Below are 56,703 nucleotides of genomic sequence, written 5' to 3' on the forward strand. Positions count from 1 at the left end.
AATTCCTTGTCGGGTAAGTTCCGACCTGCACGAATGGTGTAACCATGGCCATGCTGTCTCCACCCGAGACTCAGTGAAATCGAATTCGCCGTGAAGATGCGGTGTACCCGCGGCTAGACGGAAAGACCCCGTGAACCTTTACTACAGCTTGGCACTGAACATTGAACCTACATGTGTAGGATAGGTGGGAGGCTTTGAAGGCGTGACGCCAGTTGCGCTGGAGCCGTCCTTGAAATACCACCCTTGTATGTTTGATGTTCTAACGCAGGGCCCTGAATCGGGCTCGCGGACAGTGCCTGGTGGGTAGTTTGACTGGGGCGGTCTCCTCCCAAAGAGTAACGGAGGAGCACGAAGGTTGGCTAATCCTGGTCGGACATCAGGAGGTTAGTGCAATGGCATAAGCCAGCTTAACTGCGAGACGGACAGGTCGAGCAGGTACGAAAGTAGGTCATAGTGATCCGGTGGTTCTGAATGGAAGGGCCATCGCTCAACGGATAAAAGGTACTCCGGGGATAACAGGCTGATACCGCCCAAGAGTTCATATCGACGGCGGTGTTTGGCACCTCGATGTCGGCTCATCACATCCTGGGGCTGAAGTCGGTCCCAAGGGTATGGCTGTTCGCCATTTAAAGTGGTACGCGAGCTGGGTTCAGAACGTCGTGAGACAGTTCGGTCCCTATCTGCCGTGGGCGTTGGATGATTGAAGGGAGTTGCTCCTAGTACGAGAGGACCGGAGTGAACGAACCTCTGGTGTTCGGGTTGTCACGCCAGTGGCACTGCCCGGTAGCTAAGTTCGGAATCGATAACCGCTGAAAGCATCTAAGCGGGAAGCGAGCCCTGAGATGAGTCATCCCTGACCCCTTGAGGGTCCTAAAGGGCCGTTGGAGACCACAACGTTGATAGGTGGGGTGTGTAAGCGCGGCGACGTGTTGAGCTAACCCATACTAATTACCCGTGAGGCTTAACCATACAACACCCAAGAAGTGTTCTAAGGCTTGTAGCAAATAGAACGAACTACTCAAATTCAGTGATAGTGACAAGCCAAGCGCAACATCACTACTCACGTCAGCTTTCTAGATTAAGAATTTGCCTGGCGGCCATAGCGCCGTGGAACCACCTGATCCCATGCCGAACTCAGAAGTGAAACGCGGTAGCGCCGATGGTAGTGTGGCATTCGCCATGCGAGAGTAGGACACTGCCAGGCACCCAATACAAGAACCCCGCTCAATGAGCGGGGTTTTTTATTGCCTGCAATTTATTAAATCGTCTGATATTTGACCTGAATTATTCCTTTCTTCTGTTTTTATTGTTACTCACCGTTATCTTTTGGTTCAACGAATAGCCTGATGTTACGCTTTTACTCTTTCTTCATGTAAAGCCATTGCTCTGTATGGCAGGGCTGGCATCGCCATAACCCGTGAATCCCATGATCGCCTATACGTCATGCTCTCTTGCTTGGGGTCTAGGCTTCCTGAGTTAGCCGTCCCCTCTTTTTAAGCCGCAACCCCATCATCCCTGCTTTTCTATGACTGTGTTAACTGTAGTGGTCTAATCATCCCGGACACCATTGTAGGTGGTACAGTCGCCACCATGACCTGAGGTGTTCAATGACAAGATTACGTCGCTCATTTACTGCCGAATTCAAACTCGAAGCCGCATCCCTGGTACTCGACCAGGGATACTCTGTCCCTGAAGCCAGCCGTTCACTGGATGTCGGTGAAACCGTACTGCGTCGCTGGGTTCAGCAGCTCCAATCCGAACGCTGCGGCACAACCCCAATCAGCAAAGCACTGACTCCGGAGCAGCAGAAAATTCAGGAGCTGGAAGCCCGCATCAACCAGCTCGAACGTGAAAAGGACATACTAAAAAAGGCTACTGCTCTCTTGATGGCGGACGAGTTCACACGTACGCGCTGATAGACCGATTAAGGGAGCAAGCCCCCATCACTCTGGTCTGCTGCGCTTTCGATGTTCCCACCTCCTGTTTTTACGATTATCTGGCTCGCAGGCGGACGATTAACCGTGAACGTATGCAACAGCGCTGTGAGTTGCGCCGTTTGTTCAAAGAAAGCCGGAACTCAGCGGGCAGCCGCGCCTTGATGTCGATGATGCGGGAGTTGGGGTATCAGATTGGTCGATTCAAAGTACGTAACCTGATGAAGGAAGCCGGTCTGGTATCCAAGCAACCGGGCGCTCATCGCTATCAGGTCGCTCGGTCTGAACGACCGGACATTCCCAATCTGCTGGCCCGCGAATTTGATGTCCAGCAACCCAATCAGGTGTGGTGTGGCGATATCACCTACGTCTGGGCAGGTGGTCGTTGGCGTTACCTGGCAGCGATTCTTGACCTGTACACCCGGCGGGTCGTGGGCTGGGGGATGTCTGATAAGCCTGATGCAGAGCTGGCCATCAAAGCACTTGAGATGGCGTATCAGCAACGAGGTTGTCCGTCAGGCGTGCTGTTTCACTCTGACCAGGGCAGCCAATATGGCAGCCGGGCATTTCGGCAACGACTGTGGCGCTATCGCATGACCCAGAGCATGAGTCGGCGTGGCAACTGCTGGGATAACGCCCCGATGGAGCGACTGTTCAGGAGCCTGAAGTCAGAGTGGCTCCCGGCTATGGGATATATGAGCTTGCGAGAGGCGAAGCGGGATATCAGTTATTACCTGATGGATTACTACAACTGGCGGCGTCCACATCACCACAATGACGGGATACCGCCAGCAAAAGCCGAGGTTCGGCCTAACCAAGTGTCCGGATTTAGTTGACCACTACAAACCGACCCTGATTGTATTCCGAAGAGGGGTTATTGACGGTACCAACATGCTGGAGCTGTGGTCGCTGCATTGGGTCGCTGTTGTTTGGGGTAATAAGGAAATGGGAAGGGATACGGGCAGGAACGCAGAGGTTCGATGTTGATAGGTGATCTTGTGGCAGCTGTTGAGCCCGCAGGTGAGAAGATCAAGAAAGGAGTTGAAGAAGACTAGTGTATTGAGATCTATGAGGAGTGGCAAATCGCAGGCAAACAAAAAGCCCACGCAACATGGTTGCATGGGCTCGGTATGAATGGCGGAGGAGGTGGGATTTGAACCCACGGATGGTCGCCCATCGCCGGTTTTCAAGACCGGTGCATTCAGCCGCTCTGCCACCCCTCCGCAGCAGTGCGGCGAATATTACCATGCTGATCCGGCTTGTAAATCCCCGTCCGGTTTGATTGCTGGTTAATTGCGCGAAATGACATGAAAAAGTGGCAGTCAGGGCGCATCAAGCGCTTTTTTGGCCAGATAACTTGACTTGAAAACAGACTCAACCACTATAGTGGCCTCTATCATATCCTCTGCAAGATAACGTTATGACTATTAAAAATGCCCTGTTTTGCGCGCTGGCTGGCGTGACCCTGCTGGCGACGCCGGTACATGCAAGCGAGCTGACCAAAAGCGATGTCGAGCAAATCGTTCGCGACTATCTGGTCAAGAATCCCGAGATCCTGGTCGAGATGTCCAATGCCCTGCGTGCCAAGCAGGAGAGCCAGCAGGCCGAGAGTGACAAGGCGCTGATCAAGGCTCACTCCAAGCAGCTTTATGCCAATCAGGATCCCGAGATGGGGAATCCGAAGGCATCTCTGACCATTGTGGAGTTTTTCGATTACAACTGCGGTTACTGCAAGCGGGCCCATCCGCTGGTCAAGCAGCTGATGGCGGAAGACAAAGACATCCGGTACATCTACAAGCAGTTCCCCATTCTGAGCGAGTCCTCCTACTTCGCAGCCCGTGCTGCGCTGGCGGTCCAGCTGGGTCAGCCTGACAAGTACCAGGCGTTCCACGAGAAGCTCTATAGCCATCAGGGCCCGCTCGCTGATGAAGCACAGGTCAAGCAGTTGGCTGTGGCGGCCGGTGTGGACTGGAGCAAGGTGGAGGCCAAGATCAAGGATGGCAGCATTGACCAGAACCTCGGTACCAACCGTGCGCTGGCTGAAGCGCTCGGTATCTCCGGTACCCCGGCCTTCATCATCGGTGATCAGATCCTGCGCGGTGCTCCCCGTGATCTGGCCAGCCTGAAGGGGTTTATCAAGGACGTGCGTGCCGGCAAGAGCATTCAATAAGCAGTTGTTATGGTCGAGGGCCCAGCGCCTCGGCCAGATACAGAAAGAGGGTCGGTATCACTACCGGCCCTCTTTTTTATTATGTCCTTTGGCACAGGTGGTCGTCGCGAAAGGACCATAACAACGTGCTCAGGACCCGGCCTGTTGGCCTCAGTAACAAGTATTAGCAGAGCCGTTCGGAGTCTAATGATAAATATTTCGCCTCGCAGAGGTGTGTCGTGAACATTGCTTAATTCCGGTCAAGATTTTTTCTGCTGCTTGCCTTAGAATCGCCGCCCGTTGCAGGAGAAACCCCTATGTTAGTTGATATTTTACGGCTGGTTTTTATAGCCGGAGGCCTCGTATTCATCTTTATGCTGGTGCAAGCCTGCTGGCGGAAGAAGCAGAGTGGATCCTTTGAGGCGACCCCCTTCTGGCCGGTGGCGTTGATCGGTGGGGTTGCCAACTTCCTCGATACCCTGGGGGTGGGCAGCTTTGCGGTAAAGACCGCCTGCTACAAGCAGTTCAAGCTGATCGATGATCGGGTGCTGCCGGGCACCCTTAATGGGCAGTGCGTGCTGCCGACCGTGACTCAGTCGCTGATCTTCGTCGGCGCAGTAGCGGTGGATCCGCTGACGCTGATCAGCATGATGATGGCCGCCGCAGCGGGCGCTGCCTGGGGCGCTCGCCATGTGGCCTCGTTTGATCGGCAGACCATCCGGTTGGTGATGGCCATTTCTTTACTGATCGTTGCAGGGCTTATCTTTGCCGGTCTGCTGGGTCTTTTCCCTGTAGGCGGCGATGCGATGGGGCTCAGCGGCTATAAGTTGGCGATCGCCCTGCTTGGCAATTTCATCTTCGGGGTGCTGATGAATGTCGGTATCGGCTTGTTTGCCCCCTGCATGACGCTGGTTTATCTGCTGGGGATGAATCCGCTGGCGGCGTTTCCCATCATGATGGGCTCCACCGCCGTGCTCAGCGTCTTCTCCGCAGGCACTTTTATCCGCAAAGGGGCGTTCGATGCCAAGGCGGTGCTGGCGGTAGCCATCTTCGGCCCCATCGGTGTGGTGTTGGCCGCCATGCTGGTCAAGTCCATGGATATGGAGATGCTGAAGTGGCTGGTTGCCTTTATCGTCATCTATACCTCCTGGACCATGTACGCTTCTTGGCGGGCGGCGCGTCGCTCCCCTGTGCAGCTGACGGTGGAGAGCGCAGGCTAGCCTGTACCAGTGCCGCTTCGGCCTTGGCCCCCAGAAAAACATAGAGGCCAAGCGCCAGCAGCAAACCCACCGCACACCCCATCACTCCGACCGCAGGCCAGAGCAACTCGCTCTGGCCGAGCGAGCCTTTGAATAGCAGCAACAGCCCCTCGATGGAGACCGCGATCAGAATGGCGGCGATAAAGCGGGTGATGGTGCGGCGAATGGCGCTGTGGCGGAAGATATCCTTATGCAGCAGTACCTCCTCTTCCAGAATGGTCTTGCCCAGATCGAACACCGCCAGTGCCAGCGTCAGGAAGATGATGGCGCTAAAGGCGCCGAGCTGGTTCTGCTGCTCGCCGCACAATAGCTGGTAGAGCTGCTCCAGCCCGTGCCAGATCAGGGTGGCGACGATGAGAAACAGCGCCATGCTGAGCACCACATAGACCGCCTTGAACCAGGGCATGGCGCGGCGGCGCTCCCTGTCTCCCATCAACCAGCCAATCAGCTGATTCAGACAGACGGTGATCTCCCGTCCTTGCCCCTGCACGATAAGGTGCAACCGGTTATGGGCGGCCGGTGCCGCAGGCTGGATGCACATCGGCCCCTGATAATGGTCAATGCTGACGACAAAGGGATACCCCTTGAGCGAGACAAGGGGGGCGCTGAGCAGCCCCTGCAGTAGCGGGGCCAACTCCTCCTGATACTCCTGATAGCGCCGCAGCACATCGATGGGGCTCATTTCTGCCATATGGACCTCGGTGACGTGGGCTCTTGTGGTGAATGTGCAAATAGTGGGCCTGCTTTATGACAGGGATGGCGGGGCAAAGTTGCACCAGAGGATGACAAATCGGTGGATGACGAGGGGGGAATGCACCAGAAATGGGCGTATTGCCGCCCTGTGTGGTGATGGAGGCTCTGTAATAGAAAAGGGCCCATGACGGGCCCTTTGCGACAACCAACGGCGATTTAGCCAGCCAGCTTGGCGAAGCTGCGCTCGGCGGCAGCCAAGGTATGTTCGATCTCCTTGTCGCCGTGAGCCAATGACAGGAAGCCCGCCTCGTAGGCGCTCGGCGCCAGATAGACGCCCTCTTCCAGCATGAGATGGTAGAAGCGCTTGAAGCGTTCCATATCGCAGCGAGTGACCTGCTCGTAGCGGGTGATTTCGCTCTCTTCGGTGAAGAAGAAGCCGAACATGCCGCCCACATAGTTGATGGCGAGCGGAATGCCATGCTTGGCCGCGGCGGCTTTCAGCCCTTCTGCAACACGAGCTGTCTTGGCGCTCAGCTGCTCATAGAGACCCGGCTCCAGCAGCAGATCCAGCATGGTCAGACCGGCAGCCATGGCCACCGGGTTGCCGGAGAGAGTACCCGCCTGATAGACAGGGCCGGTCGGGGCGATGTGCTGCATCACCTTCTTCTTGCCGCCGAAGGCGCCCACCGGCATGCCGGCACCGATGATCTTGCCGAGGGTGGTGAGATCCGGGTCGATGTTGTAGTGGCCCTGGGCACCACGCAAGGAGACGCGGAAGCCAGTCATCACTTCGTCCAGGATCAGCAGGGCACCGAACTCGTCACAGATGGCGCGCAGCCCTTCCAGGAAGCCCGGCACCGGCGGGATGCAGTTCATGTTGCCTGCGACCGGCTCGACGATGATACAGGCGATCTCGCTGCCGTACTGGGTGAAGGCTTCACGCACCGAATCCAGATCGTTGAAGACGCAGGTCAGGGTGTGTTTGGCGAAATCGGCCGGAACGCCCGGGCTGTTGGGTTGACCCAGGGTCAGGGCGCCGGAACCTGCCTTGACCAGCAGGGAGTCGGCGTGGCCGTGGTAGCAGCCCTCGAATTTGACGATCTTGTCGCGGCCGGTGTAGCCACGGGCCAGACGAATGGCGCTCATGGTGGCTTCGGTGCCGGAGTTCACCATCCGTACCTGCTCCATGGAGGGGACGATCTGGCGCACTTTCTCGGCCATCAGCACTTCGATCTCGGTCGGCGCACCGTAGCTCAGCCCTTTTTCCACCGCCTTGATGACGGCAGCCTTGATGGCTGGGTGGTTGTGACCCAGCAGCATGGGTCCCCAGGAGCCGATGTAATCCACGTAGGCTTGACCATCCACATCATAGAGATAGGCGCCATCGGCGTGATCGATGAAGCGGGGCGTGCCGCCGACCCCATTGAAGGCGCGGACCGGTGAGTTGACGCCACCCGGAATGGTCTGGCGGGCCTGTTCAAACAGCTGATCTGATTTTGACATGGATCATCCTTAATGGGATTTTGGTCGTCACACAAGGGATTGCAGCCGATTGAGACTCGGCAGGCCGGAGCATCAGGAGTATGCTTTGCGCTCTCGCCACCCGGACTCTCGGTCTGCTCCCGTGACAAAAATTTAACGGGCCGACTATAGCAGAAAGCCCCAGCCCTGGGCAGCCGAGCAACGCGCCGGGTGATCCTGATCTCAGCTAGCTGACGATATGGTTTTTCCAAGTTGGTGTAACAAGATGGCGCAACAAGCTCTCTCCTCTGAAGCCGATACCTCTGCGCGGGGGCCGCTTTCCCGCATTATCCGGCAAGACAAGATGCCCTTGCTGGTGCTGCTGCTGGCGGCGCTGGTCGGCACCCTGGCCGGACTGGTGTGCGGCCTGTTCGAATCGGGAGTCCACTGGCTGGCAGAACAACGTATCGCCTTGCTGGCAGACCGTCCCTGGTGGCAGCTCGGTCTGCTTGGCTTTGGCTTCAGCGCCTTGCTGGGATTTGTCGGTTACTTCCTCACTCATACCTTTGCCCCGGAAGCGGGTGGTTCCGGCATTCCCGAGATCGAGGGGGCGATGGACGAGCTGCGCCCGGTGCGGTGGTGGCGAGTGTTGCCGGTCAAGTTCTTCGGCGGCATCTGTACCCTGAGCTCCGGTATGGTGCTGGGGCGGGAGGGGCCTTCGGTACAGATCGGCGGCAACCTCGGCAAGATGGTGGCGGATATCTTCCGGTTGCCCAAGGAGCATGGTCACGCCCTGTTGGCCGCCGGTGCGGCGGGCGGTCTGGCGGCAGCCTTCAATGCGCCGCTGGCAGGTATCCTGTTCGTGATGGAGGAGATGCGACCGCAGTTTCGCTACTCCTTTCTGGCCATCAAGGCGGTGGGGATCTCCGCCATCATGGCGACCTTGATGTTGCAGAACATGAAAGGGCAGGGGGCGGTGATCACCTTGCCTCACTACGATGCGCCAGCCCTCAAGGCGCTCTGGCTGTTCCTTTTTATGGGAGCCACCTTCGGGGTGCTCGGTTTTGTCTTCAACAAGTTGGTGCTGGCCTGTCAGGATGGCTATCTGGCGTTGCACCAGAACAAGCGCCACCGTTTTGTGGCCATCGGCATGCTGGTCGCCGGAACGTTTGGCGTGCTGTCGCTGTTTGCTCCCGCGGTGACGGGGGGCGGCACCGAGCTTATTCCCCATCTGATGGGGGATGAGTATGCGATGGCGACCCTGTTCCTCATCTTTTCGGTGCGGCTGGTCGCGACCCTCATCTGCTTCTGCTCCGGTGCCCCGGGCGGGGTGTTTGCGCCGACCCTGGCGTTGGGCACCTTGTTTGGCGTGGTGTTTGGCCATCTGTTTCATGCGGCGTTTCCCGAGCTTGGCATCGAGCCCGGCGCCTTTGCCATCGCCGGAATGGGAGCGCTGTTTGCTGCCACCGTGCGTGCCCCCATCACCGGTATCGTGCTGGTCACCGAGATGACCGACAACTATCAGCTGATTTTGCCGATGATGATCACCACGGTCGGGGCGACTCTGGTTGCCCAGTGGCTGGGTGGCCGGCCCATCTATTCCCAGATCCTGGAGCGAACTTTACGGCTCGCCGCGCGTCAAAAGCGGGGTGATGGCAGCGCCACGGCCAGTTAATTTTTCCCTTTATCGCCTTTGGCCCCGGTCAGGGCGGTATAGTGAAGGGAGAGGCGCTGCCGTAAATGGCGTGATAACGGGATGAGGGGCTATGTCCAATCTATTGAAGTTATTGGTCGTGTTAGCCGTTGGCGGGCTCATCGGTTACTTTGTCGGGAACCGTCAGGAGCTGGCCCAGAGCAGTCTGTTGGTGGTACAGCAGGAGACGCTGGATCGTCAGGGCAAGGCCATCGGCCAGCTCAAGACCGAATTGGGGGTGAAAGATACCCAGCTGGCGACCCAGAAAGCGGCCTTCGAGCAGTTGCAGACCACCCTGAAGAGTCAGGAGGCGCAGGTGCAGGAGCTCAAGCGCCAGCTGGCCTTTTTCGAGCGGATCATGCGCCCCACCGGCGAACAGGTGGGGGTGGTGATCGACAACTTGACCCTGCAGGAGACCAGCATTCCCGGTCGTTACCACTACCGTCTAGCCCTGACCCAGCCCGCCAAAAAGCGGGAGCTGTTCCGTGGTCAGGTGCAGATCCGGGTCGAGGGGAGCCTGGCCGACAAGCCGAAGACGCTGACCGGTCGCGATCTCGGAATGAAGGTGAGCGAGTGGCGTTATGCCCTGCGTTATTTCCAGCTGCTGGAAGGGAATTGGCAGTTGCCGGAAGGCTTTGTGCCGGATCGGATCCGTGTCACCATCAACAAGGATGGCAGGCAACCGGCGCAAGAGCTGCTGGTTGAGTGGGGCGAGGTGATCAAGCCGCTGGTCGCCGCGCCGCCTGCTCCGGTTCCCGCTGCCGGTTAAACGTGGTGAATACTTGAACTGAATGGTCGGGTATTGGATAATTTCGCGGTTTCCATGTTTGTGGATCTAATGGTTGTGAGGTCAGTAATGAGTGCAGTAGCAGAAGCTCCGCTGCCCATCCAGATGACGGATGCGGCGGCCAACAAGGTGAAGAACCTGATCACCGAGGAAGAGAATCCCGAGCTGAAGCTGCGGGTATACATCACGGGTGGGGGCTGCTCCGGTTTCCAGTATGGCTTTACCTTTGATGAGAAGATCAACGACGGGGACACCGTAGTCGAGAAGAATGGCGTCACCATGGTGATCGATCCCATGAGCCTGCAATATCTGGTAGGCGGCAGTGTGGATTACACCGAGGGTCTGGAAGGTTCACGCTTCACCGTGACCAACCCCAATGCCACCACGACCTGTGGCTGTGGCTCCAGCTTCTCCATCTGATCGGCATTATCGGTCTGATGAAACGGCTCTCGGCAACGAGGGCTGTTTTTGTTTGTGGTGCTCAGTGTGCTCCATCAAACAGCATTTCTCTGAAACAACAAAGGCGCCTCGATGGCGCCTTTGTTGTTTGCAGAATGGCTTAGCGGGAGCTTGCCGCCGCGACCAGCGGGACCCGGTTCACTGCCTTGCCCATGTAGGCGAGGGTGATGGTCACAATGATGCAGGTGAAGCTCAGCCACATGTAAGGCAGGTAGTCGAGGGTTGCCACCCCCAGTACCCCGGCCATGAAGATGCCGTTGTCGCTCCAGGGCACCATGCCGCAGGTGAGGGTGCCGCCAAACTCGGCGTTGCGAGAGAGGTTCTTGCGCGCCAGTCCCAGTCGGTCGTAGTTCTTGGCCATGATCTTGGGGGTCAGGATCAGCGACACATACATTGCCGAGCCAAACACGTTGGCCAGAAACGCAGTGCCGATGGTGTGGCTGGTCAGGCTGCCGACGCTGTTGATGCGCTTCTCGAAGGCGCTGGCGATCACTTCCAGAATGCCGACCTTCTCCAGCAGGCCACCAAACCCGAGACCGAAGATGATGACCGCGACCGAGCCCAGCATGGACTCCATGCCGCCGCGACCGAGAATGTTGTCGATAAAATCGATGCCGGAGGTGATGGCAAACGGACTATAAGCCGAGTGCATTGCCTTGACCGGATCCATGCCCTGGAAGGCGATGGCCCAGATCAGGCCTAGCAGGGCGCCGAAGCTGATCACCGGGAAGGCGGGCTTGCGATTGGCCAACAGCCCCAGCACCAGTACCACCGGCACTATGGCCAGCGGAGTGATGTTGAACTGGTTGTCGAGGGCCTCCATCACCAGATTGACCTGCTCCAGGCTGACGTTGCCTGAATACTGCATGCCCACCACGGTGAACAGCACGGCGGTGATGACATAGGAGAGCAGGCTGATGGGCAGCATCCCCTTGATATGCTCCACCACGTCGACGTTGGACATGGTCGAGGCCAGTACCACGGAGTCGGAGAGCGGAGATAGCTTGTCACCGAAGTAGACGCCGGAGAGCACGGCACCGGCTACCAGCGGCGCAGGCACGCCGAGACTGTGGCCGATCCCCATCATGGCGATACCGGCGGTGGCGGCAGAGCCCCAGGAGGTGCCGGTGGCTAGCGAGGTCAGGGAGCAGATGATCAGGGTTGCCAGCAGGAAGATGGACGGGTGGATCACCTTGAGGCCGAAGTAGATGATGCTGGGGACTATGCCGCCAGCTATCCAGGTACCGACCAGGGCACCGACGGAGACCAGGATCAGGATGGCCCCCATCCCCTTGGCAACGCCGTCAACGGCTGCCTGTTCCAGGGATTTGTAATCGTGGCCGAGTTTGATGCCAAGCCCCATGATGACGAACCAGGCGATGAACAACGCCAGCTGGATCGGCAGATCGAGCACGCTGGTGAACGAGAATGCCAGGGCCAGGAAAATGGCCAGACAGGCAAATACCTGTGCCATGCCCGGTAGTCGGATGTGGTTTTGTTGGTTTTGCATAGATACTTCCTAAACTCTTGCTCGCCAAGGTCACTCCCTCTCGTCCTGTGGATACATCGATCCCGAGGAGGCAACCCAAAAAGAGGCCGCAATCTACCACAAACCCGGCGGGTTAAAGCCCCATCAAATTGGCAAAAATGCACATTTGATTGAAAAAATCACAAATTAGTTGATCTCATAACCCGTTTTTGAGCGGCCTGTTGACACAAAGGGTCACATACGAAGCTTGATTGTGACACCACTTGTATCCCCAGTAGATGAATATGATAATTATTATCAATTGTTGGTGGGGGAGAAAACAATGCGCTGGATATTGCGGGGTATGATGTTGCTGGTGGCGGTGGCCGTACTCGCATGGGGTCAGGATAAAGAGTACGGCACCTGGAGTGCCGGTTTTCTGCTGGCTGCCTGGGTGATGCTGGAGCCCGGATTGCGGCCCGCCTTGATCTTGCTGCCAGTGGCCGGGTTGACCGGTATCGTCACCCTGCTCTGGCAGCAGCCCTGGTTATGAGCTTTTGACGGGAGCCTGCTTGATCTTCTGCTGTGCCACCTTGAGCGATTCGACCACCAGCTTTTCCATTTCGGTGCGCTTGGCGTCGGTCAGGAAGTAGATCATGTCGACATTGTGGCGAATATAGTGGGCCGGAAGCTGGTTGAGGGTAAGGCAGCAGAGGTCGGCCATCTGATCGCTGTTGAGCTTTTGCTGCAGCCCCTGTTTCTCAATCTCCTTGAGCACCAGATGTTCGTAAAAGTTGTGAATGTCGGTATCCAGTATCATATGCGTTCCTTGGCATGACGATGAGCGGGGAGTCGTCAAAAGCATAGCCATAACAAGGAGTAAAAACAAAAGGCCCATCACTTTCGTGATGGGCCTTTTGCGTAAGGAATGGTGCGAAGAGAGGGACTCGAACCCTCACATCCGTGGGACACTAACACCTGAAGCTAGCGCGTCTACCAATTCCGCCACCTTCGCACACTGATTTTCTCCAGCTGGTTTTTAAATGCGGTTGGAGCGCATTGCTCTGTTTTTACATGTCAGAAGCATGGTGCGAAGAGAGGGACTCGAACCCTCACACCCGGGGGGCACTAACACCTGAAGCTAGCGCGTCTACCAATTCCGCCACCTTCGCACATTCGGGTTTCCAGTCTGGATTTACATGCTGTCTGGATAAAGCATGGTGCGAAGAGAGGGACTCGAACCCTCACATCCGTGGGACACTAACACCTGAAGCTAGCGCGTCTACCAATTCCGCCACCTTCGCACATTGTGTTACCAGTTTTGATTTACATGCTGTCTGGAGAAGCATGGTGCGAAGAGAGGGACTCGAACCCTCACACCCGGGGGGCACTAACACCTGAAGCTAGCGCGTCTACCAATTCCGCCACCTTCGCACATTCGGGTTTTCTAGTTGGATTTACATGCTGCTGAATCAGCATGGCAGTATTGGTGCGAAGAGAGGGACTCGAACCCTCACATCCGTGGGACACTAACACCTGAAGCTAGCGCGTCTACCAATTCCGCCACCTTCGCATCACTGCGGAGGGGGATTCTATAGAGTTTTGGGGGAGCGTCAACAGCCAAAGGGGACTTTTTTCGCTGTTGACGCCCAAAGTGGCGCCAAGGGTACAAAACTTCAGCAATCAGCTGACGTTTGGCGTTCAGTAACGGCCCAATGCGCTCTGATACATCCGTTCATACTGGGTGACCGAGTCAGGCCAGTTGAAGCGGGTGCTCATGGCATTGCGCTGTACCTTGGTAAAACGCTCCTTGTCCTGCAGGAAATAGAGCAGGCTGCGGCGCATGGTATCGAGCAGGATGGCGGCAGTCGGATCGTTAAAGCAGAAGCCGGTGGCATGCTCGGGATCGGCATCCCAATCCACCACGGTATCTTTCAGACCACCCACGGCACGCACCAGTGGCAGGGTGCCATAGGCGAGGCTGTACATCTGGTTGAGGCCGCAAGGCTCGAACAGCGAGGGCATCAGGAAGAAGTCGGCACCGGCTTCGACCAGATGAGCCAGCCGATCGTCATAGGTGTTGATGAAGGCGAGCTTGCCCGGATAATCCCGGGCCATGGTTTGCAGTTGCGTGGCGAGCGCAGGATCGCCAGAGCCGACGATCACCACTTGTACCTGATGGTGGAGGAATTTCTCCAGCGCAGGGAGCAGCAGGGGAACGCCCTTCTGCTCGGTCAGGCGGCAAACCATGCCGTAGATGGGCAAGTCCGCCACGGCCAGCCCCGCCTCCTGCTGCAGGCTCTCTTTGCAGATCTGTTTGCCAGCCATGTTGTCGATGCTGTAGGTCGCAGGCAGGAATTCGTCGAACTCCGGATCCCAGTCCTTGTAGTCGCAGCCGTTGAGGATGCCGCAGAGATCTGCCGCCCGTTGCTGGAAGATATGCGCCATGCCGTGGGCGCCGAGGTGAGTCAATAGCTCCTGAGCATAGTTGGGACTGACCGCGTTAATCTTGTCGGCGTAGAGCACCCCGCATTTGAGCAGATTAACGTGGCCGTAGTCGTAATTGATGCGGCGTTCGTAGTCGGCGATCTCGGGCATGGCCCAGAACTGCTCGCGGCCAAACACCCCCTGAAACGCCGCGTTGTGAATGCTGATCACGCTGCGGGTCTGCTGGAAGAAGGGGTTGTGGGCGTGACGGGTTTTCAGCAGCAGTGGCAGCAGACCAGTGTGCCAGTCATTGCAGTGGGCGATATCCGGGGCAAAGCCGAGCTGCTCGCAGGCATGGAGGGCCGCGGCCGAGAAGAAGGCAAAGCGCTCGCCATTATCCGGATAGGCCTGATTGTTCTCGGCGTAGAGCTGGGGACGATCGAAATATTGTGGGCAGTCGAGCAGATAGACGCAGACGCCATCCAGCTCCATCTGGTAGATGCGATAACCGATATCAGGCAGCCCGGGGTGGGTTGGCAACCAGCGTGACGCTACCAGTCTGGCCTCATCTCGTCGCTTTATCGTCTTGTAGAAGGGCAACATGATCCTGACATCATGTCCCTTCTGGGCCAGGTACATCGGCAGGGCTCTGGCGACATCGGCCAGGCCCCCGGTTTTGACCAGCCCCTCAACTTCCGAGGCAACAAACAGGATTTTCAGTGGGTTAATAGCCAACTCTTGCTCCCTTAGGTACCACCACGATACCGCCTTCGGATACGGTAAATCGCTCTCTATCGTGGTCCAGATTTTCACCGATAACGGTGCCTGGCGCAATTTCAACGTTTTTATCAATGATGGCGCGCCGGATGGAGCACCCTTCACCAATCTTCACATCCCCCAGCAGTACGGATTCACTGATATGGCTGCACGCGCCGATATTGCAGCGGAAACCAAGGATGGATCGCTGGATCTGGCTGCCCTGAATGAAGCAACCGGCGGAGATCAGGGAGTTGGCGATCTTCACCTTGCACTCGTCGCTGTCGATGAAGGTAGCAGGCGGCAGCGCCGGATAGTGGGTGTGCAGGGGCCACTTGCGGTTATAGAGGGAGAAGGGGGGATTGTCGGCCACCAAGTCCATGTGTGCTTGCCAATAAGAGTCGAGGGTGCCCACATCCCGCCAGTAGACGTGCGGTTTCTCGCCGGGGATGACGTTGGTGCTGTAGTCGTAGACATAGACGGGGGCGCGCGGGTAGAGGCTCGGGATCACATCCTTGCCAAAATCATGGCTGGAGCTCTCCTCGGCGGCATCCCGCTTCAGTTCGCGGCAGAGAGCATCGGTCTCGAAGATGTAGTTGCCCATGGAGACCAGCGCCTGGGTCGGATCGCCGGGAATGTGCTTGGGCTGCTTCGGCTTTTCCTGAAAGCCGATCATCCGCCCTTCGGTATCTACCTCGATCACCCCGAATGCGCTGGCCTCTTCGATGGGCATGCGAAGTGCCGCGACCGTCATGGCGGCGTTCTTCTGCTTGTGGAAGGTGACCATCTGGCTCACATCCATCTTGTAGATGTGGTCGGAGCCGAAGATGCAGACGTGATCCGGTTCGGCCCGTTCGATAAAGCCGAGGTTCTGGTAAATGGCGTCGGCGGTGCCGTCATACCAGCGTTTGCCCATTCGCATCTGGGCCGGGATGGGATCGATAAAGCGGTCGGTGATGCCGACGATATTCCACCCCTTCTTCATGTGCAGGTAAAGGGACTGGGATTTGAATTGGGTCAGTACATAGATACGCAGAAAGTCGGCGTTGACGAAGTTGTTGAGGACAAAGTCGATCAGCCGGTAGCTGCCACCGAAGGGGACGGAAGGCTTGCTGCGGGTGGTGGTCAGAGGCTGCAGGCGAGTACCTTCGCCACCAGCCAGGATCATGGTCAAAATGCCTGCCATCGTATTTCTCTCCCTGAATTAACAACATGAAAAGGTTTTCAATGTTCGGTATAAAAACACCCCTAAAGGGGTGGTTTTTATCGTGTGCTTAATACCTTATCAGATGCCGGATGGCGCTCTCTAGCTGTTTTATTGTGCTGCTTACACTTATTTACATTTTGCTCAGATAGACCTTGAATTTGGCATCACTGCTGATCACTTCAGTCCGTTTGAAGTGTGTCTCCAGTATAGGTTGGTAGCGCAAGAAGGCGTTGGCAACAATGGTCAGTGAACCATTTGGCAGCAAAAATTCCGGCGCCTTGGCCAGGAACTGCTCGGTCGCCGCATAGAAGGTTTTGAGACCCGCATGGAATGGCGGGTTGGAGACGATGTGCTGGAAACGGGTGGAGACATCCGAATAGACATCGGAAGCTGTGACCTTGCCCTGCAGACCGTTGATCGCCAGGGTGCGGCGGCTCGATTCGAGTGCCAGCGCGCTGATATCCACCATGTTGACCTGCAGATCCGGATTGCGCTTGGCCAGCACGGACCCAATCACCCCGGCGCCGCAGCCGAAATCGAGCAATTCGCCCGTCATCGGTGGCACGGCAGCCAGCAGCATCTGGGTGCCGAGATCCAGCTCGGCGGCGCTGAAGACGCCGGGCAGCGCCAGCACGGTCAGCTCGGTATCACCCGCCTTGCACTGATAGCGGCCAAACCAGCTATCCAGATTGAAAGGTTCAACCGGTTGGCTCAGCTCACCGTGATAGAGAGAGCAGCGGCGCGCCGAGTCACGTTTGATCGGCTTTTCGCCATAGGGGGCCAGCAGCTTGTCGGCGCCATTGATGCCGCCGCGGTTTTCACCGGCCAGGAACAGATCGGCACCCGCTTCCAGCAAGGGGGTCATCATGGCCAGCAGATATTGTGCCTCGGCCTTGGCCTTGGGCATCAGCAGCAACAGGGCATCGAAGCGGGGGGCACCACCAAGCTGGTGGTCGAACAGAATAGCCTCGCCGAGGGCGGCCTGCTGGCTGCGGTAGTAGCAGTAATCGGTGGTAAAGACGGTCAGGGTCTGGGCCAGGCTCGCCAGCTGGTGGGGGTAGTCATCCTCCAGCGCGCCGCAGACAAGTAGCCGCTTGCCGACAAAGAGGGCTTGGTTTCGTTCCAGCATCTGGCTGACGGCACTGATAGGGCTGCTCATCGGGTCACTCCACGCAATTTTGGGCGGCCATTATACATAGCCCCTTTCGCCTTGACATTTATGCCGTGTTCCCGAAATATGCCCAGACACCATTTTTTGACCAGAGATGACGAAATGCGGTTCAACGGGTTGAAACGAAAGCACAAAAAAAGCCTGAAATTCGGGCCTGCCGACGTTCGCGCGTAACCTCTCATCCCTGAGAAGCTTCAAACCCCGGTTGCGCACATCGTACCGGGGTTTTTTATTGCCATATGCGCGTCATTTAGGAGAAGGAGATCCCATGTTTCAAGGTTCAATCGTTGCGTTGATCACCCCGTTTCGACAGGGAAAGCTGGATGAAGAGGCGCTGTTGCGTCTGGTGGAGTGGCATATCGAACAGGGCACTCACGGCATTGTGCCGGTGGGTACCACGGGGGAAAGTCCGACCCTGACCCATGACGAGCACTGCCGGGTGGTGGAGCTGGTGGTCAAACAGGTCGCTGGCCGTATTCCGGTGATTGCCGGAGCGGGCTCCAACAATCCGGTCGAAGCCATCGAGTACACCCTCCATGCCGAGCGGGTGGGGGCTGATGCCACTCTGCATGTGGCCGGTTACTACAACCGTCCCAATCAGGAGGGGCTCTACCACCACTTCAAGGCGGTCCACGATGCCACAGCCAAGCCGATCATCGTCTACAACATTCCGCCGCGCGCCATCGTCGACGTGCAACCCGCAACCCTGGCTCGTCTGGCCGAGCTGCCGCGTATTGCCGGGGTGAAAGATGCCACCGGCGACTTGGCCCGCCCTTGGACCGAGCGCCAGCTGATCAAAAAGCCCTTCTCCTGGCTCTCCGGTGAAGATGCTACTGCGGTTGCTTACAACATCGGCGGCGGTCAGGGCTGTATCTCGGTGACCGCCAACGTGGCCCCCAAGCTGGTGGCTGAGGTGCAGAACCTCGCGCTGGCTGGCAAGTGGCAAGAAGCGCGTGAGCTGCAAGACAAGCTGATTCCGCTCCATCAGGCGATGTTTGCCGAGCCGAGCCCGGCCGGTGCCAAATATGCCGCTTCCCTGCTCGGTTTCTGCAGCGAGGAGTGCCGACTGCCGGTGATGCCGCTGTCGGAAGCGACCCGCGAGCGCATTCGCAGCGCTATGCAGCAGCTCAACCTGCTGTAATGCAAAACGGGTGAGCCAAGGCTCACCCGTTTTGTTTTCGGCGTTTCTGGCCTTTATTTACGACATCGCCCCACTCAGGCCGCGTGATGTAGCCAGGCAGCGATGGCCAGTTGCAACTCGACATATGCCGGATAGAGGAAGAGATCGGCCAGTTCGGCAGGCCACTCGTTTTGCTCGTCCGATTGGGCTTGCAGATGGGCGTGCAGGCTGGTCAGGGCGGGTAGCCAGGGCGCGGGTTGTGGCAGCGCGGCCGCAGTGCGGGCGACCAGATCGATCCCCTGGCACAGGGCCGCGAGTGCCAGCTGTTGCATGCCTTTATCCTGAGGATGCTCCAGCCAGAGCTGCTCGTGATGCTGCCAGTGACGCAGCCCCTCGCTTACCCCCGTTATGCCATCCATACCTTCATGATCGACCAGCGCCTGCAGGGCCAGCGGTTTGCCAAGACCAGCCAGTCGATAGCCGCGCTGGGCCTTGGATTGGGCGCCGAGACGCAGTCCACCAAGCTTGGCGAGGCGTTGGGCCAGTGCAAACAGCGCCGCGGTAGCGCCTGATTTGAGCTCCAGTTCCAGTTCGTTGATGGTGGTGCAGCCCTGACTGCCGATGATCTCTCCCTGATCCCAGGCCAGTTCAATCTCGGTCCCCTCGAAGGCGATCAGCCAGTGGCGGCGCAGGAAGTCGGTGCGAAACTGGGCGACCAGCTGCTGCTGAATGTGGTCGCGCTCAGTCAGAGTCGGCCAAATCTCATCGGGAAAGGACGAGAGGGTCGGCAGATCGCTGCTGACGGGGGCGTTGTACTCGGGTCTGGCGTGCAGGCCGCCCACCACCTGGCCGCGGCATTTGATGGTCTGTTCGGCAAAGGCATCGCAGCGGCGGATCCGCAGTCCCATCTCCAGCTGGCGCAGAGCCAGGGTCGGCGTATCGAAATAGACGTTGCCGAGCTGCTGTTGTGATGATTCTTTAATCTCAAGAGAATTCAGCAGGTTGGATAACTCGGGTTGAATGTCGCGGGCGACAAAAAACTTTATCTCGATCTCAGTTTGCATAGTCATTCCGGGCTGGCAGGCAACTTTGGGGGGCAGGATTCGGGTCGCGGGGATATAATGCCCGCGAGACGACTAGATTAATTCGCGGTTTAATTGAGGGCGCAGTTCGGTTACCATGCGCGCCTCATAAAATCGTATCGAGTGTTTTTTCACCGACACAGGTTTGGCCATGCCAGTAAATACTATTTTGGGGCTTTTTGCCAAGTCCCCCATCAAGCCGCTGCAGAAGCATATCGTCAAGGTTCACCAGTGCTCCCAGCAGTTGGTTCCCTTCTTTGACGCCGTTGCCGAAGACCGTTGGGAAGATGCCGAGAAGATCCGGCAGCAGATCGCCCAACTGGAAAAAGAGGCAGATACCCTCAAGCGTGAAATCCGTCTGAAACTGCCTCGCGGCCTGTTCCTGCCGGTTGCACGTACCGACCTGCTGGAGCTGTTGACCCAGCAAGACAAGATTGCCAACCGTGCCAAGGATATCTCCGGCCGCATGCTTGGTCGTCGCATGGAGTTCCCCGCCGAAATGCGGACGGATTTCATGGCTTACCTCAAACGTTGTATTGATGCGACCGCTCAGGCCGAGAAAGCGATCGGGGAGCTCGACGAGCTGCTCGAGACCGGCTTCAAAGGACGGGAAGTGGAAATGGTTGCCGAGATGATCCACCAGCTGGATCTGATCGAGGACGATACAGACACCATGCAGATCGGACTGCGCCAACAGCTGCAAGCGGTTGAGCACAATTACAATCCGATCGATGTGATGTTCCTTTACAAGATCCTCGAATGGGTAGGTGACCTGGCAGATCAGGCCGAGCGCGTAGGCGCCCGTCTGGAACTGATGCTGGCTCGTTCGTAATCGACTGACTGGGTAAACACTACTAATGGACATTATCGCGAATTACGGCACCACTCTGGTGCTCGTGGCGGCCTTGTTCGGCTTTTTGATGGCTTGGGGCATTGGCGCGAATGACGTGGCCAACGCCATGGGAACATCGGTCGGCACCAAATCCCTGACCATCCGTCAGGCGATCATCATTGCCATGATCTTCGAATTTGCTGGTGCCTATCTGGCCGGTGGCGAAGTGACGGCCACCATCCGTAACGGCATCATCGACAGCAATGCGTTTGTCGATAGCCCGGACCTGCTGGTGCTCGGCATGATCGCCTCCCTGCTGGCGGCAGGCGCCTGGTTGATCCTCGCCTCCTACTTCGGCTGGCCCGTCTCTACCACTCACTCCATCATCGGCGCCATCGTCGGTTTTGCGGTGGTGAGCATTGGCCCGGAAGCGGTGCAGTGGAGCAAGTTTGGTGGCATCGTCGGCTCCTGGGTCATCACCCCGGCCATCTCAGGTGTCATCGCCTACTTCATGTTCATCAGCGTGCAGAAGCTTATCTTCAACACCGATGATCCCCTGAACAACGCCAAGCGCTATGTGCCGTTCTACATGTTCCTGACTGCGCTGGTTATCTGTCTGGTGACCATCAAGAAGGGGCTGACCCACGTCGGTCTGCACCTGAGCGATGGCGAGGGCATTCTGCTCTCCATCGCCATCTCCATCGCAGTGGCGTTTGCCGGCTGGATCTACATTCGCGGCCAGAAGTACAACCCGCAGGATGACAGCAAGATGCACTTCGCCAACGTGGAGAAGGTGTTCGGCATCCTGATGGTGATCACCGCCTGTGCCATGGCCTTTGCCCACGGCTCCAACGACGTGGCCAACGCCATCGGCCCACTCTCTGCGGTGGCCTCTATCGTGGCTTCCGGTGGCGAGATTTCCAGTCAGGCTGCCATTGCCTGGTGGATCCTGCCCCTTGGCGGTATCGGTATCGTGATCGGTCTGGCGACTATGGGTGAGAAGGTGATGGCGACGGTCGGTACCGGCATCACTCACCTGACCCCGAGCCGTGGTTTTGCTGCCCAGCTGGCCACTGCCGCGACCGTGGTGATTGCCTCCGGTACCGGTCTACCCATCTCCACCACCCAGACCCTGGTCGGTGCTGTGATGGGTGTCGGTCTGGCGCGCGGTATTGCGGCGCTGAATCTGGGTGTTCTGCGCAACATCGTGGTCTCCTGGATCATCACCCTGCCTGCCGGTGCCATTCTGGCTATCGCCATCTTCTACGTGCTGCAGGCCTGCTTCTCCTAATCGAAGCGGCATTCAGCAAAAAGCCCGAGTCATCGACTCGGGCTTTTTTATTGTGCGCGGGAGCTGAGGTGCTGCTCCCTTTGCATATCAGCCTTAGAGGCTGGCGCAGATCTGCCACAGATCGTACTGGATAGCGGCGGCGGTCACTTCCCGACCCGCCCCCGGCCCCTGAATCACCAACGGGTTGGTGCGGTAGCTGTCGCTCTCGATGGCGAAGATGTTGTCGCACGGCAAGAGGTTGGCAAACGGGTGATGGGGCTCCAGCGCCTCCAGTCCGACCCGGGCCTTGCCGTCATGCTCGAAGCGGGCGACGTAGCGCAGCACCTTGCCGAGGCGCTTGGCCCCTTCGAAGGCGGTCTGGATCGCGCCATCCAGCTCTTTCAGTCTGTCCATGAACTGATCGGCGGTCACCTTGCGCAGCGTGACGGGTACCAGATTCTCCAGCTCGATATCGGCGGAGTCGAGCTCGAAGCCTGCTTCCCGCGCCAGAATAAGCAGCTTGCGCCGCACATCCTGACCGGAGAGATCTTCGCGGGGATCCGGTTCGGTCAGGCCGTGCTGCCACGCCTCGTCCACCAGCTCGGAGAAGGGGCGGGTGCCGTCATACTGCTGGAACAGCCAGGAGAGGGTGCCGGAGAAGATGCCGGAGACCCCCTGAATGCGGTCGCCGCTCTGGCGCAGCATCTGGATGCTGGACTGGATCGGCAGCCCGGCACCCACGGTGGCGTTGTAGCGCCACTGCACCTGATGATCACGGCAGGTCTGTTTGATGCGCTGGTAGAACTCGCTGTCGGCGGCACCGGCAAACTTGTTGGCGGCGATGATGTGAATGCCGAGCTGGGCAAAATCCGGGTAGTAGCGGCTCACCGTTTCGCTGGCGGTCATGTCCAGCGCAACCAGCGCATCGAAGCCGTGCTGTTCAAGCTGGGAGAGCAACTCCGGCCAGATCAGCTGTTTGGGATTGAAGTTGTCCTGTACCTTGAGGGGGTTGAGTCCCTCTTCATCCAGCAGCCCCCCTTCCGAGCTGAACACCCCGTAGAGGGTGAGCGCCAGATTGAGTTCATGTTCCAGCCGTGCCTTTTCGCGGGCATAGAGACTCAGCCAGTGGCCGCCGATATTGCCCTTGCCGAACACCACCAGTCCGACCCGGGTCGGGCGGCTGAAGAGGGCGCTGTGCAGGGCGATGAGCAGCGGCTCCAGCACTACCTGACGCAGCACGGCCACCAGACTCAGGCCATCTCGGGCCACCTGGACGAACTCCAGCGGTTGATCTGCCAGCAGCTGATAGAAGCGATGGCACTGCTCCGCGTTGTCGGTGACACCGGCGCCGACCAGCGCCACCAGACTGAACCCCTCTTTCTGGATTAGGCCGGTGAAGCTCCCTTGCAGCTGGAAGTCGCGCAGCAGCTCGAAGGCGCCTTGTGCCACCTCGAGGGTGTAGGCGAGGCGCAGGATCCGGCGATCCGGCTGGCGCTGCAGGGTGAGCGGGTTGAGGCGGTGACGGGCCAGATGGGCCTCGATGGTGGCCACCGTCTGCTCATAGTTGGTCTGCGGCAGCACCTTCAGCTCGATGAGGGCGATCTGATCCACCGAGGAGACGATGCGGGCGCCACCGGAGCGGGGGGCGCGGCGCAGGATGTGGGTGCAGCCCTCGTCCGGGTTGTAGCTGCAGCGCAAAGTGAGGCGCTGGCGGCTGTCGGCCACCGGTTGCAGGGTGCGCGAGTGCAATACCGAGGAGCCAAGACGGGCCAGCTCGTTGGCTTCCGCGAGGCTCAGGCGCTCCAGCAGGCGTGCTTCTTTCACCCGACGCGGGTCGGCGCTGTAGACCCCGGCCACGTCGCTCCAGATGGTGGTGGATTCGCCGTCCGCCAGCAGCGCCAACAGGCTGGCGCTGTAGTCGGATCCGTTGCGACCGAGCAGCAGGGAGCGCCCCTCCATGTCGGCAGCGATAAAGCCGGTTACCACGATGCGACCGGCATGCTCCGCCAGTCGCGCCTTGAGCAGTTCGCTGGAGAGCGCAGTATCTACCTTGACCAGAGCGCCATCCTCGGCGCGCAGGAAACTGCGGGCATCGAGCCAGATAGCCTTGTCGCCGCGGCTGGTGAGCAGAGCCGCCAGCAGGCGCGCCGACCACACTTCGCCAAAAGCGAGCAGGCCGTTGCGGGCGAAGCGATCAAACTGCCCTTCAAGCGTTTTGGCTATCAGTTGCATGTCGTCGGCCAGCTGCTTGCTCAGATCGAGCTGCAGTTCACCCTCCAGCAAGCCGTCGATCAGGCTCTGCTGATAGGCCTGCAGGGCAGAGATGGCTTCACCGGCGGCTTCGTCCCCCGCTTCGGCCAGCTCCACCAGCTGGATCAGCCGGTTGGTGGTCTTGCCGGCGGCGGAGACCACGATCAGTTCATCCCCGCCCACCTGTTGTTCAACGATACTGGCGACCCGGCGATAACAGACCGGATCCGCCAGACTGCTGCCACCAAATTTGTGGACGTGACGTCGCTTCAATCCTGCTTCTGCTGCCACCGCGATCTCTCCTTGTTGCTGCTGTTCCATTACTTCGCTACCTGTTCTGCCTGCTGCGCCTGTTCAAAAGCCTGAGCCAGATCGGCCACCAGGTCTTCACCGTGTTCAATACCGACCGACAACCGCAGCAGCTGGGCGCTGATACCAGCTGCCTGCTGCGCCGCCGGGGTCATGGCCCTGTGGGTCATGCTGGCCGGATGGGCCACCAGACTCTCCACCCCGCCGAGGGACTCGGCCACCGAGAAGAGGGTGAGGGCCGCGAGGAAGGCGCGAATGCCCGCCTCGCTGCAATCGAGTTCAAAACTTAGCATGGCGCCGAAGCCGGACTGTTGACGGCGCGCAATATCATGGCCCGGATGGCTCGGCAGGCTGGGGTGATAGATGCGTTTTACCAGCGGCTGTTGTTGCAGGAAGGCGAGGATGCGGTCGGTATTCTCCTGATGGGTGCGCAATCTGGGGGCCAGAGTGCGCAGGCCGCGCAGGGTGAGGTAGGAGTCGAACGCCCCGGAGGTGAGCCCCAGACAGTTGGCCCACCACACCAGCGACTCGGCCAGTGCTGCCTCCTTGGCAATCGCCACTCCGCCCACCACGTCGGAGTGACCGTTGATGTACTTGGTGGTGGAGTGCACCACCACGTCGGCACCAAGGGCCAGCGGCTGTTGCAGCAGGGGGGAGAGGAAGGTGTTGTCCACCACCACCTGCGCACCCACCTCGTGGGCGGCGCTGGCAATGGCGCTGATATCCACCACTCGCAGCAACGGGTTGGAGGGGGTCTCCACCCATACCAGCGCAGGCTTTTGCGCCAGCGCGGCGGCCAGAGCGGCCTCGTCACCCTGATCGACAAATTGCACCCGGTAGTGGCCCTTGGCCGCCAGATACTCAAACAGACGCCAGGTGCCGCCGTAACAGTCGTGAGGGGCGATCAGCAGATCCCCCGCCTTGAGCAGTGCTGTGGTGACCAGATGGATGGCCCCCATGCCGGTGCCGGTGACCACGGCGCCAGCGCCCCCTTCCAGCGCCGCCAGCGCGTCCGCCAGATTGGTGCGGGTCGGATTGCCGGAGCGGGCATAATCGTATTGACGGGGCTCGCCAAAGTCGGCAAAGGTGTAGTTGCTGGAGAGGTAGATGGGGGGCACCACGGCACCGTGCTGTGTGTCTGTCTCAATCCCGGTGCGAACCGCCAGGGTGGCCTTGTGGGTCATATCACTCTCCTTGATGTCTTTTCACACGCCGGCATCTTGCTGCCACACGCTATCCCGCCATTGCGGGCTCATGGACAACCACACTACGCCAGCTTAAAAAAGCCGTCAACACTTCCAGACGTCTAAATGGCTTTGCTGTTGGATTGCCATTAATTTCCTTAAGGGTTAAAATCCGCGCTCACGGCTAAATGAGAACAGGTGAGTCATGGGAACAGAGTGGAACGGCGACTACGTCAGCCCCTACGCGGAACACGGTAAGAAGAGCGAACAGGTCAAGAAGATTACCGTCTCGATCCCGCTCAAGGTGTTGAAAGTGTTGACCGATGAGCGCACCCGCCGTCAGGTGAACAACCTGCGTCATGCGACCAACAGCGAGCTGCTCTGTGAAGCCTTCCTGCACGCTTTCACCGGCCAGCCGCTCCCTTGCGACGAAGACTTGCGCAAGGATCAACCGGACAGTGTCCCGGCTGAAGCGCGCGCCATCATGGAAGCGCTGGGCAAAGAGATCGAAGATTTCGACAAGGAATAACCCCCAATGACGCGGCCCTGGCCGCGTCATTGCTATCAGCCATGTCCCGCTTCAGCCTGCGCCACTATCACCACCACGTCTGCAGCCATAGCCACGACTTTGCCCAGCTGGTGATCCCCCTCGACGGCCCCCTCGAGATCGAGGTGCAGGGCCGGGGGCGCAGGCTTGCCCCCGGTTCTGCCTGTGTCATCGCCCCCGGCGAGCGGCACGACTACGCTGCCGATCCCGCGCTTTCGTTTCTGGTGCAGGAGAGCGGCTGGCTGCCCGGCGATCTGGCGGCCCGCCCCTTTATCGAGCTGGATGAGCCCCAGCGCCACTACCTCGCTTTTCTGCACCGCATGGTGGCCGAGGGGCGGCAGGTGGCGGGCATGGAGCAGGTGTGGCTCTCTCTGCTGGCTGAAGGGCAGGGGATGCAGAGCACTGCCACCCAGCGTCTTGCCGCTCGCATTCTCAAGGTGCAGCGCCATATCGAGGCCAATCTCGCCGCCCCGCTGACCAATCAGCAACTCGCCGCCATCGCCTGCCTTGGCCAGAGCCAGTTCAAGCTCGCCTTTCGCCAACAACTGGGGGTAAGCGTCTCCCACTACATTCGCAGTCGACGCATGGCGCTGGCGCGTACCCTGCTTGCCGGTACGCAACTGCCCGTTGGCGAGATTGCCAGCCGCTGCGGTTACCAGAATCAGGGGGCGTTCGGCGAGCGCTTCCTGAGTGAGACCGGGCTCACTCCGTCCCTCTGGCGCCAGCAAAACGGCCGCCTGCCGCAACGAAACGGCTGATCGCCGAAGACGAGATGCTCTCTTTGGGCCATGCTGCGGGTCATGCAAGGTGCACGATAAACAGGAGCCAAGATGGAGACGATTAGCTGGCAGGATTTCGAGATGGTGGAACTGAGGGTGGGTACCCTGGTGCGGGTCGAGCCGTTCCCCGAGGCGCGCAAACCGGCCTACAAGGTGTGGGCGGATTTTGGCCCCGAACTGGGGATACGCAAGAGCAGTGCCCAGATCACCGCGCTCTACCAGCCAGAGCAGCTGGTGGGCCGCCAGATCATCGCCGTAGTCAACTTCCCGACCAAGCAGATCGGCCCGTTTCAGTCTGAATTTCTGCTAACCGGTTTCTACCGGCCGGATGGCGCCGTAGTGATGGCTATCCCCGAGCAGGCGGTGGAGAACGGCGCCAAGCTGGGCTGAGTTCACATCTGAACAGAGAGAAGAGAGGCGACCCAAGGTCGCCTCTCTTTTTGTTATCTGCTGTGAGTCGTTACTTCAACAGGCTGAAGATCAGCGCCGATACCGCCAGCGAACCGGTCAGCAGGATAAAGCCGTTGGTCCAGCCGTGACGGAAGCGGGCCAGCGCCTCCACCTTGTAGATGGCAATCACCGGCATGATAAACAGGATCATGGCGATGACCGGGCCGGAGAGGGTCTCCATCAGCCCCAGAATGCCCGGGTTGATGACGGCGGCACCCCAAATGGCGAAGAACATCAGGGCGATACCCAGTTTGTCCGCCTTGGCCAGCGGTAGACCTGTGGGCTTGGCGATCAGGCTTTTCAGGCTCTCGCGGGCACCGAGGAAGTGGCCGAGGAAGGAGGAGCTGATGGCGATAAAGGCGATTAGCGGCCCCAGAGTCACGATCACCGGGTTGTCGGTGATGTTGGCGAGATAGGAGAGCACAGAGACGTTCTGGGCCTTGGCTTCAGCCAGCTGGGCTGGCGAGAGGCTCAGCACGCAGGAGAAGACGAAGAACAGCACGAAGCCCACCAGCATTACTGTGGTGTTGCGCAGGATCAGGCCGCTCTTGGCTTCCGCCTGCTCGCCATATTCACGGCGCTGCACGTTGGCAAAGCCGGAGATGGCGGCGGCGTGGCTGAAGGCGAACACGGTCACCGGCAGCGCCAGCCAGACGGTGTTGAGGAAGCTGACCCCTTCAAACGCGGTCACTTCCGGCCATTGCCACTGAGGGATCAGGTAGCAGGAGAGGGCCGCCAGAATGGCCGCCAGCGGATAAACCATAAAGGCGAAGGCGCGCAGCATCGCCTTCTCACCCGCCAGCATCACGGCGATCATGGCGAATACCAGCACGCCGGAGAGCATCACCCGATCCGGGGTTGCCATGCCGAGCTGGTTGACCATGAAGCTTTCCACCGTATTGGTCAGCCCGACCCCGTAGATGAGCAGGATCGGGAAGATGGAGAGGAAATAGAGCGCAGAGATGAGGCGACCGGCCATCTTGCCGAAATGCTCCTCCGCCACTTCAGTGAAGTCGGCGTGGGGGCGTGACGAGGAGAGCACGAAGCGCGCCAGTCCGCGGTGGGCCAGGAAGGTCATGGGGCCTGCCAGTACCGCGACGATGACGAGGGGCCAGATCCCGCCCAGACCCAGATTGATGGGCAGGAACAGGATGCCGGCGCCAACGGCGGTGCCAAACAGGCTGATGACCCAGTGGGTGTCGTGACGGCGCCAGCGGGTGGTACTGACCGTGGTGGAGCAGGAACCGGATAGCTCCTTGGTAGCCTCTACAGATAAACTCATTACTAATTCACTTTTTGTTAGTGTTTTAATCTGAGTTTATTGTGGTTTATCGGGATTTAATTCTCAAAAAGCGAGACTGAAACATATCACTGCCATTGCGGGGTTTAGCCAGCGAGATTGGGAATGGAATCTGGGGCGCAGAATGAAACAAAACTGATATTGGTGGTTTTTGTGAAATATAAAACCAAAATTCGATCTTCTCTCATTTTTTTATTTTGGCTAATCAGGGGTTTTCAGAATTACGTGAAAAATTGCACCATTTCTCGCCGACCGATTGTGATGTTTCACTATCATTTTGCCGCTTTGCCAGCGCATCACGCTGTGCAAGCGCGCCTTGACCAGCGGATCACTCCGGCCATCACCCCGGACAACGACTCTGAAAAAGCAGGCGGCCATCGGGCCGCCTGCTTGTCTGGTGTGATGATATTGCTACTCGTCTAGTGGGCCAGAATGTTGCCCCAGGCGAGATCCGGATCTCCCATCACGATAAAGTCAGGGTTCTCCAGAGATTCGGTTTCGTTGTAGCTGAGTGGCTGCAACGCCAGGCTGAGGATGCGGCCACCGGCTGCCTCGACGATGCACTGGGCGGCGGCGGTGTCCCACTCGCCGGTGGGGCCGAGCCGCACGTAGCAATCGGCTGCCCCTTCCGCCACCAGACAGGATTTGAGGGAGCTGGAACCGAGCGGGATCAGCTCGTAGTTGATGGCCGGGTTGAGGCGGCGGGTGAGATTTTCCAGCTTCTGGCGGCGGCTGATGGCCACCACCAGCGAGTCAGGCTGGTCATGCTCGTGGTGCATGGCGCTGATGGGCAACACCTCGCCATTCACCTCCTTGAAGGCGCCGTAGCCGCGCACCGCCCAGTAGAGCACGTTGGACTCGGGAGCATAGATGACCCCGAGCACCGGCACATTGTCCCGCACCAGGGCGATCAGGGTGGCGAAATCGCCGCTACCCGCGATAAATTCGCCGGTGCCGTCGAGGGGATCCACCAGCCAGTACTGCCGCCAGTTGGATCGTTGGCTGAAGGGGATGTCGGCCGCCTCTTCGGTCAGCACCGGCACATGGGGGGTGAGCGCCGACAGCGCCTGTTTGAGGTAGGCATCGGCAGCAAGATCGGCACTGGTGACCGGGGTCGCATCCTCCTTCAGCTGACGCTCGAACTGACCGCCATGATAGATGTCGTGAAGGATCCTTCCGGCTTCGCGGGCAATCTCCTTGACCCCCGGCACCCAGGCCAACAACTCCTGCATCTCGTTATCCTCTGTCTGTTAACTGCCCGTCTGCGGGCTACTCTGCCTGCTCCGCCAGCCACTTTTGGGCCAAGAGCAGGGCACTGATGCTGCGCGACTCGGTGAAGTCGGGCCGCGCCAGCAATTCGTCGATCCGGTTCAGCGGCCAGGGGATCACTTCCAGCGGTTCGGGCTCGTCGCCGATCCGCTGCTCGGGGAAGAGATCCCGCGCCAGTAAAATGTCCATCCGGCTGGAGAAGTAACCGGGCGCCAGCGACACCTGCTTGAGCAGGGTCAGGCTGTTGGCGCCAAAGCCCGCCTCCTCCATCAGCTCCCGGTTGCCCGCCTCGAAGGCATCTTCACCCGGGTCGATCAGCCCCTTGGGAAAACCCAGCTCGTAGGAGTGGGTGCCCGCGGCATATTCGCGCACCAGCAGCAGGGTGTGGGCATCGAACAGCGGCACCACCATGACGGCGCCCCGGTTGCCACCGCGCATCCGCTCGTAGACCCGCTCTTCGCCATTGGAGAATTTGAGGTGTAGCGATTCCACCTTGAACAGTCGGCTCTCGGCGACGATATCGGCCTTGAGGATCTCCGGCTTGCTCTTGGGGTGATCCAGTTGGTCGGCTGAGATGTGCTCGGGTTTGCTCTTGTGGGGGTCGCTCATCGGACGCTGGCTGCTCGTTAAAAAATCGTGCTTCAAGAGTAAACGACTCTCACACCGAACACCACGGGCCAGGGATGGCAAAGGGGGAGGAAAAATCCGTTATACTGCCGCCCCGTTTTCCGAGATCCGTGCTCAAGAGGCCCGATGCCACACTCCTGCTCCACCACCTTGCCATGGCGCCAGATAGATACCGTCTTACTCGATATGGATGGCACCCTGATCGATCTGCATTTTGACAACCACCTCTGGCAGCAACTGGTGCCGGAGCGTTACGCCGAGCGGCTCGGCCTGCCGCTGGATGAAGCCAAAGCGCAGATCGACGTCCACTATCACGCCGTCAACGGCACCCTCAACTGGTACTGCGTGGATTACTGGAGCGAGACCCTGGGGCTCGATATTCGTGCCCTTAAGCAGGAGCTGCTGGCGAAGATCCAGTGGCGTCCCCATGCCATCCCCTTTCTGGCCGAGTTGCGTGCCGCGGGCAAGCAGCTGGTGCTTTTCACCAACGCCCACCCCGCCAGTCTGTCGGTGAAGGATGCGCAGCTTGGCCTTGCCGAGCATCTGGATCTGATGGTGAGTACCCACGAACTTGGCTGGTCGAAGGAGAGCCAGCACTGCTGGCAGGCGCTGGCCGAGCGGCTGGCGTTCGATCCGGCCCGCACCCTGTTTGTGGATGACAGCGAGCGGATCCTCCGGGCTGCCGCCGACTATGGCATCGGCTATCAGCTGGCGATCCAGAATCCGGATAGCTGCAAGCCGGAGCAGAGCATCACCGCTTTTCCGGCGATCCGCGATTATGCGGAGTTGCTGCCGCTGGCAATCTGAATTTGCTGAAACGAGAGAGGGCTGCATCATGCAGCCCTCTTTCTTTGATTTGAATTTTGGTTATCTGACGCCTGATGGCGAAAAATCACAGCTCCCGAAACGGGCGCCGTTTCTCTTCCTCGATGACGATCGCCTCCAGATTGGCGATCCGCTCCTGTAGCTCTCTTATGATCATATCCTGCTTGCCGAGGCGATCGGTGATGCGGGCATCCCCCATCTGGTAGCGAGCCCGTTTGCCGAGATATCCGAACAATAGGCTGATAAATACGATCAGGACTATGCCTGTCCACATGGTCATGTCACGACTCCTTGTCGTCTATAAACGGCGAAAACGCTGATGGGATCCGTTCTGTTTTCTCACAGCCGCCAATTGGCCGCAATGGGTCCCGTTTCGCCTTTGTGATGCAGTTGGCTATTGCTGCCAGAGGGGGCGGCCAAGCCACAATCTTGTTACCCAGGTGGCTATTGCTGCCAGAGGGGTCGACCGACCCAGAGCGCCCACAGGGTGAGGTGCAGCAGCACGATAAACCAGAAGACCAGCCGGTAGCTGCGCTTCTGGGTCTTGTGGCGCAGCCACTGGCGGGCAACCAGCGCCCCCGGCCAGCCGCCGCACAGCTCCAGCAGATGGAGCCTCGATTCGGGAATGCGCCACTCACCCCGTACCGCCTGCCGCTTGTCCCAGGCGTAGGCGGCTACCGTGAGCAGGCTCATGGAGAGCAACACGGCCAGCGGCCACCACTGCTGCTCGTCGAGGCCGAGCCAGAGGGCGGCGCCCAGTGGCAGCAGCGCCAGCGCCATCATTGGGCCAACTCCCAGCAGCGCTCCTCGTCCTGTTTGAGGGTGCGGATCACCCTGGCCGGATTGCCCACCGCCACCGAGTCGGCCGGGATGTCGCGGGTCACCACGGCGCCCGCGCCAATGATGGAGCGCGGCCCTATGGTGACGCCGGGGCAGATGATGGCGCCGCCGCCAATCCAGCAGTCGTCACCGATCCGCACCGGCTTGTTGTAGGCGGTCCAGTTGCGTCGTTCCAGATAGTTCATGGTGTGGGTGGCGGTGTAGATCTGCACGTTGGGGGCCAGTAGCACATGGCTGCCGATATGCACTTCGCCCAGATCGAGAATGGTGACGTTGAAGTTGAAGAAGGTCTTCTCGCCGATATGAATGTTGCGACCAAACTCGCAGGTGAACGGCGTGCTGATCCAGCAGGAGTCGGGGCAGTGGCCAAAGAGCTCGCGGCAGATCTGCTGGCGCAGAGGGCCATCGCCCGCCGGTGAACCATTGAGCCGGGCCAGCAGCGCCTGACCGCGGATCCGGTCGTTCGCTATCTCCTCGCTCTGGCCATCCAGCGCCCCGCCTGCCAGTACCTTGTCCCAGTCGCTCGCCATTGCTACCTCCTCATGCTGCAAGAGGGGGCAGTATACGTGACAAGCGCGAGAGGCGTCAGTCTGTCACTTCTGGCAGGTGATCCCCGTCATCCTGCTGGCCAGACAAGGGGGAGGATCAGCAGGGCCGAGACGAAGTAGGGGAGCAGCACCCGCAGCCCCAGACTGCGACCGCCGATGCCGAGGGCCAGCAACCCCTTCACCAGCGAGTTGATCAAACCGGCGAGCAGGATGCCGCGGGCCGCCACCTCCAGCGCCAGCTCCTTGTGGGAGAGCTGGGAGAGCGACAAGGTGATGGCATCCACGTCGGTGATCCCCGAAACCAGCGCCAGCAGATAGACCCCGGAGTTGCCTACCTTGTCTTGCAGCAGCGTTGCCATAAAGCCGATCAACGCCAGCAGCAGGCCAAACTTGATGGCGGTGGCCAGATCGAGCGGGTTGCTGGTTTCCGGCTGTACCGGGCCGTCGGTCAGCTCCTCGCGCTGGCGCCAGAACCAGAAGGCAAAGCCGTACACCGTGGTCGCCAGCAACACGAGCGGGGCGACGAGGCGCATCGCCAGTTCGCTGTGAATCAGCAACACCAGCACCAGCAGCCGTAGCCACATGGTTGCCCCCGCCAGCAGGATGCCGGTAGCCAGTAGTCGCTCCAGCCCCCCCTGCTCCTTGTTGAGGCGAGCGAACTGCAGGGTGAGGGCAGTGGAGGAGGCCAATCCCGCCAGTATGCTGGTGAGCACCAGTCCGGCGCGAGTACCGAGCAGGCGTACCGCGAAGTGGCCACAAAACGAGATGCCGGCGATCACCACCACCATCAGCCAGATCTTGAAGGGGTTGAAGGCATCGAGGGGCCCCATCTCCTCGTTGGGCAGTACCGGCAGCAGCACCAGCGAGATGAGCAGAAAGCGCAGGGTGGCGTGGAATTCGGTTTCGCTGAGAAACAGCATCCCCTGCTGGATCTTGCCCTTGAGCCCCATCAGCAGTGCCGCTAGCACGGCGCAGGCCACCGCCTCGCTCGGGCTGAGCAGCACCGACATCAGCCCCAACAGATAGGTGAGCAGCATGGCCACCGAGCTGGTGAGGCCGAACTCCCCTTGCCAGCGCTGGGCCAGCCAGACTGAGAGGCCGCAGCCGGTCACCACCGCCAGCAGGCCGAGCAGTGGTAGCCAGGGGCCCAGGGTGGGCAGCAGCAAACCGCAGACCCCGCCGAGCAGGCCGATAAGGCCGTAGGTACGCATTCCGGCGATGCGCTGGTTATCCCCCAGCTGGCGCACCTGCCAGCCCCGCTCCAGTCCAATGATAAGGCCGATGGCCAGCGAGACCAGGGCTCCGTTGACGGGTTCGGCATTGATCCACATGGCGGCTTCCTTTCGCGTCGTTGCTGCCTGATCCCATGATGGCACAGGGTTCAAGGTGGCAGAGGGGCATGGCTCACAGAGTCTGCGTCCGGCTCCCGATGCGAGTGGCTGATATGAGCAATAGAGATGGATTGCGAGCACTGCGCAAGAGTCGTGCAGGCTATCGGGGAGGTGTTATGGGCCGCTAGCCCGCCATCGACGTCCAGATTTTAACGGGGATAGAAGACAAGAAGGGGAGCCACTGGCTCCCCGTTTTATGGATGGCGTCATGACCCGCAGCGGATCACTTCAGCTCAATCCAGGCTTCTTGCCAGTGGGATCCGACACCCGGCTCGAACTGGGTGGCGGTGGCGGCCCACTGCACGCAGTAGCCGCTGTAGGGGAAGGGCTTGCACTGATAGACCTTGCCATTTTTCGGCTGCTGCACCTTGGTACCGGCGGTGTAGGACTTGATGTTGTTCGGGAAGACGAAGTCATATTCGCCGCTGCTCTGATCCTTGAACATCAGATCCATGGTCTGCTGGATGGTCTCGCCGCCCGTTTTCGGGGTGGCCTTGATCACCAGCTGGTGGTGACCTGCCTTGAGCCCCTTCAGCGCCATGGTAAAGGTGTGGCTGCTGTCCTTGATGTCGGCACTGCTTTCACCCTTGGCCACGCCGCCGTGGTCATAGAGGGTGTTGGTGACGGCCAGATCGCCCTGTGCGGTGACGGTGAAATCGAGGGTTGCCTTACCGTTGTCCAGCACATAGTCGCTGGCCAGACCGCTGACGCTGATACTGTCCACCACCGGCGGTTGCTGCTGTTGCAGGTCAATCTCGACTCGATCCAGTTTGCTGTCTCGATGCAGATAGATGGGGTTCATACCGTAGACCGGATTGAACTGGCCATCGGCTCCTTGCTGACCGGCGCGGATCAGGCTCTGCTCGGCGTTGATCTTGCTGGCAAGGGCATGGGCCCAGTTGTTCTTCTGGCCCTGTTCGGCAGTGGTGATGGTCAGCACGGTTTGCAGATCGGGGCGCTCGCCGTTGGCATCGAATACCCGGGTCATCGCCTTGTCGCCTGCCGCGAGGTCGATGGAGGGGTAGATGGTGCCGGACTGGCTCCACTCCAGCGGCGGCTGACTACCATCTTTGAACTTGGCATCGATGATGTTGTAGAAGCTGTTGCTGGTGTCGCCCACTTCCCACACGCCGAGGATCACTTGATAACCGGTGCGCTCCGGCAGGATGCAGTTGTGGGTCACCTGCTTGGGTGGCTGCACCATGTTGCCGTCGATGACGCAGAAGGGGGTCAGGTCGAACGAGGCGCGGGTGAGCGGCTGGTTGGGGTTCCAGTCCTGCTTGGTGAGGTAGTAGCGCCAGTTGCGGGTGACGTGGTTTGCGGTGAAGGTCCAGCTGATGGCGAAGGGGCCGGGCTGTACTTCACGCTTGGTCCAGCGGTCGCTGGTCTGGATGTTCAGCTCGCTCCAGCGCGGGCTGCCCGCCGAGGCGATTTGACCATCCTGTGGGCCGCTCTGCGGGAAGCCGGAAGGGCCCTCCACGCTCTGGGGTTCCCACTGCACGCCGCCACACTGGCTGTTGCCGCCGGTTTTGCACAGATAGTTGCGGCTCTCTGGCTGGCTGATGTAGCCATGAGCCAGGGCGCTGCCGCTGGCCAGCAGAGCCAGCACCGCTGCGATGTGATTGAGTTGGATTTTTGCTGCCATACATTCCTCTGTTCGACAGATGTGGGCAGTCAGTTGGCCTGGGGATTCCCCGATACACACTTGCGTGTGGCAACCCCGCTATCCTGGACAAAACGTCTGTAGACCGGAGGCTTTGCGTCCCGACCTTTCGGTCAGTTTGCCAAATGACTAGATGATTAGTGATGGGCCAAATGTTCGGCCATCAGCATTGTGCACTGCATTGATTCGTTATTTGAAGTTGAATGTTTAAATGCATCATCCAATGGCGCGTAAATCATTCTAACTGGCTGTTTTTAAATTGTTCTCTTATTTGTGAATGGCGTCGAATACCGTTGAATATGCCAATAAGGTGCATGCTTGCTGCGTGTTTTGCGGCGTAAAAAAACCTGCCAGCTGAGCTGGCAGGTCGGATGACAAGGCGACACATATTGACGCTATCAATGGCGGGCGTGCTGCTCGCCGGAGGGGGGAGATTGGGGTGCCATCATCGGCGCCGCGGCGGACTCCTTACCCAGTTTGAACACCGCAAGTCGCTCATCCAGACTGCGGGAGAGACCGGCCAGCAGCTCGCTCTCCTGCGCCAGTTGCGAGGCGGACTGGGACATCTCCAGCGCCGAGTCGTTGATGCCGCTGACGTTGCGGTTCATATCCTCGGCCACCATGCTCTGCTGCTCGGCGGCGGTCGCGATCTGGGTCGCCATGTCGCTTACATGCTGGATGTGGTTGACGATCAGGGTGAGATCCTGCCCCGCCTGCTGGGATTGGTTGACGCTGCTCTCTGCCAGTTTGCGGCTGGTATCCATGGCGTTGGCGGCGGTGACTGCCCGTTGCTGCAGCTGGGCAATGGTGCTCTGGATCTCCTCGGTGGATTGGCGAGTCCGGCTGGCCAGTTGGCGCACCTCGTCGGCCACCACGGCAAAACCGCGGCCCTGCTCACCGGCACGGGCTGCTTCGATGGCGGCGTTGAGGGCCAGCAGGTTGGTCTGCTCCGAAATGGCGCTGATGACGGCGGTCACTTCGCTGATCTGCATCACTCCCTCTTTGAGCTGGTTGACCTGCTGGGTGGCCTGCTCCACCTCGGTGGCCAGCGCTTTGATACCGTGCACGCTGGCATGAACGTCACGGTTGCCGAGACCCGCTTCACCGGTCGCTTCCTGGGTATCCCGCGCGGTATTTTCGGCGTGCCCAGCCACATCGGAGATGGTGGCGCTCATCTCGTTCATGGCGGTAGCGAGCTGGGCCAGCTGATCCCGCTGGCTGGTGACCGCCTGATTGGTCTGCTCGGCGGAGGCGGCGATGCGCAGGGCGGCATCGGCCACGTTGCGAGCCCCCTGACTGGCCTCCAGCAGGGCGTGACGGATGGCATCGAGACTCTGGTTGGTGCAGCGGGCGACCACTCCCAGCTCATCCTTGCCCTGTACCGGGATGCTTACCACCAGATCCCCCTTGGCGACTCGTTGCATGGCGTGGTTGATCTGGCTGAGGGGGGAGACGATGGAGTGGGTGATGCGCCAGCCCAGCAGCCCCATCAGCAGGATCACGATGGCGGTGGCGGTCCCCATCTTCATGTACTGGGCCCAGATGGTCTGCTGAATATCTTGCAGCAGCATGCCGGAACCGAGGATCCAGCCCCAGGGCTGATAGCCGGAGACCATGGAGAGCTTGTCGGCGGTTTCACCCGACGGGCCGACCCACACATATTGCAGAGTGCCCTGTTTGCCCCCTTTGGCGATATCCACCATCTGATACCAGAACTGCCCGGCGGTGGCGGCGCCTCCTTCACCCATCTTCTGGCCGACCAGTTCGGGACGGATGGGGTGAACCACCATGGTGCGGTTCTCGTCGATGACGAACAGGTAGTTGTTGCCATCAAAGCGGGTGTTGGTCAGCAGCTTGCGCGCCTCCTGCTGAGCCTGCTCTGCTGGCAGGGTGCTGGCCAGAAACTGGATCTGGCTCATGGCCTGCTCCAGTACCGCATTGAGCCGCGCCTCTCGCTCGCTCATCAGATTGCGCTGGAGCGCGTTGGCCGAGATAAGCAGCAGCGAGACAAAACCGACAAAAGCCAGTGCGAGCAGCAAAATCAATTTGCGGCTCACGGTAATATCACCGAGCTTGAACATGACTAAACCCTCATTTCCCTGTTGATTTTATGTGGCTCTGTACCGCGGCAGCCAGTTCGTAAGAGTTAACAACTCATTTACTTTCAGTCTCTTGCCGAGCTTTCTCAAATGAGCGTTTTAACATCAGTATAGTCAGCAGACAGCAACCCCCACTTTTTGGTAGCGTGTTGATGCGCATCCCAGCGCAATTTTTGCCAAAGAGTGTGAATGGTTTGGCATTTCTTCAAAAAAAGGAGTGGGCCCCGTTGCGGGTGACCCCATAACAAGAGGGAATTTATGAGTTCCATTGCCAGGAATTACTTCAACCAGCTCAACGCCGACTACCTGCAGGTGCACAGGCGCAAGGAGGATCTCTTCTGGTCCACCTATATGGGCACCAGCGATGATCAGGCCGGTTTCACCGCGGCCGAGCAGGCCTACAAGGCCTTTTGTGCCAATCCGGCCCGTCTGCCCGAATTGCGGGAGATGTTGGTGCAGGCCGACGAGGATGATCTCAAGCGCGGTCTGCAAGGCTGGATCGCCTTCTTCGAGTGCAATGTGATTGAAGATCCCGCCGCTGCCGCCCTGATGGATGAGCTGGTAGCTGCCGAGGCGGAGCTGTTCGCCCGCCGCAAGGGGCTGAAACTGACCCTGCTGGATGAGCAGGGCCAGCAGGTTGCAGGCAGCCTGCCCGCCGCCAGTACCTCGCTCGCCGCCAGCCCAAACGAGGTGGTGCGCCAGAGCGCGCTCGCCATGTTCCACACCCTGGAGCAGTGGGTGGTCGGCAACGGTTTTCTCGAGGTGGTGGCGATCCGCAACCGCTTTGCTCGCGCCATGGGCTATCGCGACTACTTCGACTACAAGGTGCGCAAGAACGAGCAGATGAGCCCGGAGCAGCTGTTCGCCATCCTCGACGACTTTGTTGCCCGCACCGACGCCCGGTTGCAGCAGAGTCTGGTTGAGCTGAAGGCCGCCAAGGGCGAGGCGGCTCTGCTGCCCCACAACCTGCGTTACAGCGTGAGCGGCGATGTGACCCGCCAGCTCGATCCTTACGTGCCCTTCTCGCGGGCGCTGCGGGATTGGGTCGAGAGCTTCCGCCGGCTCGGCATCCAGTATCGTGGTGCGACCCTGACGCTGGACTTGCTGACCAGGGAGGGGAAATACGAGAACGGCTTCTGCCACGGCCCGGTACCGAGCTTCTTCCAGCAGGGGGAGTGGGTGCCGGCTGTGGTCAACTTCACCAGCCTGGCCGATCCGGCGCAGGTGGGCAGCGGCTGGAACGGCCTCAATACCTTGTTCCACGAGGGGGGCCACGCCGCGCATTTTGCCAATGTCACCGGCAACGCCCCCTGCTTCTCACAGGAGTTCCCGCCCACCTCCATGGCCTATGCCGAGACCCAGTCGATGTTCTGCGACAGCCTGCTGGACGATGCCGACTGGCTGAAACGTTACGCCAGAAATGCGGCGGGAGAGGCTGTTCCCGACGCCCTCATCAAGGAGATGATCGAAGCGCGTCAGCCGTTTCGTGCCTTCAACGAGCGCCAGATCGCGCTGGTGGCCTACTTCGAACGGGATCTCTACGCCATGGATGAGGCCGAACGTAGCCCCGAGGCGGTGTTGGCGCTGGCCCGCAAGTGGGAGTGCAAGATCCTCGGTGTCGAGAGCCCGCGTCCGTTGCTGGCCATTCCGCACCTCCTTAATCAGGAGTCGGCCTGCGCCTATCACGGCTACCTGCTGGCGCTGATGGCGGTGGAGCAGACCCGCGCCTTTTTCCTCAAACGTGATGGCTACCTCACCGACAACCCGCGTATCGGGCCGGATCTGGCCGCCCACTACTGGGGGCCGGGCAACGGCATGACTCATGATGAGACCTTGCGCAGCCTGACTGGTGAAGGCTTCAGTGCCGTGCCGCTGGCCGAGGCATGCAACCTGAGCGCCGCCGAAGCGTGGCAACAGGCGCAAGCCTGCATGGCCGCCGCCCAGCAGCGCCCCGCGGCTGGCGAGGGAAGCCCGGTCGACGCCCATATCCGGGTGGTACACGGCGCCGAGCTTATCGCCGACAACAGCGAGTCGGAAACCCGCATGCTGGCCGACTTCGAGGCGTGGATCGTTGAGCATTACCGACGAGCGTCAGCCGCGTAAACCACAGTGCTCCCGGTGAGCATGCCGGGAGCACGGCGCCTTATGGCTATCCCTTGTTACAGCTGTAGTGGGGGACACCTCACTAGGGATGGGTACGACACCAGGTGTCGCTTTGGCAATTGTGTCCGCGATTTTCCCATCAAATATGTATTCATATGAAGATGAACGTGAACAGTGAGCCGCAAGGTAATAGATTCGGTGATTCACGCTGTTATGTCTGTTTTGTTAATAGTGTTTTTTGCACTCACCTTTGTGCATAAAGATTGATCTATTCATCTTTTTGAGAACCATTCCCATCTTGTTGGATTGACTAAATTGTCCACAGCTGCAAAATCGCCCACCTTGCCACTCCCGATGTGAATCGGGTTCGGAAAGCCTCAGATCTCCGCCCGGAGATGGCTGGGCCGCACATAGGAAAGGTGTGGCCGCTGCCCGCCTTTCACCCTCGAAATCAGCACACAAGTCAGGAAGCCCTCTTGCTCATCAGGCAGGAGCGGACGGGTGTGTATATCCGTATGGTCGTGCAGGGACGATATGACCAGCGTTTGTTATGGGTGGTATGTTGCGAATGAATCGCATCTTTTTGATGTTGGCGCTGTTGCCCCTGCTGGTGTGTGCCAGTGAGGTGGACAGAGTGCGTGAAGCCTGGGTGATCAAGGCCCGGGCGGGAGAGCTGGATGCGGCAGTGCACGGGCTGGATGCTCTCTATCGACAAAGTGGTGATGGCAAGGTGCTCGATGATCTGATCGCCGTGCAGCTGTGGCGGGGTGATCGCAAGGGGGCGCTGGCCGCCTGTGAGCCGTGCGAGCTCAGCCAAATCAGCAACAGTACGCTGGAAGGGTTGGCCCGTGCCGCCCGCGACGAGAAGCGCTACTCCGAAGCGATCAGCTATTACCGCATCCTGCAGGGACGCGATCCGGCCAACCGCAATGGCTGGCTCGGGCTGTTTCTCACTGCCAGTGATCAGGGCAACCGCGAGCTGGCCCGCCGCGCAGCTGCTGATTATGAAGCCCGTTTCGGCCGCGACCAAGCGATCCTCGAAGCCCGCATCTATGCCGCTCGCCAGGGTGAAGATCCCATGGGTGAGCTGCTGGCCCGTCAGCAGTGGCTGGAGCTGGAGCCGGATAATCCCGAGCAGGTGTTGGCGCTCTATCGGGTAGCGGTGAGCCTGGGGGCAGGCCCTGCGGCTGCAGACATGATGAGCCGTTACCCCAAGCTGTTCAAACCGGTCGACCGGCTCTGGCTCGACTACTACCAGGCGGTCAATCTGCTGCGGATCTCGGCCCAGACCGAGGATCCGGTGCTGGCCCGCCGTTCCCTGACCCGCACTCTTGCGCTGCAAGAACGGATCTTGGCCCGCGCCCCCCACGATCATGTGCTCTATATCAGTGCCCGCCGAGATGTAGTGGTGACGCTGGTGGCCCTCGGCGAGTTTGCCCGGGCCGAACGGGAGTCCGCTACGCTGCAGGCCGAGGGGCCATTGCCTGACTATGTGCTGGAGGCGCGCGCCGATGCACTGGCCGGGCTGGGGCGGGTGGATGAGGCCTCCGTGATTTACCAGCAACTGGCGACCCCGGCACGGGCCAAAGACAAACGCCTGCTGGAGAAGCGCTTCTATGCCTATTCGGATGGAGAGCGCTATGGCGCGGCGCAGGGGCTGCTGGCCGGTTGGCAGGAGCCGCCGACTCGCTGGGATTTCACCGGCAACATGCGGATGGCCAACGACGACTACGAGAAGGTGTTGCAGCTGAAAACCTTGCTGCAGGCCTGGCGTGGTGAGGCGGGCGCGGCAGAGCGGCAGCTGGAAGGATGGCTGAAAACCGCGCCTGCCAATCCCTGGCTCTGGCTGCAACTGGGGGATATCCGCCGCTGGCGGGGTCATCCCGATAAAGCCGAGCAGGCTTATCAGCAGGCTGTGCGCTGGCTGCCAGCAGGACGCACCGTGCTGGCCGAGCCGGGTCGCCTCAACGCCCGGCTCGACAAGGGGGACTGGCAGGGCACGCCGCAGGCCGTGCGCACCCTTGGCAACCTGACCCGGGATCGTCAGGAGTTGCAGCAGCGGCTGACTCTGGAGCAGGCGCCACAATTTGTTACCGACCTGACCCATGGCCGCAACGAAGGGGGCTCGGTGCAGGCCAGCCGTGACTGGAGCTACGACAGCCGCCTCTACAGCGCTCGCACTGATGGCGGTGATCGGCTGTTTGTCCGTCGTCAGGGCAGCTTTGGCGAGTTCGACCAGCAGCCCGAGCGCGCCGCCTATACCGGGCTGGGGGCCGAGATCTTTTTCTACCCGCTGCAACTGACGCTGGAGGGGGGCACGGGCAGCGAGCTCAACCACAAAGGCTATCTTTGGAGTCGCCTCGATTGGCGGCTGGATGATCACTGGACATTGGGTGCAGCCATCAATCTCAACAGTGCCGACACCCCGCTGCGGGCATTGGCGCGCGGCAACTACGCCGATCAATACCAGTTCGATCTGGGCTGGCGTCAGGATGAGACCCGCGAGGGGGCGCTGCGGCTGGAGCGGATGGATATCAGCGACGGCAACCGGCGGCTGACCGCCTCCGGCTGGCTGCGTCAGGATCTCTGGCGTCGGGATCGCTGGTGGTTCGATACCACCTTGCGCGGCGCCACCTCCCGCAACGAGGCGTTGGAGGTCGACTACTTCAACCCCTTGCAGGATCGCAATCTGGAGCTGGAGCTGGCGGGGCGCTACCGGCTGCCGCTGGATGGGCGCCGCTCTTTACTACAGAGCCTGACCATGAGTGGCAACCACTACTGGCAGCAAGGCTATGGCAGCGATCAGGGGTGGCAGCTCAGCTATCGCCACGACTGGATCCTCTCTCCCGCCCTCAGCCTGGGCTATGGCCTTGGCCGCCGTCAGGCCATCTATGACGGCAATCCCGAGTTCGGAAATTTCATCTTCGCCAATCTGCAATGGAGTTTCATGTGATGAGACGCTGGCTTGCTCCTTTCGTTTTGCTGCTTGCACTGCTGCCTTCGCTGACGCAGGCAGCCCGGCAACCCGATGACTATGTGGTGCTCTGCTACCACGATATCGTCGATCTGAAATTGACCCCCAACCTCAAGCTCTATCCCCAGACCATCCGGCGCGACACCCTGATCCGCCACTTCAACTGGATCAAGCAGCAGGGTTATCACCCGGTCAGCTTCCAGCAGATCCTGGATGCCAAAGCGGGCAAAGCACAGCTGCCGGAGAAGGCGATCCTGCTCAGCTTCGACGACGGCTACGAGAGCTTCTACCGGCTGGTCTATCCGCTGCTCAAGCTCTACAACTATCCGGCGGTCTTTGCGTTGGTGGGCAGCTGGCTGGATGTTGCCGATGACAAGATGGTCCCGTACGGCAATGACAAGCTACCACGCAGCTACTTCGTCGGCTGGCCTCAGATCCGCGAGATGCAGGACTCCGGACTGGTGGAGCTGGCCTCCCACACTTTCACCTCCCACTACGGGCTGCTCGCCAACCCGCAGGGCAACGTGCAGCCGGCGGTGACCACCGCAGGCTGGAGCCAGAATGGCTACGAGAGCATGGCCGACTATCGGGCCCGGATAAAAGCGGACTTCGACGCATCAGCCAGCCAGCTCAGGGAGCAGACCGGTCGGGCACCACGGATCCTGGTCTGGCCCTACGGCGCCTTCAACCAGACGGCGCTGGAGCTGGCCAGTGCGGCGGGGATGCCCTACACCTTCACCCTAGCGGAAGGGCTCAACAAGCTGAGTGACTCGGGCAGCACGGTGCGCCGTTATCTGCTGGAGGAGGACACCAGCCTCGAAACCCTGGATGAGATCATGGGGGGCAATACCTGGGAGCGGCAGGTGGAGCGCTTGGTGCACGTGGATCTGGACTATGTCTACGACAAGGATCCGCAGCAGATGAACAAGAACATCGACATGCTGCTGGATCGGATCAAGGGGTATGGCATCACCACCGTCTATCTGCAGGCCTATGCCGATGACAACGGCGACGGGGTGGCGGAGGCGCTCTATTTCCCCAACCGTCATATGCCGGTCAAGGCGGATCTCTTCAACCGGGTGGCCTGGCAGCTCAAGACCCGTGCCGGGGTCAAGGTGTTCGCCTGGATGCCGGTGATGGCCTACGACATGGGGCCGAACCACGCCTATGTCACCGACAGCCGTACCGGCGCCCCCGCCAAGGGGCAGTATCTACGCCTTTCGCCCTGGGATCCTGCCACTCGTCAGCTGCTGCTGGATATCTACGAGGATCTCGGTTTTTACACCAAGTTCGATGGTCTGCTGTTCCATGACGATGCGTTCCTCAGCGACTACGAGGGGCCGATGTCGCTGGCTCGCACCCCGAATGCGTTGCAGGCGCAGGGAGAGCAGAAGACCGATCTGCTGATCGACTTCACCATGGCGCTGCGTGATGCCGCCGCTCGTTACCGGCAAGGGGGCGCCGACGGTCTCAAGACTGCCCGCAACATCTATGCGGCGTTGGTGACAGAGCCGCAATCCCAGCAGTGGTTTGCCCAGAGCATGGCGGCGTTTGCCAAGGCCTATGACTACACCGCCGTGATGGCGATGCCCTATATGGAGCAGGCAGAAAACCCCGATGAGTGGCTGGCCAGGCTGGCGGAGGATTCACTGGCACAGGTGCCGGCCAATCGGCTGGTGTTCGAACTGCAGAGCCGCAACTGGCGCACCGACCAGCCTATCCCCGATGCCGAGCTGGTACGCTGGATGCAGATCATCCAGCGCAAGGGGGTGACCAACTTTGGCTACTACCCGGATGATTTTCACAACAACCAGCCGGATCCGGCGGTGCTCAAGCCGGTCTTCTCGGTGCAGACCCAGCCTCAGCCGACCCAGCTGCCGGTGACGCCGGTCGCAGTCAGTGCAGCTAAAGCCACCCCAGGGGAGGCGATGCGGTGAAGGATCTTCTGGAAGGGATAGCCATCTTTACGTTGGCCTATCCCAGTCTGATGGCCATGGTGTGGGTTTGTGGTGGTCTCTATTACTACTTCCAGTGGGAGCGAAGGGATATCGCGCTGGCCAAGCGGGGGCTGGAGCTCCCCTATTACCCCAGAGTGACCCTGATGGTGCCCTGCTACAACGAGGGGGCCAACGTCGAGGAGACCATCGGCCACCTGCTGCGCCAGCGCTATCCCGATTTCGAGGTGCTGGCCATCAACGACGGCAGCAAGGACGACACAGGCGCGCGGCTGGATAGGCTGGCGCAGCAGGATCCGCGCCTGACCGTGCTCCACCAGCACAATCAGGGCAAGGCGATGGCGCTCAACAACGGGCTGGCGGTGGCCAGCGGGGAGATCCTGGTCGGCATCGACGGCGATGCGGTGCTCGACTATGACGCGGTGCGCTGGATGGTGAAGCACTTCATCGAGAGCCCGAGGGTCGGGGCGGTCACCGGCAATCCGCGGGTACGCACCCGCTCCACCATCATCGGCAAGATCCAGACCGGCGAGTTCAGCTCCATCATCGGCCTCATCAAGCGGGCCCAGCGGATCTACGGCACTGTCTTTACCGTCTCCGGGGTGGTGGTGGCCTTTCGCAAGCTGGCGGTCGAGGCGGTCGGTGGCTGGAGCAATGACATGGTGACCGAGGATATCGACATCAGCTGGAAGCTGCAGCTGGCCGGCTGGCTCATCCACTATCAGCCGCAGGCACTCTGCTGGGTGCTGATGCCGGAGACGGTACGCGGTCTCTACAAGCAGCGGCTGCGCTGGGCGCAGGGGGGCGCCGAGGTGTTTCTGCGCTACGGGTTGCAGGCGATGCGCTGGCGCAACCGACGCTTCTGGCTGCTGCTGCTGGAGTATATCTCCAGCGTTGCCTGGTGCTACAGCATGTTGCTGCTGGCACTGATCTGGCTGATTGAGCCTGACGTGAGCGGACTGGCGGTGGGTCATCTGTTCCAGTGGACCGGGGTGATGATGACCGCGATTTGTCTGGTGCAGTTCGGGGTCAGCATCTTTATCGACAACCACTACGACAAGAGCATGGCCCGCAGCTTTATCTGGTGTGTCTGGTACCCGCTCATCTACTGGCTGCTCAATCTGGTGACCGTGGTGGTGGCGGTGCCCAAGGCGATCCTGCGTCGTCGTGGCCAGCTGGCGGTGTGGGAGAGTCCTGACAGGGGGGAGTCATTCCGTGACAAAACATAAGCTGGCGAAGGAGATGATCATCAGCAACGGTACCCGGCGCAGTTGGAAGTATCGGCTGCGGGATCTGCTGATCCTGCTGGTGACCTGGGTCGGCTGGATTTTTCTGGCCTTGCAACCCTGGCTCAACTATCTGGAGGCGGAGGAGGATGAGAGCTTTATCGGCTCGCTGGATGCCATCGAAGTGGGACAACTGTTTCTGGCCCTGCTGTTCGGCATCTTCCTGCTGATCCACTCCTGGGCAAAATACAATAGGCTGCTGCACCGGTTGGTGGGCAAGCGAACGGCCTCAAAAGCGCCGTAATCATGAGGGGCCGGTCGGCCCCTCACTTTTTATCACCGATCAAACACTGCGAAGCGGACGGGGTACCCGGAGCGTTTTTTTCGGGCCGGTTTGCCATAGCGATGTCGCCGACACTCCCAAAACCAGTCGTTTTGCCCCTAATTTTTCATTCATCAATAACTTTATTTCCGCAATTTTCACAGATGGCATGGCGTTCAAAGCGATCCATGTTGGCCAGAAAGGGGCCGGCGGCCCAGCCGGTAATGAAGTCTTTGATAAATGCAGTGCGCTTTTGCTCTGGTTTCACCTCTTTTCCATAGGATTTGTCGACCAGCACTACGACATGGTTGGTCTCGCGCTGACAGCTGGGGCAGACGCGTTGTTCGGTGGATGAAAGCAAGGGGGGACTCCTTGTCCGGAAGAGTGGGCAGCAGGTTGTTCGCCGCAGATATATACCATCCCCATTTGATTCCTTTTTATGGCAGGTCGTCAATCACAGCGGAGGTGGATTGTGCGCCATCTCTTGTGAAGAGGGGCGAGCCAACAAGGGTGATCACGAGGGGCCGGTCGGCCCCTCTTTTGTTTCCGTTTGTCACACATTGCCACACAAGCTTCCCCCTCTGGCAAAGTCTTGTGACCGGGCGGGTGTGCAATGGTGCCATCAGCAGGGAGATGAGGCCCTGCCGCGATGGAACCTGGGAGCATGTTATGACGAACAAATGGATGTGGTGGCTGTTGCCGCTGCTGGCGGTCGGAGTCTGGTGGCTGGGTTATGCGGGGGATGCCAACGGGGTGTGGCCCTGGCGCCATGAGATGTTGCTGCTGACGGGTCTGCTGGGGATGGCCTATATGGCCATTTCGCTGCTGCTGGCCTTGCGTCTGCCGCAGTTGGAGGTGTGGTGTGGCGGTCTGGACCGGATGTTGCGATTGCACCGCCAGATGGCCATCGGCGGTGCATTGGCGCTGACCGCCCACTGGCTGGTGGTGGAGGCGCCCAAGTGGGCGGTCTCGGCGGGTTGGCTGAGCCGCCCCGCAAGGCGTGGGGCCAGCGCGGCCGGAGCTGGTGCTGGCGCCGGGAATGGCATCTCGCTCCATGCCCTTGGCAATACCCTGGGGGAGTGGAGTTTCTATCTGCTGATCGCGCTGGGGGTGGTGAGCTTGCTGGCGCTGGTGAGTTATGGCCGCTTTCGGCTGATCCACCGGTTGGCGCCGCTCATCTATCTGGCGGGTTGGGGCCACGGGCTCTGCCTGCTGCCTCAGGTGGGAGCCATGACGCCGGTTGGGGTAGTGATCTGGTTGGTCGGCGGGATCGGTGCTATCGGGGCCCTCTACTCCCTGCTGGGACAAGTGGGGGCGAGGGATCGCCATCCGGGCCGGGTCATTGCGGTGCGGGCGTTGGCGGATCACACCTGCGAGCTGACCATGCAGCTGGAGCGGCCGCTCGCCCATTACCGCCCGGGTCAGTTTGCCTTCTTCGAATTTGATGCCAAGGAGGGGCCGCATCCCTTTACCCTAGTGCGGGTGTCGGCGGATCGGCGCCAGCTGGTGATCGCGGTGCGGGCGCTCGGGGATCATACCCGTCAGCTGGTGGCAGAGGCGCGCGCCGGGGATGGGGTGGTGGTGACCGGGCCCTATGGCGCCTTTGTCGCCCCGCAAGGGGGAGGGCGAGCCCTTTGGCTGGGGGCCGGGATCGGTATCACGCCGTTTGTTGCCTGGCTGGAGGGGTTGGCTGCCCGTGGCGAGCGGGGCGAGGGGATCACCCTGATCCAGTGTGCGCCGGATCTGGCGGGGGCTGTCTATCACCAACGGTTGGCCGAGCTCTGTCATCGCACCGGTGTGCGTTATCAGCTGCATCTGGACAAGGCGGCCGGGCGGCTGGATCTGGCCCGCATCGCGCAGGATGCGCCCGAGCAGGTGTGGTTTTGCGGGCCGGAGGGGATGGCAGATGCCCTGACCCGGCTGTTGCCGGACGGGCATCTGCATCGCGAGCTGTTCCGCTTTCGTTGAGCTCGATGGGGGCCGTTATTTGGCGCTGGCTGACAACTGCTTGAGGGCGGCTTGTACCGCCGCCTCCAGTTGCGGGTCGCGCCCGGCCACCATGTCGGCGGGGGTGAGGGGCACCTGCAGGTCCGGGATCAGCTCCTGATTCTCGTAGAAGGTGCCGTCCGGTTTGCGCAGCCCCAGGGTCGGAATGCCGTAGGAGAGGCCCGGGATCAGCCTGGAGTCGTGGCTGTAGACCATGGTGCCGGTGCCGGGCACCGGATCGCCGACGATGGGGCCGACCTTGAGGGCGCGGTAATACTCGGGGAAGGCGGAGCCTTCCGAGTAGCTGCCAGCGTTGACCAGCACCACCGAGGGCTTGGTCCACTGGCGAGTGGCGGCGTCGGTTTCCCCCTTGCCCTGACGGGGCCAGCTGCTGGCCATCCCCTTGGTGCTGCCGCTGCCGGTCAGAAACTCCACCAGGGTATTGGCGAGATAGCCGCCGCTGTTGAAGCGGACATCGACGATCAGCGCCTCGCGATTGCGCTGCCTGCCGAGGGCATCCGCTACCACTGCATCGTAGACCTCGCTGTTCATTGCCGGCAGATAGACGTAGCCGACCCTTCCTCCGCTCAGGCTGGCCACCAGCTCCCGCCGTTTCTCAATCCAGCGATCCTGTTGCAGCTGGTACTCCTGCTGCTTGTCGATGGCGATGAGCACCACCTCGTCAGTTTGCTTGTTGCCCTCCTGCTGGAAGATGAGGGCGAGCCGGGCACCGGCCTGATGGTTAAGGGCTTGATCCAGCTCGGCCAGATTGGCAATCGGGACGCCGTTGATGGCGAGCAGGCGGGCGCCCGGGGCGATATCGCTCTCCTGATCCAGCGGGCCGCCAGAGAGCATGGCGGTGAGCATCACCCCCTGCTCGCCATCCTGCCAGTAGCCGCCCAGGCTGGCGGTCTCGTCCGCCATGCGGGGGAAGGGGGCGGGGCCGCTGCCCCAGGTGTGGGAGACATTGAGCTCGCCAGCCAGCTCCGCTAGCAGGTTGCCAAAATCCCGCGGGTTGCCGATGCCTGGCAGCAGGCGGCGGTAAGCGGCGACATAGCTATCCCAGTTCACCCCGTTCATATCGTCCAGATAAAACTCGTCCCGGGTGAGCCGGGCGATCTGATCGAAGGCGGCGGTCATGCGTTCCTGCCAGCGGCTGGTGGGCTGCAAGGCGAAGGGGGCGCTGGTGGCCTCGCCGGAGTCGAGGTGGATCCGGGTTATCTCCCCATCCCGCACCAGGGTAGCCAGGGTGCCCTGCTGGTTGAGGCTTGCCAGCGCTGGGCCGGGCTGCTCGCCAAACAGTTCGCTGGTTTTGCCTTTGCGCAGATCCTGGCTGTAGCCCTTGATCTCGCTCTCGCTGTTGACCCCCATCTCCTCCACCAGATAGATCACTTGGTCGCCGATGATGCGGCTGGCGAGCAGGGTACCGGTGGGTTGCAGCAGCAGCGCTTCGCGATGGTTGAGACGATCGCTCTCAAAGCCGTATCCCCCTTTCGGCGGCTCCAGTTCGGCAATCGCATCGGCTCTGGCGGCGCGGCTGCTGTAAATGCCGAGCAGGTTGGTGACGAGGGGCTCGCCATCGGGCCCCAGTGCGCCAAACCGGGTCGATTGCCAGTAGAGGATGGCGCCATCCTGACTCCAGCTTGGTTGCCCATCCTGATAGCCGTTGAGGCTGACATTGACCGGTTTGGCCTTGAGGTTGGCCGTGTCGATCACTGCGATCTCCTGTTCCGCCGCATCGGGGCGGAAGGTGAGCGCCAGATGGCGGGAGTCGGGGGCAAAGGCGAGATGCACCTCGTGGCGCGACGGGTTGAAGCTGGCAGGCACCAGCTCCCGCTGCTTGTTGCTCGCCAGATCCAGCAGGTGGATGGCCTGGCCATCCACAACGAAGGCGAGCTGTTTGCCATCGGGGGAGAGCACCGGACGGCTGATCCCCTTGTCGGGAATCGCCAGCAGCAGGCTCTCGGTCAGAGTGCCGGGATCGCTGAACAGCAGATCCGGATCTCCCTTGCGCAGGCGATAGAGGGCGGCGTGCCCCTGCTGCTCCGACAGATAGATGAGGGCGCGGCCCCGCTCTGCGAAGAGGGGGCTGGACTGCTCGCTCGGATCGCGGGTCAGCTGGCGCACTCGCTCCCGCTCGGGGTCGACGGCAAACAGGTTGCCCTCGCTCACCAGGATCAGCTCGTCCGCCTCTTCGCTGACCAGCGCTTCATCTGCCAGGGTCAGGGCCTCGCTCGCCTCATCCGGCGCGCTCGCCACTTGCGGGGTGAGGGTCAGCTTGCGTGGCTCGCTGCTACCAGCATCGAGACGATAGAGCTCGCCCAGCCATGACCAGACCAGATCGCCATTGCGAGAGGCGCTGAGCCCCCGCACCGGATGGCCCTGATAGTGGGTCAGCTGTTGCTCCTTGCCGCTGGCGAGATCTCGGCGCCAGACGTTGAAATCGTCGCTGCGCTCACTCAGGTAAAAGAGGGTATCCCCCTTGTCGCTCCAGACCGGATCGGTGGCCGCCGCCCGATCTTCGGTCAGCTGCTTGTGCTGCTTGCCATCAAACAGCCAGAGACGGGGCACCGCGAACGAGTGCTGATGCTTGCGAAAGGGTTGATCCGCCGCGGGCATCTGGTAGACGAGCAGCTCCCCATGGGGACGGGCCAGGGTCGCAGGCAGCGGCAGATCGGCCTGCAAGGTGCCGCCGGAGATTGGAGTCCAGTAGAGCTCGCCCCATTGGTAGCCTTCCGCGACAAAATGGTCGGCATCGGGCGCACCCAGGCGCTGGCTGCTCAGCAGCAGTCGTTTGCCATCGGCGCTGAAGGCTTGCGGCAGATCGGTGCGCGAATCGCGGGTGAGGCGCATCATCTCGCCGCCGCTGGCGGGTACCACGAACACATCCTCGTTGCCGTAGAGATTGGCGGCAAAGGCGAGCTGTTTGCCATCCGGTGACCAGATTGGCCGCTGGCTCAGGTAGTCGCTGCCGGTGAGCGCCGTAGCGGGGCCACCCTCGGCACTGGCGACAAAAATGCGCCCCTGCCAGGTGAAAGCAAGCTGCTTGCCATCGGGGGAGAGGGCGGGCTCGCGCAGCCAGAGTGCATCGGCGGCGACACTGGCGGGCAGCCAGAGCAGGAGTGGCGAGAACAGCAGGGTGGCGAGGCGGCACGAAGAGCGCATGGCATGATCCTGTCGGGGAGTGGAGTGTTATCTTCGCCGATCATTGCCCCGGGTGCCAGCGCGATAATTTTTTGTATCTTGTTGTTTTAACTGTTAATTAATAATGCCAAATGACGGCGTTCAAGGAAGATGGCCAGGTTGCGGCAAGATATGTTTTGCTAGGCATATTGAGTATTGATGGCGATCCAATATCATGGCGCTCGCTCGCCGCTCGGCGGGCATCGTTCAGATGATCTGGTAACAAGAAAAGCCCGCACCAGAGGCTTGTCGAGGGATGGAATGAGAGCCGTATTACTGTGTTTGTTGGGGCTTTGGCCCGCATTGAGTTTTGCCTTGACCGAAAAAGCCGATTTGGTGGTGGTCAAGAAGTCGACCTATAGCCTGACCCTGATGAAGGATGGCAAAGAACTGAAGCGCTACTGGATTGCTCTGGGCCCGGCGCCCAAGGGGCACAAGCAGCAGGAAGGGGATCAGCGTACGCCGGAAGGGCGCTACACCCTCGACTACAAGAAGACCAATTCCGGCTACTACAAAGCCATCCATATCAACTATCCGAACCTGGATGACATCAAGCGCGCCAATGAGCTGGGTGTTCGTCCGGGTGGCATGATCATGATCCACGGCCAGCGCAACAGCATTGGCAACCGCAGGGTTCAGCCCTCCAACTGGACCAACGGCTGCATCGCCATGCTCAACCACGAGCTGGATGAAGTGTGGGACGCTATTGACCCGGGTACGCCCATCGTCATCGAGCCCTGATCCCCTTGTGCACGCCCGCGACTCCGCGGGCGTTTTATTTCCCGCCAGTGATGACGTGACAGCGCTTGCTGTCCCGTGCTAGTTTTTTCGGCTCGCTTTGGCTGTGACAAGGAAGATCACATGATGTCAGTAACGAGCGTGCCCGAGCGAACGGGGATGCTCTGGTGGCGTGCCACACTGGATATGCTCCCGCTCTCCATTTCGGTGATCCCCTGGGGGATCCTGTGTGGCGCTTTGGCGTTGCAGGCAGGGCTGAGTCCGCTTCAGGCTCAGCTGATGTCGTTGCTGGTCTACGCTGGAGCCGCCCAGCTCTCGGCCACGACCCTGTTCGGGGCGGGCACGCCCCTGCTGCCCATCATGGGCTCCACCATGGTGATCACTTCCCAGCATCTACTATACGGCTTCACCTTCCGCCGTGACGTATTGCCGCTCTCCCTGCGCTGGCGGGCCAGCCTTGCTTTTTTCCTGAATGATGAGATGTTCGCTGTGGCGCTGAAAGACCGGGAGCGCGGCGGCCACTTTGATCCGGCCTACGCGCTCATCGCGGGATTCGTCTTTTATCTGTTCTGGAATCTGGCGACCCTGCTCGGCATCGCGGCCGGCCAGTACATCGATGGACTGGACAGCATGGGGCTGGATTTTGCCATCGCGGCCACCTTCATCGCCATGACCATTCCCGCCATGAAAAACTTGCCCATGGTGGCGGCCACTCTGGTGAGCGGCGGCACAGCGTTGCTTACCAAGCCGCTGCTGGCGGAGATCCACATCATCGTCTCGGCTCTGGCTGGCATGGTGGTGGGCTATGTGCTGCACCGGATGAGGAGGTAGCGTGAGCTGGCTGATGATTGGCCTGCTGGCCCTGATCACCTTTTTCAACCGCTTCGCCTTCTTTTCTCGGTTGACCCGATATCAGCCGGGTGCCGAGATGGGGGCGTTTCTCGGCTTTTCGGCTCAGTCGGTGCTGACTGCAATCTGGTTGCCCATCGTCTTTAGCTACGAGCCGGGGATAGGTCTTGACTGGGATCCTGACTACCTGACTGCCACCCTGTGGGTGATGCTCTTGACCCTGTTGCGGCTGCCGACTCTGGTTGTGGTGGTGGGTGGAATGGGGGGCTTCTTCCTGCTGCGCTGGCTGGGAGGCATAGCCGAGCTCTTGCCTTGGTGAAGCGCGAGCCGTGATCTTGTGTAATGGATGTCATTATTCGACATCCGTCATGTCATGAATGTCACTTCAAAAAAATCCTGCAAATGGTGAGGATATGGGCTCTGTCCGTGAAGGAGTGTCCCATGTCTTTGATCGAAACCTGTCAGCGCATCGTGCGCGATCCCCATCTCTCCGCCGCCCAGAAGAGCCACGCGCTGGCGCTGGCCGCCGAGAATGCGTTGCCCTACCCCGACCTGCCTGCCGCAGTCGCCGAGGCGATGGAGCAGGGATTTATCTGCGACATGTTCGAAGGGCACGCCCCTTACAAGCCACGTTATGTACTGCCGGACTATGAAAAATTCCTGACTCAGGGCTCTGCCTGGCTGGAGTTGGCGGCGCCGCAGGATTTCGACGAGGCGCTCAACGCCCTGCGCATCCTGTATCACCATGTCCCCTCCGTCACCGGCATGCCGGTCTGGCTGGGTCGGCTCGACCATCTGCTGCTGCCGTTTGTCGGCGAACTGGATGACGAGACCCTCTATCGCAAGCTGAAGGGGTTCTGGGTCTATCTGGACAGGGTGCTGCCGGACGCCTTCATGCACGTCAACATCGGGCCGGATGATAACCGCATCTGCCGTCTGATCCTGCGCATCGACAACGAGCTCAAGCAGGTGGCGCCGAACCTCACCTTCTTCCACGATCCGGAGCAGACCCCGGACGATCTGCTGCTGCAGGCGGTGAAGAGCATCGCCGAGTGCAGCAAGCCGCACATCGCCAACTACCCGATCCACCGCGACACCTTCGACAATCGCGGCTTTGGCATCGTCAGCTGCTACAACGCCCTGCCGCAGGCGGGTGGCGCCAATACCCTGGTGCGCATCTCCCTCAAGCGGGTCGCCGAGCAGTGTCAGGGGATCGATGACTTCCTCGGCTGCCTGCTGCCCCACTACTGCCGCTTGGCCTCCCAGCTGATCGAGGCGCGGGCCGCATTCCTCCACGATGAGTCCGGTTTCTTCGACAGCTTTCTGGTGAAAGAGGGGCTGCTGGATGAGGATCGCTTTGTCCCCATGTTCGGCATCTACGGCATGGCGGAAGCGGTCAATATCCTGATGGATAAAGAGAATCTGCCGGATCGCTACGGCCATGGCGAGGAGGCGAACCAGCTTGGCTATCGCATCTCGGCCCAACTCTCGGAATATGTTACTGCGACGCCGCAAACCCATGCCTGGGGTGGTCGCGCGCTGCTGCACTCACAGGGTGGCCTCAGCATCGATGTAGCGGTCACTCCCGGGGTGCGCATTCCCTACGGGCATGAGCCGGATCCGGCCAGCCATGTGCTGGCACTGGCACCGCACCACACTTATTACCATTCGGGGATCAGCGAGATCCTGACGCTGGATCCCACCATCCGCCAGAACCCGCAGGCACTGCTGCAGCTCTGCAAAGGGGCGCTCGCTATCGGTATGCGCGAGTTCACCGCCAACGTGGCCGACAGCGATCTGGTGCGGGTGACCGGCTATATGATCCGCAAGAGCGACGTGGCCCGCTTCGCAGAGGAGGGGTCGCGCTTGCAGACCACCTGTCTCGGTGCCGAGGCGAGTGAAGTGACCGCCATTCGTCAGAGGGCGCCGCGAGTGGTCGCCCACGAATCGACCATCGGCGAGTATTGAGTTCGCACCGATGGCTGATGTATTGCCAACACGCAGCGCCTTGGTAAGCAGGGTGCTGCCGTTCTCCTGTGTCGACGGGCCGGGTAACCGGCTGGTGCTGTTTCTGCAGGGTTGCAACTTTCGCTGCCCCGGCTGCCACAACCCGCACACCATAGGGCTGTGTGACGATTGCGGTGACTGCCTTGCGGTCTGCCCGAGCGGCGCCCTCACTCTGGATGAGGGCCCCCTTGGCGAGCGCAGAGTGCGCTGGCAGGCGGCGCTCTGCACCGACTGCGACGCTTGTCTGGATGTCTGCCCGCGCAGTGCCAATCCCAAGACTGCCACCATGACGGTGGACGACGTGTTGGCCCTGCTGCGCCGCTACGGCCCCTTGCTCAGCGGGATAACCGTCTCCGGCGGCGAGGCGACCACCCAGCTCCCCTTTGTGGTTGCGCTGTTTGCCGCCATCAAGGCCGCGCCGGATCTGGCCCATCTCACTTGCCTGCTCGACAGCAACGGCTCGCTGGCCGAAACCGGCTGGCAGCGGCTGCTGCCGGTGCTCGACGGCGCCATGCTCGATCTCAAGGGGTGGCGTGACTCGGTGCATCACACCCTGACCGGCTATGGTCGCGAGCGGGTGCTGGGATCGCTGCAACTGCTGGCACGCCACGGCAAGCTGACCGAACTGCGGCTGCTCCATGTGCCGGGCAAGAGCGATTTTCTGGATGCGAGTGGTGAGCTGGACGCGGATCTCGCCGCCTTCTTGCAGCAGCTTGGGCCTGTGCCCATTCGCCTCAACGGCTTTCGCCACCATGGGGTACGGGGTGAGGCTGCGCAATGGCCAGAGGCTAGCCAAACCGAGCTGGAACAGCTGACCAGTCGTTTGCGTGCAGCGGGATTGGGGCCGGTCTCACTGCCTGCCTTGATGGGCTGAGTGGCTGCGTCATCCGGTGACCGTTATGGCGTGAGGTGCGGCATGGAAAGGCCGCAACTGTGATTTCTGTCTATTGGAGGGGGCGAGAACGGCGGCTAGAATAATGGCCATCTTCTTACCCCTCAATGACAGATAATCATGAGTGAAAGCAAGGCGTTATATCGGGTTCAGTTTATTTGCCACAGCGAGCGCTACGAAGTCTATGTGCGCGAAGTCAATCAGGGCCAGCTGTTCGGTTTTATCGAGATTGCCGACTTTGTCTGGGACAACCATACGGCACTTATCGTCGATCCCAGTCACGAGAAGCTCAAGAGCGAATTTGCCGATGTGCGCCAGACCCTTATTCCCATGCATCAGGTGCTGCGCATCGATCAGGTGAAAAAGCAGGGGGCTGCCCGCATCACGGATCTGGGCAGCAACGTCGCCTCCTTCCCCAGCCCCATCTATACCAAACGTCCCTAGTCCCTACTTGCTGTTGATGTTTCGCCGCGGTGAAACATCAATCTCTGCTCGTTGTCGTCCGGCTCAGGGCTCAATCAATTCACGACCCAGTTGCAGGATCCGCTGGCGGAACCAGTGACGGGCCGAGCCATCACCGGCCGGACCATACCAGACCAGACTGTGACTCACCTTGCCG

At 60.3% G+C, this 56,703-nt stretch carries 49 protein-coding genes, 6 tRNA genes, 2 rRNA genes and 1 riboswitch (2 of these 58 only partly in view); of the genes, 29 read left to right on the forward strand and 28 right to left on the reverse strand.

Translation table 11 applies throughout. The annotated features are described in order from the left end of the window. The 3 genes from I6L47_RS16535 to I6L47_RS16545 form a co-directional block, all read left to right on the forward strand. Positions 1-969: ribosomal RNA gene (locus I6L47_RS16535) — 23S ribosomal RNA — on the forward strand (it extends 1,921 nt beyond the left edge of the window). A 120-nt stretch (positions 970-1,089) separates the two neighbouring features. Next, positions 1,090-1,204, forward strand: a 5S ribosomal RNA gene (gene rrf / locus I6L47_RS16540). 403 nt (positions 1,205-1,607) lie between these two features. After that, positions 1,608-2,770, forward strand: a protein-coding gene (locus I6L47_RS16545; protein ID WP_216947903.1) for an IS3 family transposase whose coding sequence is annotated in 2 segments (ribosomal slippage) — positions 1,608-1,863 and positions 1,863-2,770 — 1,164 coding nt in all. Because the reading frame shifts where the segments join, the coding sequence is not laid out codon by codon here. 299 nt (positions 2,771-3,069) lie between these two features. Here the strand turns inward: I6L47_RS16545 and I6L47_RS16550 are convergent. After that, positions 3,070-3,157 (reverse strand) — tRNA-Ser (locus I6L47_RS16550). Positions 3,158-3,354: 197 nt separating this feature from the next. Here I6L47_RS16550 and I6L47_RS16555 point away from each other — a divergent pair. Together I6L47_RS16555 and I6L47_RS16560 are read left to right on the forward strand one after the other, a co-directional pair. After that, complete coding sequence (locus I6L47_RS16555; RefSeq protein ID WP_005340211.1) at positions 3,355-4,104, forward strand: DsbA family protein; 750 nt, start codon at positions 3,355-3,357, stop codon at positions 4,102-4,104. 296 nt (positions 4,105-4,400) lie between these two features. Further along, positions 4,401-5,303: a sulfite exporter TauE/SafE family protein gene (locus I6L47_RS16560; RefSeq protein ID WP_216947904.1), complete on the forward strand. Its 903-nt coding sequence runs from the start codon at positions 4,401-4,403 to the stop codon at positions 5,301-5,303. Here I6L47_RS16560 and I6L47_RS16565 read toward each other — a convergent pair. Together I6L47_RS16565 and hemL are read right to left on the reverse strand one after the other, a co-directional pair. After that, on the reverse strand, positions 5,218-6,033 hold the full coding sequence (locus I6L47_RS16565; protein WP_216947905.1) for a hypothetical protein: 816 nt from the start codon (positions 6,031-6,033) through the stop codon (positions 5,218-5,220). The genes I6L47_RS16560 and I6L47_RS16565 overlap by 86 nt on opposite strands. Positions 6,034-6,251: 218 nt before the next feature. Continuing rightward, positions 6,252-7,538, reverse strand: a complete 1,287-nt coding sequence (gene hemL / locus I6L47_RS16570; RefSeq protein ID WP_064341840.1) for a glutamate-1-semialdehyde 2,1-aminomutase — start codon at positions 7,536-7,538, stop codon at positions 6,252-6,254. A 244-nt stretch (positions 7,539-7,782) separates the two neighbouring features. Between hemL and clcA the strand changes: the two genes are divergently transcribed. The 3 genes from clcA (at position 7,783) to erpA (ending at position 10,396) form a co-directional block, all read left to right on the forward strand. Further along, positions 7,783-9,171, forward strand: coding sequence for a H(+)/Cl(-) exchange transporter ClcA (clcA, locus tag I6L47_RS16575; protein WP_216947906.1), 1,389 nt, complete (start codon positions 7,783-7,785; stop codon positions 9,169-9,171). A gap of 91 nt (positions 9,172-9,262) precedes the next feature. After that, positions 9,263-9,958, forward strand: coding sequence for a DUF6776 family protein (locus I6L47_RS16580; RefSeq protein ID WP_005343032.1), 696 nt, complete (start codon positions 9,263-9,265; stop codon positions 9,956-9,958). Positions 9,959-10,045: 87 nt separating this feature from the next. Continuing rightward, entirely contained in the window at positions 10,046-10,396 is a 351-nt protein-coding gene (gene erpA / locus I6L47_RS16585; RefSeq protein WP_005340225.1) for an iron-sulfur cluster insertion protein ErpA, read from the forward strand. 139 nt (positions 10,397-10,535) lie between these two features. Here erpA and nhaC read toward each other — a convergent pair whose 3' ends face one another. Continuing rightward, positions 10,536-11,945 carry a Na+/H+ antiporter NhaC gene (gene nhaC, locus I6L47_RS16590; protein ID WP_047438574.1) on the reverse strand — a complete coding sequence of 470 codons (1,410 nt, stop codon included), beginning with the start codon at positions 11,943-11,945 and terminating at the stop codon, positions 10,536-10,538. Positions 11,946-12,246: 301 nt separating this feature from the next. Between nhaC and I6L47_RS16595 the strand changes: the two genes are divergently transcribed. After that, a complete protein-coding gene (locus tag I6L47_RS16595; RefSeq protein ID WP_005357820.1) occupies positions 12,247-12,456 on the forward strand; it encodes a hypothetical protein in 210 nt (69 codons plus the stop codon). On the opposite strand, the gene I6L47_RS16600 is transcribed toward I6L47_RS16595, so the two are convergent. The 9 genes from I6L47_RS16600 to rsmC form a co-directional block, all read right to left on the reverse strand. Continuing rightward, positions 12,451-12,723 (reverse strand): late competence development ComFB family protein, encoded by a 273-nt coding sequence (locus tag I6L47_RS16600; RefSeq protein WP_005343036.1) that lies wholly within the window; start codon positions 12,721-12,723, stop codon positions 12,451-12,453. The genes I6L47_RS16595 and I6L47_RS16600 overlap by 6 nt on opposite strands. Before the next feature lie 109 nt (positions 12,724-12,832). Continuing rightward, positions 12,833-12,918 (reverse strand) — tRNA-Leu (locus I6L47_RS16605). A 71-nt stretch (positions 12,919-12,989) separates the two neighbouring features. Beyond that, positions 12,990-13,075 (reverse strand) — tRNA-Leu (locus tag I6L47_RS16610). Positions 13,076-13,121: 46 nt separating this feature from the next. After that, positions 13,122-13,207 (reverse strand) — tRNA-Leu (locus tag I6L47_RS16615). 44 nt (positions 13,208-13,251) lie between these two features. Beyond that, positions 13,252-13,337 (reverse strand) — tRNA-Leu (locus I6L47_RS16620). A 53-nt stretch (positions 13,338-13,390) separates the two neighbouring features. Further along, a tRNA-Leu gene (locus I6L47_RS16625) sits at positions 13,391-13,476 on the reverse strand. Between the two features lie 128 nt (positions 13,477-13,604). Next, the gene (glgA, locus tag I6L47_RS16630) at positions 13,605-15,065 is read right to left on the reverse strand and encodes a glycogen synthase GlgA (protein ID WP_005357826.1); all 1,461 of its coding nucleotides are present in this window, start codon (positions 15,063-15,065) and stop codon (positions 13,605-13,607) included. Further along, positions 15,055-16,272 carry a glucose-1-phosphate adenylyltransferase gene (gene glgC, locus I6L47_RS16635; protein ID WP_150390195.1) on the reverse strand — a complete coding sequence of 406 codons (1,218 nt, stop codon included), beginning with the start codon at positions 16,270-16,272 and terminating at the stop codon, positions 15,055-15,057. Before glgC ends, glgA begins: the two co-directional genes overlap by 11 nt. A 151-nt stretch (positions 16,273-16,423) precedes the next feature. Next, on the reverse strand, positions 16,424-17,452 hold the full coding sequence (gene rsmC / locus I6L47_RS16640) for a 16S rRNA (guanine(1207)-N(2))-methyltransferase RsmC (RefSeq protein ID WP_216947907.1): 1,029 nt from the start codon (positions 17,450-17,452) through the stop codon (positions 16,424-16,426). Positions 17,453-17,732: 280 nt separating this feature from the next. Between rsmC and dapA the strand changes: the two genes are divergently transcribed. Further along, a complete protein-coding gene (dapA, locus tag I6L47_RS16645) occupies positions 17,733-18,605 on the forward strand; it encodes a 4-hydroxy-tetrahydrodipicolinate synthase (RefSeq protein WP_216947908.1) in 873 nt (290 codons plus the stop codon). 74 nt (positions 18,606-18,679) lie between these two features. Here the strand turns inward: dapA and I6L47_RS16650 are convergent, their stop codons facing one another. Next, the gene (locus I6L47_RS16650; RefSeq protein WP_216947909.1) at positions 18,680-19,648 is read right to left on the reverse strand and encodes an inorganic triphosphatase; all 969 of its coding nucleotides are present in this window, start codon (positions 19,646-19,648) and stop codon (positions 18,680-18,682) included. 169 nt (positions 19,649-19,817) lie between these two features. On the opposite strand from I6L47_RS16650, the gene I6L47_RS16655 reads away from it, so the two are divergent. Both I6L47_RS16655 and I6L47_RS16660 read left to right on the forward strand, forming a co-directional pair. After that, positions 19,818-20,498 (forward strand): TIGR00153 family protein, encoded by a 681-nt coding sequence (locus I6L47_RS16655; RefSeq protein WP_005340244.1) that lies wholly within the window; start codon positions 19,818-19,820, stop codon positions 20,496-20,498. Between the two features lie 25 nt (positions 20,499-20,523). Next, positions 20,524-21,789, forward strand: coding sequence for an inorganic phosphate transporter (locus tag I6L47_RS16660; protein WP_005343043.1), 1,266 nt, complete (start codon positions 20,524-20,526; stop codon positions 21,787-21,789). A 93-nt stretch (positions 21,790-21,882) separates the two neighbouring features. On the opposite strand, the gene I6L47_RS16665 is transcribed toward I6L47_RS16660, so the two are convergent. Both I6L47_RS16665 and metB read right to left on the reverse strand, forming a co-directional pair. Beyond that, entirely contained in the window at positions 21,883-24,339 is a 2,457-nt protein-coding gene (locus I6L47_RS16665) for a bifunctional aspartate kinase/homoserine dehydrogenase II (RefSeq protein ID WP_216947910.1), read from the reverse strand. Beyond that, positions 24,339-25,511 carry a cystathionine gamma-synthase gene (gene metB / locus I6L47_RS16670; RefSeq protein WP_216947911.1) on the reverse strand — a complete coding sequence of 391 codons (1,173 nt, stop codon included), beginning with the start codon at positions 25,509-25,511 and terminating at the stop codon, positions 24,339-24,341. The genes I6L47_RS16665 and metB overlap by 1 nt, the downstream gene beginning before the upstream one ends. 205 nt (positions 25,512-25,716) lie before the next feature. Here metB and metJ point away from each other — a divergent pair, with 205 nt between their 5' ends. The 3 genes from metJ (at position 25,717) to I6L47_RS16685 (ending at position 27,227) form a co-directional block, all read left to right on the forward strand. Further along, on the forward strand, positions 25,717-26,040 hold the full coding sequence (gene metJ, locus I6L47_RS16675; RefSeq protein WP_005340251.1) for a met regulon transcriptional regulator MetJ: 324 nt from the start codon (positions 25,717-25,719) through the stop codon (positions 26,038-26,040). A gap of 41 nt (positions 26,041-26,081) precedes the next feature. After that, complete coding sequence (locus I6L47_RS16680) at positions 26,082-26,816, forward strand: AraC family transcriptional regulator (protein WP_216947912.1); 735 nt, start codon at positions 26,082-26,084, stop codon at positions 26,814-26,816. A 72-nt stretch (positions 26,817-26,888) separates the two neighbouring features. Beyond that, positions 26,889-27,227, forward strand: coding sequence for a tRNA-binding protein (locus I6L47_RS16685; RefSeq protein ID WP_033113988.1), 339 nt, complete (start codon positions 26,889-26,891; stop codon positions 27,225-27,227). Positions 27,228-27,297: 70 nt separating this feature from the next. On the opposite strand, the gene I6L47_RS16690 is transcribed toward I6L47_RS16685, so the two are convergent. Then, positions 27,298-28,569: an aromatic amino acid transport family protein gene (locus I6L47_RS16690; RefSeq protein ID WP_216947913.1), complete on the reverse strand. Its 1,272-nt coding sequence runs from the start codon at positions 28,567-28,569 to the stop codon at positions 27,298-27,300. Between the two features lie 123 nt (positions 28,570-28,692). Here I6L47_RS16690 and I6L47_RS16695 point away from each other — a divergent pair, with 123 nt between their 5' ends. Next, on the forward strand, positions 28,693-29,010 hold the full coding sequence (locus I6L47_RS16695) for a hypothetical protein (RefSeq protein ID WP_216947914.1): 318 nt from the start codon (positions 28,693-28,695) through the stop codon (positions 29,008-29,010). On the opposite strand, the gene cysQ is transcribed toward I6L47_RS16695, so the two are convergent. Together cysQ and nudE are read right to left on the reverse strand one after the other, a co-directional pair. Beyond that, positions 29,007-29,819: a 3'(2'),5'-bisphosphate nucleotidase CysQ gene (cysQ, locus tag I6L47_RS16700; RefSeq protein WP_005357849.1), complete on the reverse strand. Its 813-nt coding sequence runs from the start codon at positions 29,817-29,819 to the stop codon at positions 29,007-29,009. The genes I6L47_RS16695 and cysQ overlap by 4 nt on opposite strands. Positions 29,820-29,856: 37 nt before the next feature. After that, entirely contained in the window at positions 29,857-30,465 is a 609-nt protein-coding gene (gene nudE / locus I6L47_RS16705; protein WP_005340262.1) for an ADP compounds hydrolase NudE, read from the reverse strand. A 144-nt stretch (positions 30,466-30,609) separates the two neighbouring features. On the opposite strand from nudE, the gene yrfG reads away from it, so the two are divergent. Then, the gene (gene yrfG / locus I6L47_RS16710) at positions 30,610-31,290 is read left to right on the forward strand and encodes a GMP/IMP nucleotidase (RefSeq protein ID WP_216947915.1); all 681 of its coding nucleotides are present in this window, start codon (positions 30,610-30,612) and stop codon (positions 31,288-31,290) included. Positions 31,291-31,375: 85 nt separating this feature from the next. On the opposite strand, the gene I6L47_RS16715 is transcribed toward yrfG, so the two are convergent. From I6L47_RS16715 to I6L47_RS16740, 6 genes are all read right to left on the reverse strand, one after another. Continuing rightward, on the reverse strand, positions 31,376-31,588 hold the full coding sequence (locus I6L47_RS16715; RefSeq protein WP_040067337.1) for a hypothetical protein: 213 nt from the start codon (positions 31,586-31,588) through the stop codon (positions 31,376-31,378). A gap of 164 nt (positions 31,589-31,752) precedes the next feature. Continuing rightward, a complete protein-coding gene (locus I6L47_RS16720; protein ID WP_194495237.1) occupies positions 31,753-32,091 on the reverse strand; it encodes a DUF1294 domain-containing protein in 339 nt (112 codons plus the stop codon). After that, on the reverse strand, positions 32,088-32,678 hold the full coding sequence (locus I6L47_RS16725) for a sugar O-acetyltransferase (RefSeq protein ID WP_069530016.1): 591 nt from the start codon (positions 32,676-32,678) through the stop codon (positions 32,088-32,090). Before I6L47_RS16725 ends, I6L47_RS16720 begins: the two co-directional genes overlap by 4 nt. Before the next feature lie 86 nt (positions 32,679-32,764). Next, complete coding sequence (locus I6L47_RS16730) at positions 32,765-34,027, reverse strand: DUF4010 domain-containing protein (protein ID WP_216947916.1); 1,263 nt, start codon at positions 34,025-34,027, stop codon at positions 32,765-32,767. Positions 34,028-34,310: 283 nt separating this feature from the next. After that, positions 34,311-35,732 (reverse strand): N-acetylglucosamine-binding protein GbpA, encoded by a 1,422-nt coding sequence (gene gbpA / locus I6L47_RS16735; protein ID WP_216947917.1) that lies wholly within the window; start codon positions 35,730-35,732, stop codon positions 34,311-34,313. A gap of 65 nt (positions 35,733-35,797) precedes the next feature. Next, positions 35,798-35,883: riboswitch (cyclic di-GMP riboswitch) on the reverse strand. A 265-nt stretch (positions 35,884-36,148) separates the two neighbouring features. Next, complete coding sequence (locus tag I6L47_RS16740) at positions 36,149-37,831, reverse strand: methyl-accepting chemotaxis protein (RefSeq protein WP_005348806.1); 1,683 nt, start codon at positions 37,829-37,831, stop codon at positions 36,149-36,151. 276 nt (positions 37,832-38,107) lie between these two features. On the opposite strand from I6L47_RS16740, the gene I6L47_RS16745 reads away from it, so the two are divergent. The 5 genes from I6L47_RS16745 (at position 38,108) to I6L47_RS16765 (ending at position 46,411) form a co-directional block, all read left to right on the forward strand. Beyond that, a complete protein-coding gene (locus I6L47_RS16745; protein WP_216947918.1) occupies positions 38,108-39,952 on the forward strand; it encodes a M3 family metallopeptidase in 1,845 nt (614 codons plus the stop codon). Positions 39,953-40,520: 568 nt separating this feature from the next. Next, positions 40,521-42,905: a poly-beta-1,6 N-acetyl-D-glucosamine export porin PgaA gene (pgaA, locus tag I6L47_RS16750; protein ID WP_254204760.1), complete on the forward strand. Its 2,385-nt coding sequence runs from the start codon at positions 40,521-40,523 to the stop codon at positions 42,903-42,905. Further along, positions 42,905-44,863, forward strand: coding sequence for a poly-beta-1,6-N-acetyl-D-glucosamine N-deacetylase PgaB (gene pgaB, locus I6L47_RS16755; RefSeq protein ID WP_064337384.1), 1,959 nt, complete (start codon positions 42,905-42,907; stop codon positions 44,861-44,863). Before pgaA ends, pgaB begins: the two co-directional genes overlap by 1 nt. Then, complete coding sequence (gene pgaC / locus I6L47_RS16760) at positions 44,860-46,110, forward strand: poly-beta-1,6-N-acetyl-D-glucosamine synthase (RefSeq protein ID WP_216947920.1); 1,251 nt, start codon at positions 44,860-44,862, stop codon at positions 46,108-46,110. Before pgaB ends, pgaC begins: the two co-directional genes overlap by 4 nt. Further along, entirely contained in the window at positions 46,097-46,411 is a 315-nt protein-coding gene (locus I6L47_RS16765) for a hypothetical protein (RefSeq protein ID WP_128834913.1), read from the forward strand. The genes pgaC and I6L47_RS16765 overlap by 14 nt, the downstream gene beginning before the upstream one ends. 145 nt (positions 46,412-46,556) lie before the next feature. Here I6L47_RS16765 and I6L47_RS16770 read toward each other — a convergent pair whose 3' ends face one another. After that, positions 46,557-46,790: a hypothetical protein gene (locus I6L47_RS16770; protein ID WP_101530980.1), complete on the reverse strand. Its 234-nt coding sequence runs from the start codon at positions 46,788-46,790 to the stop codon at positions 46,557-46,559. Positions 46,791-47,098: 308 nt separating this feature from the next. On the opposite strand from I6L47_RS16770, the gene I6L47_RS16775 reads away from it, so the two are divergent. Then, a complete protein-coding gene (locus I6L47_RS16775; RefSeq protein ID WP_216947921.1) occupies positions 47,099-48,397 on the forward strand; it encodes a ferric reductase-like transmembrane domain-containing protein in 1,299 nt (432 codons plus the stop codon). 15 nt (positions 48,398-48,412) lie between these two features. Here the strand turns inward: I6L47_RS16775 and I6L47_RS16780 are convergent, their stop codons facing one another. Continuing rightward, on the reverse strand, positions 48,413-51,580 hold the full coding sequence (locus I6L47_RS16780; protein ID WP_216947922.1) for a S41 family peptidase: 3,168 nt from the start codon (positions 51,578-51,580) through the stop codon (positions 48,413-48,415). A 279-nt stretch (positions 51,581-51,859) separates the two neighbouring features. Between I6L47_RS16780 and I6L47_RS16785 the strand changes: the two genes are divergently transcribed. From I6L47_RS16785 to I6L47_RS16810, 6 genes are all read left to right on the forward strand, one after another. Continuing rightward, the gene (locus I6L47_RS16785; protein WP_005340284.1) at positions 51,860-52,339 is read left to right on the forward strand and encodes a murein L,D-transpeptidase family protein; all 480 of its coding nucleotides are present in this window, start codon (positions 51,860-51,862) and stop codon (positions 52,337-52,339) included. 120 nt (positions 52,340-52,459) lie between these two features. After that, the gene (locus I6L47_RS16790; protein ID WP_216947923.1) at positions 52,460-53,167 is read left to right on the forward strand and encodes an AzlC family ABC transporter permease; all 708 of its coding nucleotides are present in this window, start codon (positions 52,460-52,462) and stop codon (positions 53,165-53,167) included. A gap of 1 nt (position 53,168) precedes the next feature. After that, positions 53,169-53,504, forward strand: coding sequence for an AzlD domain-containing protein (locus I6L47_RS16795; protein ID WP_005340292.1), 336 nt, complete (start codon positions 53,169-53,171; stop codon positions 53,502-53,504). A gap of 122 nt (positions 53,505-53,626) precedes the next feature. Next, positions 53,627-55,153: a YjjI family glycine radical enzyme gene (locus tag I6L47_RS16800; protein WP_216947924.1), complete on the forward strand. Its 1,527-nt coding sequence runs from the start codon at positions 53,627-53,629 to the stop codon at positions 55,151-55,153. A 10-nt stretch (positions 55,154-55,163) separates the two neighbouring features. Then, complete coding sequence (locus I6L47_RS16805) at positions 55,164-56,066, forward strand: YjjW family glycine radical enzyme activase (protein WP_216947925.1); 903 nt, start codon at positions 55,164-55,166, stop codon at positions 56,064-56,066. Positions 56,067-56,204: 138 nt separating this feature from the next. Then, positions 56,205-56,528 carry a DUF1820 family protein gene (locus I6L47_RS16810; RefSeq protein WP_005340296.1) on the forward strand — a complete coding sequence of 108 codons (324 nt, stop codon included), beginning with the start codon at positions 56,205-56,207 and terminating at the stop codon, positions 56,526-56,528. A gap of 63 nt (positions 56,529-56,591) precedes the next feature. Here the strand turns inward: I6L47_RS16810 and I6L47_RS16815 are convergent, their stop codons facing one another. Continuing rightward, positions 56,592-56,703, reverse strand: partial view of a LysR family transcriptional regulator gene (locus I6L47_RS16815; RefSeq protein WP_216947926.1) — the end only. 821 nt of this gene lie beyond the right edge of the window; the window shows 112 of its 933 coding nt (coding positions 822-933); its start codon lies off the right edge, out of view — the gene reads right to left on this strand; the stop codon is at positions 56,592-56,594.

The sequence above is a fragment of the Aeromonas sp. FDAARGOS 1417 genome (assembly GCF_019046985.1).
Taxonomy (GTDB): Bacteria; Pseudomonadota; Gammaproteobacteria; order Enterobacterales; family Aeromonadaceae; genus Aeromonas; species Aeromonas veronii.

Coding starts and splice junctions, on each gene's coding strand:
- I6L47_RS16665 (WP_216947910.1), bottom strand. CDS start 24,339: ATGGAACAGCAGCAACAAGGAGAGATCGCGGTGGCAGCAGAAGCAGGA.
- I6L47_RS16730 (WP_216947916.1), bottom strand. CDS start 34,027: ATGTGGATCAATGCCGAACCCGTCAACGGAGCCCTGGTCTCGCTGGCC.
- I6L47_RS16660 (WP_005343043.1), top strand. CDS start 20,524: ATGGACATTATCGCGAATTACGGCACCACTCTGGTGCTCGTGGCGGCC.
- metB (WP_216947911.1), bottom strand. CDS start 25,511: ATGACCCACAAGGCCACCCTGGCGGTTCGCACCGGGATTGAGACAGAC.
- I6L47_RS16745 (WP_216947918.1), top strand. CDS start 38,108: ATGAGTTCCATTGCCAGGAATTACTTCAACCAGCTCAACGCCGACTAC.
- cysQ (WP_005357849.1), bottom strand. CDS start 29,819: ATGCAGGAGTTGTTGGCCTGGGTGCCGGGGGTCAAGGAGATTGCCCGC.
- I6L47_RS16690 (WP_216947913.1), bottom strand. CDS start 28,569: ATGAGTTTATCTGTAGAGGCTACCAAGGAGCTATCCGGTTCCTGCTCC.
- glgC (WP_150390195.1), bottom strand. CDS start 16,272: ATGGCAGGCATTTTGACCATGATCCTGGCTGGTGGCGAAGGTACTCGC.
- rsmC (WP_216947907.1), bottom strand. CDS start 17,452: ATGAGCAGCCCTATCAGTGCCGTCAGCCAGATGCTGGAACGAAACCAA.
- I6L47_RS16695 (WP_216947914.1), top strand. CDS start 28,693: ATGGAATCTGGGGCGCAGAATGAAACAAAACTGATATTGGTGGTTTTT.
- gbpA (WP_216947917.1), bottom strand. CDS start 35,732: ATGGCAGCAAAAATCCAACTCAATCACATCGCAGCGGTGCTGGCTCTG.
- pgaB (WP_064337384.1), top strand. CDS start 42,905: ATGAGACGCTGGCTTGCTCCTTTCGTTTTGCTGCTTGCACTGCTGCCT.
- I6L47_RS16790 (WP_216947923.1), top strand. CDS start 52,460: ATGATGTCAGTAACGAGCGTGCCCGAGCGAACGGGGATGCTCTGGTGG.
- I6L47_RS16650 (WP_216947909.1), bottom strand. CDS start 19,648: ATGCAAACTGAGATCGAGATAAAGTTTTTTGTCGCCCGCGACATTCAA.
- nudE (WP_005340262.1), bottom strand. CDS start 30,465: ATGAGCGACCCCCACAAGAGCAAACCCGAGCACATCTCAGCCGACCAA.
- I6L47_RS16600 (WP_005343036.1), bottom strand. CDS start 12,723: ATGATACTGGATACCGACATTCACAACTTTTACGAACATCTGGTGCTC.
- I6L47_RS16805 (WP_216947925.1), top strand. CDS start 55,164: ATGGCTGATGTATTGCCAACACGCAGCGCCTTGGTAAGCAGGGTGCTG.
- dapA (WP_216947908.1), top strand. CDS start 17,733: ATGTTTCAAGGTTCAATCGTTGCGTTGATCACCCCGTTTCGACAGGGA.
- I6L47_RS16580 (WP_005343032.1), top strand. CDS start 9,263: ATGTCCAATCTATTGAAGTTATTGGTCGTGTTAGCCGTTGGCGGGCTC.
- I6L47_RS16740 (WP_005348806.1), bottom strand. CDS start 37,831: ATGTTCAAGCTCGGTGATATTACCGTGAGCCGCAAATTGATTTTGCTG.
- I6L47_RS16595 (WP_005357820.1), top strand. CDS start 12,247: ATGCGCTGGATATTGCGGGGTATGATGTTGCTGGTGGCGGTGGCCGTA.
- I6L47_RS16680 (WP_216947912.1), top strand. CDS start 26,082: ATGTCCCGCTTCAGCCTGCGCCACTATCACCACCACGTCTGCAGCCAT.
- I6L47_RS16725 (WP_069530016.1), bottom strand. CDS start 32,678: ATGGCGAGCGACTGGGACAAGGTACTGGCAGGCGGGGCGCTGGATGGC.
- I6L47_RS16810 (WP_005340296.1), top strand. CDS start 56,205: ATGAGTGAAAGCAAGGCGTTATATCGGGTTCAGTTTATTTGCCACAGC.
- I6L47_RS16685 (WP_033113988.1), top strand. CDS start 26,889: ATGGAGACGATTAGCTGGCAGGATTTCGAGATGGTGGAACTGAGGGTG.
- I6L47_RS16800 (WP_216947924.1), top strand. CDS start 53,627: ATGTCTTTGATCGAAACCTGTCAGCGCATCGTGCGCGATCCCCATCTC.
- hemL (WP_064341840.1), bottom strand. CDS start 7,538: ATGTCAAAATCAGATCAGCTGTTTGAACAGGCCCGCCAGACCATTCCG.
- metJ (WP_005340251.1), top strand. CDS start 25,717: ATGGGAACAGAGTGGAACGGCGACTACGTCAGCCCCTACGCGGAACAC.
- I6L47_RS16775 (WP_216947921.1), top strand. CDS start 47,099: ATGACGAACAAATGGATGTGGTGGCTGTTGCCGCTGCTGGCGGTCGGA.
- I6L47_RS16560 (WP_216947904.1), top strand. CDS start 4,401: ATGTTAGTTGATATTTTACGGCTGGTTTTTATAGCCGGAGGCCTCGTA.
- I6L47_RS16715 (WP_040067337.1), bottom strand. CDS start 31,588: ATGACCATGTGGACAGGCATAGTCCTGATCGTATTTATCAGCCTATTG.
- nhaC (WP_047438574.1), bottom strand. CDS start 11,945: ATGCAAAACCAACAAAACCACATCCGACTACCGGGCATGGCACAGGTA.
- I6L47_RS16720 (WP_194495237.1), bottom strand. CDS start 32,091: ATGATGGCGCTGGCGCTGCTGCCACTGGGCGCCGCCCTCTGGCTCGGC.
- I6L47_RS16565 (WP_216947905.1), bottom strand. CDS start 6,033: ATGGCAGAAATGAGCCCCATCGATGTGCTGCGGCGCTATCAGGAGTAT.
- I6L47_RS16780 (WP_216947922.1), bottom strand. CDS start 51,580: ATGCGCTCTTCGTGCCGCCTCGCCACCCTGCTGTTCTCGCCACTCCTG.
- I6L47_RS16785 (WP_005340284.1), top strand. CDS start 51,860: ATGAGAGCCGTATTACTGTGTTTGTTGGGGCTTTGGCCCGCATTGAGT.
- I6L47_RS16555 (WP_005340211.1), top strand. CDS start 3,355: ATGACTATTAAAAATGCCCTGTTTTGCGCGCTGGCTGGCGTGACCCTG.
- pgaA (WP_254204760.1), top strand. CDS start 40,521: ATGAATCGCATCTTTTTGATGTTGGCGCTGTTGCCCCTGCTGGTGTGT.
- clcA (WP_216947906.1), top strand. CDS start 7,783: ATGGCGCAACAAGCTCTCTCCTCTGAAGCCGATACCTCTGCGCGGGGG.
- erpA (WP_005340225.1), top strand. CDS start 10,046: ATGAGTGCAGTAGCAGAAGCTCCGCTGCCCATCCAGATGACGGATGCG.
- yrfG (WP_216947915.1), top strand. CDS start 30,610: ATGCCACACTCCTGCTCCACCACCTTGCCATGGCGCCAGATAGATACC.
- I6L47_RS16655 (WP_005340244.1), top strand. CDS start 19,818: ATGCCAGTAAATACTATTTTGGGGCTTTTTGCCAAGTCCCCCATCAAG.